The sequence below is a fragment of the Marivirga aurantiaca genome (assembly GCF_016679925.1).
In the GTDB taxonomy this organism is placed as follows: Bacteria; Bacteroidota; Bacteroidia; order Cytophagales; family Cyclobacteriaceae; genus Marivirga; species Marivirga aurantiaca.
In genome coordinates this window covers 1-57,671 of sequence record NZ_JAEQBW010000007.1, presented here as the reverse complement: position 1 = coordinate 57,671, position 57,671 = coordinate 1, and the positions used below count along the sequence as shown (strand labels likewise).

The 57,671-nt window shown below is 36.5% G+C and carries 45 protein-coding genes (1 of these 45 running past the window's edge); 35 read left to right on the top strand and 10 right to left on the bottom strand.

Annotated elements, in window-relative coordinates; genetic code table 11:
- Together JKA74_RS14620 and JKA74_RS14615 are read right to left on the bottom strand one after the other, a co-directional pair.
- A protein-coding gene (locus JKA74_RS14620) for a hypothetical protein (RefSeq protein ID WP_201431958.1) crosses the window boundary here: on the bottom strand, positions 1-99 show its 5' portion. 126 nt of this gene lie to the left of the window's left edge; 99 of the gene's 225 nt are visible here — the first part of the coding sequence; its start codon is at positions 97-99; the stop codon falls past the left edge of the window.
- A gap of 96 nt (positions 100-195) precedes the next feature.
- Positions 196-1,197, bottom strand: a complete 1,002-nt coding sequence (locus tag JKA74_RS14615) for a 3-oxoacyl-ACP synthase III family protein (protein WP_201431957.1) — start codon at positions 1,195-1,197, stop codon at positions 196-198.
- A gap of 404 nt (positions 1,198-1,601) precedes the next feature.
- On the opposite strand from JKA74_RS14615, the gene tyrS reads away from it, so the two are divergent.
- From tyrS to JKA74_RS14580, 7 genes are all read left to right on the top strand, one after another.
- Positions 1,602-2,903 (top strand): tyrosine--tRNA ligase, encoded by a 1,302-nt coding sequence (gene tyrS / locus JKA74_RS14610; protein ID WP_201431956.1) that lies wholly within the window; start codon positions 1,602-1,604, stop codon positions 2,901-2,903.
- A 170-nt stretch (positions 2,904-3,073) separates the two neighbouring features.
- Entirely contained in the window at positions 3,074-4,267 is a 1,194-nt protein-coding gene (gene lhgO / locus JKA74_RS14605) for an L-2-hydroxyglutarate oxidase (protein WP_201432093.1), read from the top strand.
- Between the two features lie 85 nt (positions 4,268-4,352).
- Positions 4,353-5,279, top strand: a complete 927-nt coding sequence (locus JKA74_RS14600) for a mechanosensitive ion channel family protein (RefSeq protein WP_201431955.1) — start codon at positions 4,353-4,355, stop codon at positions 5,277-5,279.
- Positions 5,280-5,430: 151 nt separating this feature from the next.
- Positions 5,431-5,664, top strand: coding sequence for a hypothetical protein (locus JKA74_RS14595; RefSeq protein ID WP_201431954.1), 234 nt, complete (start codon positions 5,431-5,433; stop codon positions 5,662-5,664).
- Between the two features lie 229 nt (positions 5,665-5,893).
- Complete coding sequence (locus tag JKA74_RS14590) at positions 5,894-7,381, top strand: NADP-dependent isocitrate dehydrogenase (RefSeq protein WP_201431953.1); 1,488 nt, start codon at positions 5,894-5,896, stop codon at positions 7,379-7,381.
- Between the two features lie 76 nt (positions 7,382-7,457).
- Positions 7,458-8,348, top strand: a complete 891-nt coding sequence (locus JKA74_RS14585; protein ID WP_201431952.1) for a hypothetical protein — start codon at positions 7,458-7,460, stop codon at positions 8,346-8,348.
- Positions 8,349-8,351: 3 nt separating this feature from the next.
- Complete coding sequence (locus tag JKA74_RS14580; RefSeq protein ID WP_201431951.1) at positions 8,352-8,735, top strand: DUF983 domain-containing protein; 384 nt, start codon at positions 8,352-8,354, stop codon at positions 8,733-8,735.
- Between the two features lie 106 nt (positions 8,736-8,841).
- On the opposite strand, the gene JKA74_RS14575 is transcribed toward JKA74_RS14580, so the two are convergent.
- A complete protein-coding gene (locus tag JKA74_RS14575; RefSeq protein ID WP_201431950.1) occupies positions 8,842-9,444 on the bottom strand; it encodes a hypothetical protein in 603 nt (200 codons plus the stop codon).
- Between the two features lie 321 nt (positions 9,445-9,765).
- On the opposite strand from JKA74_RS14575, the gene JKA74_RS14570 reads away from it, so the two are divergent.
- The 3 genes from JKA74_RS14570 (at position 9,766) to hrpB (ending at position 16,562) form a co-directional block, all read left to right on the top strand.
- Entirely contained in the window at positions 9,766-11,127 is a 1,362-nt protein-coding gene (locus tag JKA74_RS14570) for an MATE family efflux transporter (RefSeq protein ID WP_201431949.1), read from the top strand.
- Between the two features lie 383 nt (positions 11,128-11,510).
- A complete protein-coding gene (locus JKA74_RS14565) occupies positions 11,511-13,994 on the top strand; it encodes a TonB-dependent receptor domain-containing protein (protein WP_201431948.1) in 2,484 nt (827 codons plus the stop codon).
- 405 nt (positions 13,995-14,399) lie between these two features.
- Positions 14,400-16,562 carry an ATP-dependent helicase HrpB gene (hrpB, locus tag JKA74_RS14560; protein ID WP_201431947.1) on the top strand — a complete coding sequence of 721 codons (2,163 nt, stop codon included), beginning with the start codon at positions 14,400-14,402 and terminating at the stop codon, positions 16,560-16,562.
- A 13-nt stretch (positions 16,563-16,575) separates the two neighbouring features.
- Here hrpB and JKA74_RS14555 read toward each other — a convergent pair whose 3' ends face one another.
- The 3 genes from JKA74_RS14555 to JKA74_RS14545 all read right to left on the bottom strand — a co-directional run bounded on the left by JKA74_RS14555 (position 16,576) and on the right by JKA74_RS14545 (position 18,856).
- A complete protein-coding gene (locus JKA74_RS14555; RefSeq protein ID WP_201431946.1) occupies positions 16,576-17,208 on the bottom strand; it encodes a hypothetical protein in 633 nt (210 codons plus the stop codon).
- A gap of 12 nt (positions 17,209-17,220) precedes the next feature.
- Positions 17,221-18,183, bottom strand: a complete 963-nt coding sequence (locus JKA74_RS14550) for a YheT family hydrolase (RefSeq protein ID WP_201431945.1) — start codon at positions 18,181-18,183, stop codon at positions 17,221-17,223.
- 280 nt (positions 18,184-18,463) lie between these two features.
- On the bottom strand, positions 18,464-18,856 hold the full coding sequence (locus tag JKA74_RS14545) for a hypothetical protein (protein WP_201431944.1): 393 nt from the start codon (positions 18,854-18,856) through the stop codon (positions 18,464-18,466).
- Positions 18,857-19,234: 378 nt separating this feature from the next.
- Here JKA74_RS14545 and JKA74_RS14540 point away from each other — a divergent pair, with 378 nt between their 5' ends.
- The 6 genes from JKA74_RS14540 to JKA74_RS14515 all read left to right on the top strand — a co-directional run bounded on the left by JKA74_RS14540 (position 19,235) and on the right by JKA74_RS14515 (position 26,938).
- Complete coding sequence (locus JKA74_RS14540) at positions 19,235-21,676, top strand: zinc-dependent metalloprotease (protein ID WP_236587835.1); 2,442 nt, start codon at positions 19,235-19,237, stop codon at positions 21,674-21,676.
- A 470-nt stretch (positions 21,677-22,146) separates the two neighbouring features.
- Positions 22,147-23,793, top strand: a complete 1,647-nt coding sequence (locus JKA74_RS14535) for an alpha/beta hydrolase (RefSeq protein ID WP_201431942.1) — start codon at positions 22,147-22,149, stop codon at positions 23,791-23,793.
- A gap of 18 nt (positions 23,794-23,811) precedes the next feature.
- Positions 23,812-24,531 carry a hypothetical protein gene (locus JKA74_RS14530; protein ID WP_201431941.1) on the top strand — a complete coding sequence of 240 codons (720 nt, stop codon included), beginning with the start codon at positions 23,812-23,814 and terminating at the stop codon, positions 24,529-24,531.
- A 512-nt stretch (positions 24,532-25,043) separates the two neighbouring features.
- The gene (locus JKA74_RS14525; RefSeq protein ID WP_201431940.1) at positions 25,044-25,952 is read left to right on the top strand and encodes an NAD(P)/FAD-dependent oxidoreductase; all 909 of its coding nucleotides are present in this window, start codon (positions 25,044-25,046) and stop codon (positions 25,950-25,952) included.
- 157 nt (positions 25,953-26,109) lie between these two features.
- A complete protein-coding gene (locus tag JKA74_RS14520) occupies positions 26,110-26,367 on the top strand; it encodes a hypothetical protein (RefSeq protein ID WP_201431939.1) in 258 nt (85 codons plus the stop codon).
- Complete coding sequence (locus tag JKA74_RS14515; RefSeq protein ID WP_201431938.1) at positions 26,336-26,938, top strand: class I SAM-dependent methyltransferase; 603 nt, start codon at positions 26,336-26,338, stop codon at positions 26,936-26,938. The genes JKA74_RS14520 and JKA74_RS14515 overlap by 32 nt, the downstream gene beginning before the upstream one ends.
- Before the next feature lie 105 nt (positions 26,939-27,043).
- Here the strand turns inward: JKA74_RS14515 and JKA74_RS14510 are convergent, their stop codons facing one another.
- Positions 27,044-27,556 (bottom strand): gamma carbonic anhydrase family protein, encoded by a 513-nt coding sequence (locus JKA74_RS14510; RefSeq protein WP_201431937.1) that lies wholly within the window; start codon positions 27,554-27,556, stop codon positions 27,044-27,046.
- 114 nt (positions 27,557-27,670) lie between these two features.
- Between JKA74_RS14510 and JKA74_RS14505 the strand changes: the two genes are divergently transcribed.
- The 7 genes from JKA74_RS14505 to secG all read left to right on the top strand — a co-directional run bounded on the left by JKA74_RS14505 (position 27,671) and on the right by secG (position 34,865).
- Complete coding sequence (locus tag JKA74_RS14505; RefSeq protein ID WP_201431936.1) at positions 27,671-28,438, top strand: YceI family protein; 768 nt, start codon at positions 27,671-27,673, stop codon at positions 28,436-28,438.
- 89 nt (positions 28,439-28,527) lie between these two features.
- Positions 28,528-29,823, top strand: a complete 1,296-nt coding sequence (locus tag JKA74_RS14500; RefSeq protein WP_236587833.1) for an anthranilate synthase component I family protein — start codon at positions 28,528-28,530, stop codon at positions 29,821-29,823.
- 428 nt (positions 29,824-30,251) lie between these two features.
- Entirely contained in the window at positions 30,252-31,727 is a 1,476-nt protein-coding gene (miaB, locus tag JKA74_RS14495) for a tRNA (N6-isopentenyl adenosine(37)-C2)-methylthiotransferase MiaB (RefSeq protein WP_201431935.1), read from the top strand.
- A 4-nt stretch (positions 31,728-31,731) separates the two neighbouring features.
- On the top strand, positions 31,732-32,994 hold the full coding sequence (locus JKA74_RS14490) for a sigma-54 interaction domain-containing protein (protein WP_236587831.1): 1,263 nt from the start codon (positions 31,732-31,734) through the stop codon (positions 32,992-32,994).
- Positions 32,978-33,508: an LptE family protein gene (locus JKA74_RS14485; protein ID WP_236587829.1), complete on the top strand. Its 531-nt coding sequence runs from the start codon at positions 32,978-32,980 to the stop codon at positions 33,506-33,508. The genes JKA74_RS14490 and JKA74_RS14485 overlap by 17 nt, the downstream gene beginning before the upstream one ends.
- Positions 33,509-33,550: 42 nt before the next feature.
- On the top strand, positions 33,551-34,459 hold the full coding sequence (locus tag JKA74_RS14480) for a hypothetical protein (RefSeq protein ID WP_201431933.1): 909 nt from the start codon (positions 33,551-33,553) through the stop codon (positions 34,457-34,459).
- A gap of 4 nt (positions 34,460-34,463) precedes the next feature.
- Positions 34,464-34,865, top strand: a complete 402-nt coding sequence (secG, locus tag JKA74_RS14475) for a preprotein translocase subunit SecG (RefSeq protein ID WP_201431932.1) — start codon at positions 34,464-34,466, stop codon at positions 34,863-34,865.
- Positions 34,866-34,920: 55 nt separating this feature from the next.
- On the opposite strand, the gene JKA74_RS14470 is transcribed toward secG, so the two are convergent.
- Entirely contained in the window at positions 34,921-35,634 is a 714-nt protein-coding gene (locus tag JKA74_RS14470) for a hypothetical protein (RefSeq protein ID WP_201431931.1), read from the bottom strand.
- Between the two features lie 318 nt (positions 35,635-35,952).
- Between JKA74_RS14470 and JKA74_RS14465 the strand changes: the two genes are divergently transcribed.
- The 3 genes from JKA74_RS14465 (at position 35,953) to JKA74_RS14455 (ending at position 38,398) form a co-directional block, all read left to right on the top strand.
- On the top strand, positions 35,953-36,231 hold the full coding sequence (locus JKA74_RS14465; protein ID WP_201431930.1) for a co-chaperone GroES: 279 nt from the start codon (positions 35,953-35,955) through the stop codon (positions 36,229-36,231).
- 33 nt (positions 36,232-36,264) lie between these two features.
- A complete protein-coding gene (gene groL / locus JKA74_RS14460; protein WP_201431929.1) occupies positions 36,265-37,908 on the top strand; it encodes a chaperonin GroEL in 1,644 nt (547 codons plus the stop codon).
- A gap of 106 nt (positions 37,909-38,014) precedes the next feature.
- Complete coding sequence (locus tag JKA74_RS14455) at positions 38,015-38,398, top strand: tellurite resistance TerB family protein (protein WP_201431928.1); 384 nt, start codon at positions 38,015-38,017, stop codon at positions 38,396-38,398.
- A 12-nt stretch (positions 38,399-38,410) separates the two neighbouring features.
- On the opposite strand, the gene trhA is transcribed toward JKA74_RS14455, so the two are convergent.
- Positions 38,411-39,052 carry a PAQR family membrane homeostasis protein TrhA gene (gene trhA / locus JKA74_RS14450; protein ID WP_201431927.1) on the bottom strand — a complete coding sequence of 214 codons (642 nt, stop codon included), beginning with the start codon at positions 39,050-39,052 and terminating at the stop codon, positions 38,411-38,413.
- Between the two features lie 654 nt (positions 39,053-39,706).
- Here trhA and JKA74_RS14445 point away from each other — a divergent pair.
- Entirely contained in the window at positions 39,707-40,516 is an 810-nt protein-coding gene (locus JKA74_RS14445; protein ID WP_201431926.1) for a PhzF family phenazine biosynthesis protein, read from the top strand.
- A gap of 42 nt (positions 40,517-40,558) precedes the next feature.
- Positions 40,559-41,983 (top strand): S41 family peptidase, encoded by a 1,425-nt coding sequence (locus JKA74_RS14440; RefSeq protein WP_201431925.1) that lies wholly within the window; start codon positions 40,559-40,561, stop codon positions 41,981-41,983.
- Positions 41,984-42,058: 75 nt separating this feature from the next.
- Here JKA74_RS14440 and JKA74_RS14435 read toward each other — a convergent pair whose 3' ends face one another.
- On the bottom strand, positions 42,059-42,451 hold the full coding sequence (locus JKA74_RS14435; protein WP_201431924.1) for a SiaC family regulatory phosphoprotein: 393 nt from the start codon (positions 42,449-42,451) through the stop codon (positions 42,059-42,061).
- Positions 42,452-42,616: 165 nt separating this feature from the next.
- Here JKA74_RS14435 and JKA74_RS14430 point away from each other — a divergent pair, with 165 nt between their 5' ends.
- The 7 genes from JKA74_RS14430 to JKA74_RS14400 form a co-directional block, all read left to right on the top strand.
- Entirely contained in the window at positions 42,617-45,151 is a 2,535-nt protein-coding gene (locus JKA74_RS14430; protein ID WP_201431923.1) for a hypothetical protein, read from the top strand.
- Positions 45,148-48,357, top strand: a complete 3,210-nt coding sequence (locus JKA74_RS14425) for a SpoIIE family protein phosphatase (RefSeq protein ID WP_236587827.1) — start codon at positions 45,148-45,150, stop codon at positions 48,355-48,357. Before JKA74_RS14430 ends, JKA74_RS14425 begins: the two co-directional genes overlap by 4 nt.
- Complete coding sequence (locus JKA74_RS14420; RefSeq protein ID WP_201431921.1) at positions 48,354-49,727, top strand: hypothetical protein; 1,374 nt, start codon at positions 48,354-48,356, stop codon at positions 49,725-49,727. The genes JKA74_RS14425 and JKA74_RS14420 overlap by 4 nt, the downstream gene beginning before the upstream one ends.
- A 4-nt stretch (positions 49,728-49,731) precedes the next feature.
- The gene (locus JKA74_RS14415) at positions 49,732-52,836 is read left to right on the top strand and encodes an nSTAND1 domain-containing NTPase (protein WP_201431920.1); all 3,105 of its coding nucleotides are present in this window, start codon (positions 49,732-49,734) and stop codon (positions 52,834-52,836) included.
- Positions 52,833-53,891, top strand: a complete 1,059-nt coding sequence (locus JKA74_RS14410) for an outer membrane beta-barrel protein (RefSeq protein ID WP_201431919.1) — start codon at positions 52,833-52,835, stop codon at positions 53,889-53,891. The genes JKA74_RS14415 and JKA74_RS14410 overlap by 4 nt, the downstream gene beginning before the upstream one ends.
- A gap of 4 nt (positions 53,892-53,895) precedes the next feature.
- Positions 53,896-55,227 carry a hypothetical protein gene (locus JKA74_RS14405; protein WP_201431918.1) on the top strand — a complete coding sequence of 444 codons (1,332 nt, stop codon included), beginning with the start codon at positions 53,896-53,898 and terminating at the stop codon, positions 55,225-55,227.
- 148 nt (positions 55,228-55,375) lie between these two features.
- Positions 55,376-57,671 (top strand): SprB repeat-containing protein (locus JKA74_RS14400; RefSeq protein ID WP_201431917.1); only part of this gene is annotated, 2,296 nt, incomplete at its 3' end.

Below are 57,671 nucleotides of genomic sequence, written 5' to 3'. Positions count from 1 at the left end.
ACAATCACTTAATTTGCTTTCTATTTGAGAAGATAATTCCTTAATTGCCTTGGCTATTTCAACTTCCAATTGGCTTGGATTGTATTGTTTAGTAATCATAGTTTTTAGTTATTTAGCTAAATCTAGAATAAAATCTACTTAAAAATAATGGTAAAATAAAATTATTAGCATTTGCCAATCAAAATTACCAACCTATTACCATCTGATAAGCGCAGAGCCCCAGGTGAATCCACTGCCAAAAGCTGCCAAACAAACTAAGTCCCCCGAATTGATTTTACCTTCCTCCCAGGCCTCGCTTAATGCGATGGGGATGGATGCTGCGGTTGTATTACCATACTTCTGGATATTATTGAATACATTATCATCAGAAAGACCCAGCTTGCTTTGGATGAATTTGGAAATCCTGAGATTGGCCTGATGGGGAATGAGCATATCAATATCACTTGATTTCAAATCATTCTTATTCAAAGCTTCTTCAATTACCTCATGAAAGCGGACTACAGCATGTTTAAAAACCATGTTTCCATTCATATAAACTTTGTAGCCTGATGTATCCAGGATTTGTTCCGGTTGCCTTTCATCCCTGGACCTGCTACTTCCGGGATCTTTTACAAACAGTTCTTCCGCATGAGTTCCTTCTGCATGCAAGTGCGTAGATAAAATACCTTTTTCATCACTTGCACTTAAAATAGCTACTCCTACCCCATCGCCAAAAATCACTGCTGTTGAACGACCTCTGTCTGTCATATCAATGGCTGTTGATTGAATTTCTCCACCCACTACCATAATATTTTTATACATGCCGGTTTTTATGAATTGATCTGCTACGGAAATACTATAAATAAAACCTGAGCAAGCATTTCTGATATCCAGGCAACCAATAGTGCCCATTCCCATTTCGCGTTGTAACAAAACACTTGATCCAGGGAAAAAATAATCTGGGGTGATGCTGGCGAAAATGATAAAATCTATGTCATCCTTAGACATTTTGGCTCTTTCCAATGCCATTTCAGCAGCTTTTTTGGCCATTTTAGCTAAGCTACCTTCTATGTTAGGGTCAAAAAACCTTCTTTCCCTAATGCCGGTTCTTTCCACAATCCACTCATCTGTTGTATCCAATATTTTTGACAAATCATCATTGGTGACAACAGTTTCCGGAACGGAATGGCCTAAGCCTATTATTTTTGAATATTGCATGGATATTTCGTTAGAATCATAAGTTTTGAAGCTAAAAAACTGTTTTTTCACTTCAAAAGCGATCAAATATAGAAGAATAAGACAATGATTTCAAAAAAGTGATGTGTAATAATATTTTCTTCTAAGCCAAAGGCGGTATGAATGGATATATGGTTGTCTCAATCAAACTAAATGTAAATACAGTTTTAAATTCAACATTAAAAGCACCTATTTGATTCCATTTTCTATTGTAAGGGTAATGTGGGGAGCCTAATCAATCACTCCTTTATTACTTCAAAAGTCGGATGTTCAGCTCTCTTTTAATTCCTTAATTGCTAATACTTAATACACGATTAATTATTATTTCCCTCACAAGCCTTTTATATTTGCATCGCAAAAATTGAATAAATAACGCTCAACTATACATGCAAAAGGATTTCATAGAAGAATTGACATGGCGTGGCATGATCCACGATCAGATGCCGGGCATCCAGGATCAACTAAAAAAAGAATTGACGGCAGCTTATGTGGGCATTGACCCAACAGCGGATTCATTGCACATTGGTCATCTGGTAGGCGTAATGATGCTGAAACATTTCCAGGATGCCGGCCACAGACCTATCGTTTTGTTAGGTGGAGCAACTGGTATGATAGGTGATCCTTCAGGAAAATCGCAAGAGCGCAATTTACTGGACGAGCCTACTTTACGCCACAACGAAGAATCCATCAAAAAACAAGTGATGAACTTCCTTGATTTTGATTCCAAAGCTGAAAATGGTGCTGTATTGGTTAATAATTACGACTGGATGAAAGATTTCAGTTTCCTGGGCTTCATCAGGGATGTGGGAAAGCACCTGACAGTTAATTACATGATGGCAAAAGATTCGGTAAAGAAAAGACTTTCAGCTGAATCAAGTGAAGGCATGAGTTTTACAGAATTCACTTACCAGTTAGTGCAGGGCTATGACTTTTTGCATTTGTACAAAGCCATGAATTGCAAATTGCAAATGGGCGGATCCGATCAGTGGGGAAACATCACCACAGGAACGGAACTCATCAGGAAAATGATACAAGGAGAAGCCTATGCAGTGACAACTCCGCTCATCAAAAAAGCAGATGGCACAAAGTTCGGTAAAACAGAAAGTGGGAATATTTGGCTGGATCCGAAAAAAACCTCTCCTTATAAATTCTACCAATTCTGGCTGAATGCTTCTGATGAAGACATGAGTAATTTTATCAGGATTTTCAGTACTAAAGGCAAAGAAGAAATCGAGGCTTTGGAGAAAGAGCATCAGCAAGCTCCACATTTGCGCACTTTACAAAAAGCTCTAGCTGAAGAAATTACTGTACGAGTGCATTCTCAAGAAGCTTTGGACATGGCTCTGAAAGCATCATCCATTCTTTTTGGTAAATCAACTACGGAAGAACTGGCAAGCATTGATGAAGATACTTTATTAAGTGTGTTTGAAGGTGTACCCCAGGTAGAAATCACAAAAGAAGAATTAGCATCAGTAGCTAACGTGACAGATTTTTTGAGCGAAACCACCAAGGGAATAGTATTTCCTTCTAAAGGAGAAGCCCGTAAAATGATTCAGGGAGGTGGCGTAAGCATTAACAAAGAAAAGGTGATAGATGCGAATGCAGCAGTTTCTTATCAATTATTGCAGAACAAATACCTCCTGGTACAACGCGGAAAAAAGAATTACTATTTGGTGATAGTTAATTAACAAATATTGCAGGAGCACAAAATATTGTGTTTCTGCATTTACCAAGTCTGGAAATCAAGATTTGCCTCTCTAATATTTGATAAAACACATCCATCACGATTAAATTCTATTATTTTTGTCTGAGTTTATTAAAGTTTGAATTAACCTAAATCACATTTTTCGTGAACAAAATATACGACATCATTATCATAGGCGGAGGGATAGTAGGTTTGGCTACTGCTTTAAAAATAAAGCAAAAATCTCCTGATAAATCAGTTTTATTGTTAGAGAAAGAAGCAAAGCTGGCTCAGCATCAAACCGGCAATAATAGTGGGGTTATCCATTCCGGAGTTTACTATAAACCTGGCAGTCTGAAAGCTAAAAATTGCATTGATGGCTACAATCAACTGCTAAGGTTCTGTGATGAAGAAGGTGTTGCTTATGATTTATGTGGTAAAATAATTGTCGCAACCAATCAAAGTGAATTGGCCAACCTCAGCATGATTGAAGAACGGGGAAAAGCCAATGGACTTAATAACCTCAAGAGACTCACCAAAGAAGAAGTCAAAGAACACGAGCCCTACATCAATGGTATTGCAGGCATACATGTACCCCAAACAGGAATTATTGATTATACTGCGGTTTCATTAAAGTATGCTGAAAAGTTTCAATCTTTAGGAGGTGAAATAAAGCTCGGACAGAAGGTAATTGATATTCAATCAAATAATGAGGTAAGTACGGTAATTACTGAAAAAGAACATTTTGAGACTAAACTAATCGTAAACTGTGCCGGTTTATATTCAGACAAAATAGCAAAACTCACTTCCAAAAAACTGGATTTGCAGATTATCCCTTTCCGTGGAGAATATTTCATGATCAAGCCTGAAAAGCAATATCTGGTTAAAAACCTTGTGTATCCAGTTCCTGATCCTAATTTCCCTTTTCTGGGCGTCCATTTTACGCGTATGATCAATGGAGGTATAGAAGCAGGCCCAAATGCCGTGTTGGCATTTAAAAGGGAAGGATATAGAAAGTCATTGTTTAATTTAGTAGAACTAGGGGAATCTCTCGCCTGGCCGGGTTTTCAAAAAGTAGCAGCCAAATACTGGAAAACAGGTTTTGGTGAAATGTACCGTTCATTTTCAAAAGCTGCCTTTACAAAAGCATTGCAAAAACTATTGCCTGACATCACAGAATCAGATTTACTACCGGGAGGTGCCGGGGTGCGTGCCCAGGCATGCGACAGGAATGGCGGGCTAATAGATGACTTCCTGATACTCCAAGAGGAAAATGCCATAAATGTGTGCAATGCCCCTTCTCCGGCCGCTACCTCATCTTTATCTATTGGCGATTATGTGTGTGATTTGGTATTAAAACGATTTTAAATCTTTATATTCAGAAATCAGTATAATCCATGTAGCAATAATATTTCAATTTCAAAAGATCAAATAGATTTCGTAATATAAAGGCATGATGCAAGAGTTAGGGCAATACATAGAAGAACATTGGCAAATAGGTCCGGAATTGCAACTAAAAATCCTCTATACTTTCATTGCCTTTTTATTACTGCTATTAATCCGCTTAATAGCATTAACACTCATCTTCAAAAGCTTCAAAGACATCAAACACCGATACCTATGGAAGAATGGTGTCAAGAATGCTTATTATATTATTCTACTCTTTGTTTTACTCAATATCTGGATTGATAGGATTGACTCACTTGGTACTTTTCTGGGCCTTGTAAGTGCAGGCCTGGCTATTGCACTGCAGGTACCAATTGTAAACTTAGCAGGTTGGATCTTCATTATGGTACGAAAACCTTTTGAGGTAGGAGATCGAATTGAGATCGGTGAAGATGCCGGAGATGTGATCGATATCCGGTTTTTCCAGTTCACTATTAATGAAATTGGCAATTGGGTAGATTCAGATCAAAGCACCGGCCGCATTATCCACATTCCAAATGGTAAAGTTTTTAGTGTAAGCCAGGCCAATTATAACCAGGGTTTTAGCCATGTTTGGAATGAAACCAAGGTTAATATCACCTTTGAAAGCGATTGGAAATTGGCAAAGGTTATTCTGACCGAGATTGTGAATAAGCACGCTGAAGAACTTTCTTTTTCAGCTAAGAGAAAGTTATTGGAAGCCTCAAAAAAATACATGATCTTCTATAGTAATCTTACTCCTTTCATTTATACTTCTGTAAAAGACCGGGGTGTTGAACTTACTATCAGGTACCTTTCCCTACCTAAAAAAAGAAGGGTAATAGAACATGTTATTTGGGAAGAAATCTTAGAAAGGTTTAGCAAAGAAGAGACTATTTCATTGGCCTATCCTACTCAGCGAGTTTATTTTGAGGGTGATAATCCATTACTAAAACGTTCAAAAAGCCAGAAATAAGTGAACAAGGAAAATGTGGCTAAATTTTGGCTTCCTACTTCTCAGCATAATGGGAAATTATTTCCGAATTCACCAACTTTCATTTACATTAGTCAGTAAAATACTAATAAGAAAGGAGTTATAAACTTAACGAATTTGTATAATTAGCAATTTGAAAACCTTCATTCAATATATCATCCAAAACCCGGACTATATTATTTTAGTTCTGAGTTCAGCGTTTTTGGTCTCATACTTCATTCGGTGGGTTATTCGCAATAATAACAACTCGGATGATGACGACAATAATGGTGGCGGAGGCACTTCCAATGACAATGATGATCCTGTGTTGGATTTACCTCCCGGAGTATGTCTTCCAAGGGATAAAAATGAGCCGGAAATGGTATGATCAAATTGATTAAAGATATTCTGCTGCTTAGCCGAAAGGTGAAAATTCTGCTGTAATAATATACTCTCATTTACACTTTGATTCAATCAGCTTAAACCGTATTTTTGCACCCAAAATAATTAACCGATTATAATTTTAGTCGTTATCAAATTGATTGTTTATACAACAATTGTCAATTCAATTAATTTATTATTTAATAATAAAATATTTTCTAATAAATCACATCAATATGAAAGAGTCAGCAAGTCCTGAAAGTGTGCTTAACAAACCTACAAAACCTCTACAAATAGTTATCGCCAAAGGAGATGGAATTGGTCCTGAAATAATGGATGCCACTCTCAAAATTTTGGAAGCGGCTAACGTAAAATTAGAACCGAAATTTATTGAAATAGGTGAAAAAGCATATCTTGAGGGGATCACTACTGGTATAACACAAGACTCGCTTGATGCTATACGCAAATATAAAGTGATGCTGAAAGCTCCTATCACCACCCCGCAAGGAAAGGGCTATAAAAGTTTAAATGTAACTATCCGGAAATATCTTGGGCTTTTTGCCAACATACGTCCGGCAGTATCTTATTACCCAATTGTAAAAACCAAACACCCTAAAATGGATGTGGTAGTGGTAAGGGAAAATGAGGAAGATTTATACGCAGGAATTGAACATCAACAAACTGACGAGGTAGTTCAGTGTCTTAAGTTGATTTCAAGACCCGGATCGGAAAAAATTATCCGTTATGCATTTGAATATGCAAGAAAATTTAACCGTAAAAAAGTGACCTGCCTGGTAAAAGATAACATCATGAAGTTATCTGATGGATTATTCCATGAAGTATTTAAGGAAGTAGCAAAAGAGTACCCGGAAATTGAAGCTGCCAGCCAGATAATTGATATCGCATGTGCCCACATAGCCAATCGTCCGGAAAATTATGATGTAATAGTAACCACGAATTTATATGGCGATATAGTTTCAGATATTACTGCTGAAATTTCAGGTTCTGTAGGACTTGCAGGTTCTGCCAATATTGGCAGGGAGTATGCAATGTTTGAAGCAATCCACGGTTCCGCACCTGATATTGCCGGAATGGGAATAGCCAATCCATCAGGATTATTACATGGGGCTATTCAAATGTTACAATATCTGGGAGAACCTGAGAAAGCAGCATTTATCCATAACGCATGGTTAAGAACCATAGAAGATGGTGTACATACAGGTGAAATTTATAATCCTGAATTGAGCAGTAGAAAGGTAAATACCTCAGAATTTGCTGATGCTGTTATTGAGCGATTAGGGCAAAACCCACAAAAATTTGATAAAATCACCTTCAATACAGAGGAAGATTCACGCATTTTCATTGAAGACAAAGAATATCCTGCAAAAGACAAAAAATTAGTAGGTGTTGATATTTATGTTGATCATAAGGACAGGAACGCTGAAAAATTCGGACAAATGATTGAGAAAGCCTCTGAGGGAAATATGCCTTTAAGGGTAATTACCAACAGGGGTGTCAAAGTCTATCCTGATGGACTGGAATCCACTTTTTGTTCTGACCATTGGAGATGCAGATATATTGCTGATGAAAAAACCGACCTAAGCAATAAGGACATTATTGAGCTTCTTTCACAATTAAATATCCATGGTATTGATGTGATTAAAACAGACAATCTATACAATTTTGACGGAAAAAGAGCTTACTCTTTAGGTCAGGGAGAGTAAATATTTCAAGCTAGCGGAAAGCCTGTGCTTCCCGCTAGCTTTATGACCATAATTAATTGATTACCAACCATAAACCATGAGACTAGCACAAGCAGCAAGGGATTTATCTATCACCACAGAAGACATCACCTCCTTTTTAGCAAAGAAAGGAATCACCATTGAAAAGGATTCAAATACTAAACTCAATGATGAGTCTGTTACTTTACTTTTCGATTACTTTGAAGGCGATCTGCGGGTAAAAAAGAAAAAGAAAGAAACCGAGCAATTACCTGAGCCCGTACAGGAAAGTAAACCTGAATTAAGCGAGGAAGAAGTAGATGAGAAAGAATCCCAACAACCTGTAATAGAAGAAAAAAGTACTGAAATTGAGTTTTCGGAAGATATAAATATCGAAGCGACTAATGAGCCTGCCAAGGAAACGGAAGATACTTCTATCCACAATGATATAACCGAAGCTGCAGCGATCAATTCCCCAGGAGAAAGAGAATATAAGACTGTTTCCGATTTACTTGAATCCGGAGATGAGATTTCTGATGATGTTGTAATTAAAGCCCCTAAAGTCTCTCTGCAAGGATTGAATGTATTGGGTAAAATAGACTTACCTGCTCCAAAAGCGAAAGCTGAAAAAGTAGAAGCAGAGATAGATAAAAAGACAATCCGAAAAAATGACAGTGCCAGAAGAAATAAAAGAGAACCTTTAAAAAGGTCTCGAAAAGAATTGACTCCTCAGCAAATAAGAGAAAGAGAACAGAAGCGGGAGAAAAGAAGGCGTGAAGAAGCTGCCAAATTAGAGAAAAAAAGAAAGGAAAAATTTTATAAAGAAAAAATACTCAAGCCAAAGCAGGAACAACAAAAGAAGAGGAAACCGAAAAAGAGCAAAACTATGGCTCCTGAAAAAGCTCAAGTACAAAAAAGACCGCAACCCACTACCCTCATAGGTAAATTTTGGCGTTGGTTAAACACCTAAATTATGTTCAATAAAGGGAATAAATTATACAGCATTTTTAAATTTAAGTGCCCCCGTTGCCATGAAGGCCAATTGTTTGAAACTCCAGCCTACAATTTAAAGAAGTTTCAGAAAATGCCGGAAAGGTGTCATCATTGTGGCTTGAGGTATATGGCGGAACCTTCTTTTTTTGATGGGGCTATGTATATAAGTTATGCCATGCAGGTTGCATTGATTATTACTGTATTTGTTGCTCTTAATATTTTGGGAGTAGCTGAGCTTTGGCTTATACTGACATTATGTATTTTTCTCTCTGTTTTATTAATACCCATCACATTCAGGCTTTCCAAAAGTGCCTATATCAATATTTTTATAAAATACGATCCTGATAAAAAGTCAGAATATTAATTCTTTGGTCTAATAAGATAAAGCCGAGATTCATAAGCATGAATAAAAAAAGCTAAGCACATTGAGTACTTAGCTTTTTTTATTCATGCTGTTCACTTAATGTTTATTAGCGGTTTTGCTCTTCTAATTTATTAAGAGCCGTTTGTAATTCCCTCTTAATTTTTACCTGCTTTTCATGGGAAGTCTTTCTTAATTCTTCCAGTTCATTATCTACCCGTTCCTTTTCCACTTTTGTTTGCTTGGTTACCCTATTGCTGTTGAGAAACAAAGCATAAACCAGGGCTAAACCAATGATTAAAATAGCCACTATAGTCCAGAACATAATGTTATAACCCGACTTGGTCATTGGCATTCCAAGAAATAAAATGCCATCCACTTGCTTCTGTGTTTCTTCCAGATCCGTAGTTAAAAGCTGAACTTCAGATCTTAGGCTATCAGCTGTTTGTTCAGCATTATTTTTAGAAATTTCTGCTTGCTCTATTTGGCTTTGGTAGTTCTCCAAAGTGTCTGAAAGCTGCTTCTCAAAACTATTTATTTTAGTAATTGGAATAACTTTGTATTGTTGAAAGGTCTCACTCCCTTCAATCATTCCCCTAAATGTGTTTTCTAAACCGTTGTCCTGAGCCTCTTCAGATTGCGCCATTGAAGCTGATGATGATAGCAGGAAATATCCTAAACAGATAATAGAAAATCCTTTAATTATATTCATAAAAAAATAGTTTTGTCGTTAAAATAACGGTTTTAATTGCTTGCAAATATATGTTTAACGAAGCAAAGTTAAAAAAAACATCGCAATACCTTTAAATTTTAGATTAAATAAAACGATTGCTAAAAAACGAAAGTTTCGGTAAGGTCTAAAGCAAATTATCAATCAACCCAAGATTCCAAAAATACTTGCTAATTTTGTTCAATCTATGTCTATTGCTGAATACTACCTGTTGGTTCATCATATCTTCAATAGTAGCTTAGCAAAACAATATGAACTAATAAAGCAGACTGTCGTTACATCATAAGTTTTTACAATTATTTAATGAGCACATCCGATGAATTTGGTTCGAAGCCAATCAACTTTTTATTAAGAAAACAAGCTATTCCTGCCTCCATAGGCATCATGGTATTATCCATTTACGGTATTGTGGATACCATTTTCGTAGGGAATTTTGTAGGATCCTTAGGTATTGCCGCAATAACAGTTGTGATACCTATTACTTTTCTGATTTCTTCAATTGGTATGGGGATTGGCATTGGAGGAGCTTCTGTTATTTCCCGTGCTTTGGGTGCTAAAAATGCGGAAAAAGCAGGGAAAACATTGGGGAATCAATTAACCTTAACTCTTAGTCTGGGCATCACCTTCTGTATATTAGGTTATATTTTTATTGAGCCACTTTTAAGTGCTTTTGGTGCAAAAGGAGATATTTTAGCCCCCACTATCGAGTATTTCAGCATTATCCTGTTAGGTATCCCTGTGCTTGCTTATGCGATGATGTCCAACAATATCATTCGGGCTGTAGGCTATCCGAAAGTAGCCATGTATATCATGATAGTTCCTGCTGTTGTCAACATTATACTTGATCCAATTTTCATCATTGTACTGGATATGGGAATAAAAGGTGCTGCCTGGGCCACTACTATTTCTTATATAGGGAGTGCAAGTTATGCCGCATTCTTTTTTATTAAAGGTAAATCCGGGATTCATCTGAAAATGACAGATTTATTGCTGGATTGGAAAATTACTTCCGAAATTTTCGCTATCGGATCTGTCACTTTTGCCAGACAAGGGATTGTTAGTTTACTATTTCTCATATTGAACAACTCACTATATAGATATGGAGGAGAAACAAGCATTGCGGTGTATGGTATCATTAACAGAATGATGATGGTGGTAAACATTCCTGCCCTGGGAATCACTCAGGGTTCGATGCCAATAATAGGTTATAATTTTGGAGCTAAATCCTGGAAACGAGTAAAACTTGCCCTGAAAAACTCAATGCTTTCAGGCACCCTCATTTCTTCAGTTATTTTTGCTTTGATCATGATTTTTACTCCTCAAATCATCAGGATCTTTACTAACGACAGCAGTTTAATTACTGAAACTGTACCCGCTTTAAGGATCACTTTCCTGGCCACTCCCCTTATTGCGTTACAATTAATTAGCTCTGCCTATTATCAGGCAATTGGCAAATCAATTCCTGCTCTTTTGTTAACACTTACTAAACAGGGGTTTTTCCTCATCCCATTAATATTAATTCTGCCACATTTCTATGGTCTAAATGGTTTATGGATTGCTTTCCCGGTTGCTGATATTTTGGCTACTACAGTATGCATGGCTTATTTGTTCTTTGATAACAAAAGAGTACTACTCAAGAACAGCCAGGAAGTCAAAACTAATTAACCTGAGTTCGGTTCTAAATTTGTGCTAAAAACTCATTAGAACGTTCCCGCTCGTGCGGGACTGGCTATTTCGGTCCCGCTGGAGCGGGATTACATTTTTCATACAAAAGAAAATTAGCTTGTGCCGCCACAGCGGTATCCGTAATCTCATTGTATTTAGTATGAGATACCGCATAAATAAAGACTTTTTAAAAAAGTAAGTCTTTATTTTGCAGCATAGCCTGCCCCGCCTAAGCGGGGACGCTATCATTAATAGTCGAACTCAGGTAATTAGTCTCCATCTATCCTCAGTATCGGCCTGCGCAAAAAGCAGTTTCACCTTTTATGTAGTATAAAAAACCTACTCAAAAGGAAAGAGTCTATCTTTGTATAACAATGGAAAAAATGAAAAATTTATTATTACTATTTGTACTGATTAGCAGTGCCAATGTTGTGGCGCAACAAAGAGGCCCCACTGGTGGAGGTGCTTCACAAATAACCGGAAAAGTAACTGGAATTATTTTGGATGAAAAAACCAAAGAGCCCATTCCTTACGCTACGGTTGTGATTAAATCGCCTCAAGACGGTGAAACCATCAATGGTGTAATTACTGAAGCCGATGGCTCATTTAAGATATTGAATATTAAACTGGGGGAGTATCAATTACAGATTTCTTTTGTAGGATACGCATCCCTCACACAAAAAATAGAATTAACTCCAAAATCACCGGATGTAAATTTGGATAACATCTTACTCCAAACAGACACCGATGTACTGGATGAAGTAATGGTTTCAGGGCAACGAGAGGTTGTAGAGAACAAAATAGACAGAATTGTTTATAATGCAGAACAAGATGTGGCCAATGCAGGTGGCGATGCTTCAGATGTGCTCAGAAGAGCTCCTCTGCTATCTGTTGATCAGGATGGTAATGTATCCTTAAGAGGAAGCCAAAATATACAGATTCTAATTAATGGAAAACCAAGCAGTATGTTTGGCAGTAGCCCCGGTGATGCGCTGAAAATGATCCCGGCAGATCAAATCAAAAGTGTAGAAGTAATTACCTCCCCTTCTGCTAAATATGACGGTGAAGGCACAGCAGGCATTATCAACATTATTACCAAAAAGCAAACACCACAAGGATTTGCCGGCAATGTGGATATAACCGCAGGTACACGTATTAATAGAGAAGTAGTTGGACTTAATGCCGGTGCCGGCAGGTTTGGTTTTAACCTAAATGGCAGTTCCTTTCAAAGCTGGCCTCAAACTGCCATTACTGATTTCACCCAAACAACAACTGACCCCAATGGTGACCAATCCACTATTAATCAATATGGTGGCAGTGAAAGTTACAGGATAGGCTATTTTGGTAATGCAGGTGCTTTTTACGATTTTAATGCTTATCATAGTTTATCTACATCCGTTCGCTTAAGAGGGTTTAATTCAGTAAACCAAGGCACCAATACAGTGGATAGCCTTTTCAATGAAAATTTAATCCGCTCATATGATCGTTTTACGGATACCGAATCACAAAATGGAGGCTATGAATGGTCTTTGGACTATGTGATGAAATTTCCTGAACAAGAAGGAAGGGAACTTTCTGCCAGCTACAAAATTGACGGCAACATTAACGATACCCAGTTTAAAATTGAACAGGACCTAAATAATATAGCCAATAATTATGAAAATGCCATTAACAATAATGACGGTAGAAACAGGGAAAATACTATTCAACTAGATTATACCCACCCTTTGGGTGAGAAATTAAAATTGGAAAGTGGTTTTAAAACGATATTTCGCGATATTTCCAGTGGATTTAACTATGAATATAGACCTTCAGAAGGAAATAATTACCTGGAGGATCCTGACAGAACAGATGTCTTTTATTACAATCAGGATGTATATGCTGGTTACATTTCTTCCCAATATAACATCACAAAAAAATTAGGGATGATAGCCGGTGTGCGTTATGAATTTACTGATATAAGCGGCTCATTTGATGAAGCTACCGAAAGAAATTTTGACGGTGATACACTGCAATATGAAAACTGGTTGCCTAGTATTATCCTGAATCAACGTTTTGGTAAAACTTCTTCTGTAAAATTAGCATACAATAGAAGGATTAGCAGGCCAAGTTTAAGAAACGTAAACCCCTACATTCAAATAGGAAATGTAAATAATTTCACCTTTGGAAATCCTGGCCTTAGACCTGAGTTGTCTGATAATTTTGAGTTAGGGTATAACACTTTTGTTAAAGGAACTTCCATTAATCTTTCAGCTTTTTACAACCTGACAAGTGATGTGATTCAATCCATTACCACAAGGCAGGAAACAGGGGCTGTGACAGAATTTGAAAATATTGGCACACAACAAAATATTGGCAGCAATCTTTTCGTCTCTACCACTTTATTTAAAATCTGGACAATCAGAGGCGGGATAAATGCTAACTACGTAATTTCAGAAGGTGTGGTAAACGGAGTTTTAAGAGAAAATGAAGCCTTATTGTTTAGCGGTAACCTCAACAGTAATATAAAATTACCTTATGATATCACAGTTGATGCTTTCGGTTTTGCAAGGCCCAGACAGCAAACACTTCAAGGTTTTAATCCGGGCTTCTCTATTTTTGGCTTGGGTGCCAAAAAGCAAATATTGGATGAAAGAGGTAGCATTGGTATATCCATCATAGAACCTTTCCAGAAGAGAAAGCCATTCATTTCAGAAATAGAAAATGAAAATTTTTACCAACGCAATGCATTTGAAATTCCGTTTCGTTCTTTTGGCATTAACTTCAGCTATAAATTTGGTAAGTTGGATTATAAAGCGCGCCAGAGAAGAAGTAAAATCTCCAATGACGATCAAAAAGGCGGAGATGAAGGCGGGCAGAATTTCTAGAGAAGAGCTTAACCTAGAGAAATAAAATAATTTAAGTGGAAGGAGTCAAAATGAATTTTGACTCTTTTTTTTGATTTGATAAAAAACATTCAATAAATATAAACCTGAGTTCGATTTTAAATTTGCGCTAAAAACTCATTAGAACGTTCCCGCTCGTGCGGGACTGGCTATTTCGGTCCCGATGGATCGGGATTATATTTTTCATAAAAAAGAAAATTATCCGTAATCTCATTGTAGATAGTATGAGATACCGCATAAATTAAGACTTTTTAAATAAGTAAGTCTTAATTTTGCGGCATAGCCTGCCCCGTATACGGGGACGCTATCATTAATAGTCGAACTCAGCTTATAAAATCATAACTCATATTTCCGTAATTCGCAATTAAACTATTATCATCCTTAAAAATGCCATTCCAACTCAATAAAATAGATTTACCAATAGTTGCCATTATTCCTGAAATAAAATCAGCGCTAAAAAACCAAACCACCCTCATTATCAATGCCGAAGCCGGGGCAGGAAAAAGTACCATTATCCCCCTGTCTTTGTTGGAAGAAGCCAGAGAAACCGGCAAGAAAATTATTATGCTGGAACCAAGAAGATTGGCAGCAAAATCCATTGCAAAACGAATGTCCGAACTTCTGAATGAACCTTTAGGAAAAACTGTAGGCTATCGCATCCGTTTTGAAACAGCCATTAGTGAAGACACCCTCATAGAAGTGGTGACCGAAGGTATTTTGGGCAGAATGTTGGATTCCGATCCACAACTAAAAGAGGTGGGCATTCTTATTTTTGACGAATTCCATGAAAGAAGTATTTACGCAGATGTAGCACTGGCTTTAGCACGACACACACAAATTAACTTCAGGCCCGATCTGAAAATATTAATCATGTCGGCCACCCTGAATCAAAAAATGCTATCTGATGCCTTAAATGCTCAGGCAATTGTAAGCAAAGGTCGGCAATATCCGGTAGATATCCATTATGCAGGCGAGACAGATTATCATCTGTTAGCAGAAATGACTGCTTCTCTGATCAGGAAATCAGTACAAAATCACGATGGAGATATTTTAGTTTTTCTTCCCGGCCAGGGGGAAATAAATGCGGTAATGGATGAACTTAAATCTTTAAGAAAACACCTGGCTATTTATCCTTTGTACGGCCAATTGCCATGGAACAAGCAATGGGCGGCCATACAGCCCCACCCACAAGGCAAGCGTAAAATTGTGCTGGCTACCTCCATTGCAGAAACCAGCTTAACCATTGAAGGTGTGAAAGTAGTGATTGATACTGGCTTTGGCAGAGGCTCCCAATTTGATGCCAACAGTGGGCTTTCCCGGCTAGTTACCCAGCCTATTTCCCATGATGAAGCAGATCAGCGAGCAGGTAGGGCTGGCCGGGTTTCACCAGGCGTTTGTTATAGAATGTGGTCGGAAGCAGAACATCAGCTAAGAAGCAAACACAGGATTCCTGAAATATTGCATGAAGATTTAACGTCACTTGCTTTGGACTTAGCCGCCAGGAATATTGCCGATAGCTACCAGTTATTTTGGCTCACTCCACCTCCTATCGATAAAATGATCAAGGCAAAAGATCTCTTACTCAACCTGGAGGCTCTGGATGAAAAAGGAATTACAGAAATCGGCAGGAAAATGCATGCGTTGCCCTGTCACCCACGATTGGCTCATATGCTCATTCACTCCAAAAGTTCCGGAAACCTGGAGTTGGCCACAGATCTGGCTGCTTTATTGGAAGAAAGAGATCCCTTATATAAACAAGCAGGTGCTGATATCAGCTACAGAATTGATAGGTTGAGAACTCTGCGAAAAGAAGAAAGGTTAACCAAACCATTCCGGCAGATTGAAAAAATAGCCTCCTCCTACCGGAAATTATTCAAAATTGAAGAAGATAATTCCAGTTCCGATGCTTATGCCATTGGGTTTATTTTAGCATTGGCCTATCCTGACCGAATTGCTTCTTCCAAAAGAGGCAATAATGCGCAATTTCAATTATCTAATGGGGCCATTGCTGCCATTGGCCATAAAGATGAACTGGCCAATGAGCCTTGGCTTACAGTGGCTTCCATTGATGCCCGGTCGGGTCTGGGGAAAATATTCTTAGCGGCTCCATTAAACCCCAAAGATTTGGCTCCTTTGGTTAAAAATATTAAATCTGTCACCTGGAATTTTGAAGATGATGAATTTGAGTTGACCAGTGATTTAAGAATAGGAAAAATTATTTTAAAAAGAGAGCCGGTAGATCGGGAAATAAGCCAGAAAGAAAAACGCACCGCAATTATTCAGGCAATCAGGGAAGAAGGTGAAGAAATATTGACTCAGGATGCCTCCTTTATAAGTCTGGCCAGCAAGGTAAAAATGCTTAGTCAACAACACCCTGATGAAGCCTGGCCTGAAATGACTGTTGATTATATTTCCGCCATTGCCCATACCTGGTTACCCGAACAAATTGAAAATGAAGAGGATATTTATGAAGAGATTCAAAAATTATCATTAACGGAGATAGCTTTAAAAACACTAAGTGATTCCCAAAAAAAGCAGTTACAGGATTAAATGGGTTAGCTGATCAATTTAGATTTAACTCTTGAACATACATCCTGAAACGAAGAAACTCCTCCAACTGAATTTCAGGAGCATTGTGTAATTGTAAAATTTCATAATAGGTGTAAAATGTGTCATCAGTAATAGGAATGCTCAACAAGCTTTGTAGAATTAAACTTCGCTGGCACAGCATGTACAGGTTTTTATGTTGGACATTATTAGAGACAATATCCTGATGTATGCGGGAAGAAATACTATTTTCATTTGAAAAATCATCCAGCCAGTAGAACCCGTTTTTCACAAGTGATTCCTCCAGGCCTCCAACAACCTCTTGAAATTCTTTATTACTGGTAACAAAGTATCTTTTGGCTGAATCATCTGAAAAGTGAGATAAATTAATCCAGTAAGTAAGGCTAATATCATCTTTGTGGTACAGTCTGTTAGAGAATTGATGTAAAATTTCTTCCACCCGAAGAAAAGACAATCCCAGTAACACTTCTGTCATTAACCCATCGGAATAAGGTGAAATATTGAGAATAACCATTTTCTTTCCTGAAGAAAACCCTTGCTCGAATATATCTTTTCCGGCTATTTTTGTATAGGCAAAGTCATACAAAAAGCTTCCCAAATGATCGATTATAGATTCCTTTTGCAACATACAGATTTAATTCTATACCATTGATGAGAAATATTGCAGTGCTCTTTCTTCTGCGTAAGTAAATTCCTTTCCAGCTTGCATAAATCCAACATGTCCGCCTTTGTCGGATATCTCCAACGTAAGATTCGGCATTCTCTCTGCCAGTTCTTTCGGATAACAGGAATCTGCCAACATAGGATCATTTAATGCATTTAAAACCAGGGTGGGCACCTTAATGTTTTCGATAAAGGGCAAACATTGCACATTTTGATAAAAATCTGCTGCATCTTTAAATCCAAAAATCTTTGCGCTATAATGGGTATCAAATTCATGAAAGTTCTTAAATAATTTCCATGGCTTCATTTCCACAAATCCGGGAAACTGCTCATTTTTCCATAGCATCTTTTTTGAAAGCTTACGCATGAACCGACTTTGATAGAACTTATTCTCTTTAAGCGCCAGCATTTTTGAGCTACCTTCCAAATCACAAGGAACACTTACAGCCATTCCTGCTTTGATAGAATCCGGCAGATTGTCTGCATTTTCACCCAGGTACTTTAAGGTAAGGCTTCCTCCCATACTGAAACCAATCAGGCAGATGCTTTTGTAATTGTCAGCAAGTGCGCGTTGTACTACTGTGTCAACGTCCTCAGTGAAACCATGATGGTAAAGGATTTCATTCTTATTCATTTCCTCACTGCAACTTCTACAATTCCAGGCCAGGGCATCCCAACCATTCTGATGAAAAAGTTTGGCAATTCCTTTTACGTATGGCCTGTGAGAGCTGCCCTCAAGTCCGTGAGAAATAATAACCAATTGATCATTATCGGCTTTAAGCCAATCGATATCCAGAAAATCATTGTCAGGAGTAGTAATTCTTTCCCTATGATAATTCACTCCTTTTACTTTGCGTATCGCACTTGGAATAATGGTTTCTATGTGCTGATTGAAAGCGTAAAAGGGACTTTTGTAGGTTTTGTTGATAATTAATGGCATTGAATTTAATTTTTATTCAATACAAAATTACGATAAATAATCCAATGTCGTTTAGTTAAGGCAAACTTCTCGACCTGAGGCTGACCAGCCTTTGGCTGGCTTCTCTTTATCCACTCGGAGAAGAATGAAAGTTTGAGTTTTAGAATAAAAGCTTAACTAAACGACCCCAATAATTAATTGGCTATGGAATGGAAAGCAAATGGGGAATAAGCAGGAAAAGCTAAAATTACAGGAAAATGAGAGGGCTGTGAAGGCCCCCTTACAATTCCTATCAAACAAATTATGCCGAGGCCGCTATCTCTGTTGTTTGCATTTCATATTCATACAACCATGCCATTCCTTCCTCCTCCGTATTAAATAATTTCATTTGGCGACCGGTAGCTGCTATAATGGAATTTAAAATTAAAGTAGACAGTTTATTCAAACCACAAACTACAGTAGCTTTAGCTTTAGGATTGTTTTTTTTCACTGTTTCCTTAATTTTGGAAAGCAACTCTGTATTGAACCTAGCATTAGTGGCATTCACGCAAGACAGCACAGATTTATCCGGAAACTCAGCTACTAATTTCTGTACCTTATCAAATGTAGGAACAGCTTCGCTGCCGGCAGTATCAACAATGTTGGTATAGACAATCTTAATATCCTTGTAATCAATGACTTTGGTGTACGACATAAATATTATTATTTAGAGATTATATATAATTTAACTTATCAGCTTACAATTAAATAATTATTACATATAAATCAAATTTATTCATCGAAAAGTGACAAAATAATATTCGACATCAGTGGATAAAATTGAGAGCCTACAGATCAAGCTTACTTTTCGCTCAAAACTTATCCTCTTGGGGCTCATTCCATGGTCCGTGGCGCACGGACCATCTTACTCAAATAGCTAACTCTTCTGCTTCCGGTCGGTGCGCCACCGACCGAGGGGCTAAACCTGCCATTATTTATTAGTCAATCTCAGGTTAGTAAATAAATTTTAATTGAAAACGTGATTTTTTTCATGATTTAATAGTTTTAGTTAACTTCCGTAAAATTTATGAAAATGAGAATTTACCTGTTGTTTATAGTATTCGTAGTGCTATCCGCCTGCAAAACCAACCAATCAGCCAATAATGCCACACCACAATCGGAATGGCAAAAAACAATAGCCGAAAAAGAAAAATTCGCTGGCTATTTCAACTATTATTGGGATGAAAAATCAGGAAAAATATTGCTTGAAATAGACAAGCTGAATACAGAATTTTTATATGTCAATTACCTTTCCGCTGGAATAGGTTCCAATGACATAGGGCTTGACAGAGGTCAAATAGGCAATTCCAGAATAGTAACATTCAAAAAAATAGGCAACAAGATTTTCCTTTTCCAACCCAATTATGATTACAGGGCCTCTACAGAAAACGAAGCTGAACGCAAATCAATAACTGATGCATTTTCTCATTCCATACTTTTTTCTTTTGATATAGTAGCGCAGCAGGATTGGTCAGTCTTAGTGGATGCCACAGACTTCTTTCTTCGAGATGCACATAGAGTTTCGAATCGCCTCAAAAGCCAGAAAGAAGGAAGTTATCAATTTAATAAAGCCAATTCCGCATTTCATTTGGAAGGTTCAGGAAATTTCCAGCAAAATACGGAACTGGACTTTTGGATTTCCTTCGCAGGTGAGCCTATTGGCAGGGAAATAAGATCTGTAACACCCGATCCGCAAAACATTACGGTGAGACAGCACCATTCTTTTGTTGAATTGCCTGATGACGATTTCGAACCAAGAGAATTTGATGTACGGGCCGGCTATTTTGGTACCGGTTTTAAAGATTACAGTGTGCCCATTACAGAAGACATCAACCAACGATACATCAACAGGCACCGTTTGCAAAAAGCCAATCCGGGAAAAGAAAAGAGCAAAGCTGTTGAACCCATTATTTATTATTTAGATCCCGGCACTCCGGAGCCTGTGAGATCTGCCCTGCTGGATGGGGCCAGGTGGTGGAACGAAGCTTTTGAAGCTGCCGGTTTTATCGATGGTTTTCAAGTGGAAATGCTTCCGGAAGGCGCTGATCCGTTGGATATCAGATACAATGTAATTCAGTGGGTACATCGCTCTACCAGGGGTTGGAGTTATGGAGCAAGCGTAGTAGATCCACGGACAGGTGAAATCATTAAAGGACATGTTAGCCTTGGGTCGTTACGGGTACGTCAGGATTACTTAATAGCCACAGGATTATTGGCTGCTTTTAAGGAAAATGATAGTGACCCAAGAATGGAAGAAATGGCCTTGGCCAGGTTAAGGCAACTTTCTGCCCACGAAATAGGTCATACGATTGGCTTAGCTCATAATTATATTGCCAGCACCAATGAGGATGCTTCCGTAATGGACTATCCGCATCCGAAAATAGCCATTGACGACAAAGGAAATATTGATCTTAGCAATGCTTATACTTCAGGAATAGGATCATGGGATAAAATAGCGATCAGGTATGGCTATGAACAATTCCCTGAGGAGGTAAACGAAGACAAAGCGCTGGAAAAAATTTTAGAAGAGGCTACCGAGGCAGGCTTAAGATTTATATCTGATCGGGATGCAAGAACCACAGGGGGAGCTCATCCTTATGCGCATTTATGGGATAACGGAAAAGATGCTGTTGTAGAATTAAATCGATTGATAGACATCAGGTCCAAAGCTTTTGAAAAAATGGATGCTTCCGTGATTAGAAAAGGGGAACCAATGGCTAAAATACAGGATGTGTTGATCCCTGTCTATTTTCTGCACCGCTACCAGGTGGAAGCTGCTGTGAAACTAATCGGAGGCATAGATTACAGCTATAAAGTAAAAGGAGATGCACAAAAAGAGATGCAAATTGTCGCTCCTCAATGGCAAATGGAGGCAGTCAATAGCTTACTGAATGCCGTATCTCCCGAAACCCTGGCTTTACCGGAAAAATTATTAAAGGAAATCCATCCAAGGCCACTCTCCTACTATGACAACAGGGAATTATTGAAAGGAAGAACAGGTGTCACTTTTGATGCCATAGGCGCATCGGAACAAGCCGCCACTATGGTATTTGAATTGTTATTACATCCTGAAAGAATGGCTCGCTTAATAGAATTTAATAGTCGGGATAGTAAAAACCCGGGAGTAAAAGAAGTACTGAATACTGTATTTGACGCACTGTTCAAAAGCAGGCAACAAAGCGGGTATCAAGGAGCCATTCAAATGACGGTACAGCACGCTTATGTAATGCAACTAATAAAAAGCATGCAAAACGCCAACAACTCTCCCCTTGTTCAGGCTGAATTGATGGCCCAACTGAAGAATATCCAGTCATTTGCGGGCCAAAGAGGATTTGGAAGCTTGGCTGGAAGACAAGTACATGCAGATTATCTTCAAAGCCAAATCAATTTGTTTTTAGAGCAACCAATGGATTACAAAGTAAAAGAGTCCAGGGACTTGCCACCAGGCAGCCCGATTGGCAGCTTTTGTGATTGAATGGAGTGGTAAACTTTGGAAAAGTTTTGAACTTTGGGGAAGTTGTTAAGCAGTCTGGATTCTTCGATTTTGACAAATAAATCAATTTTGATTATGAAGTAAGACACCCTGCTTCTCAGGAGAACTCTCCCTCTAAAACTCGAATTAGTTCATATTTTTCAGTCAATAGTATAATTACATAGATGGAGCGTAAATAAAATAAAATATACTATCTTAGCTCTTCACCATTACTCAACCAAACCTTTAAGGACAGCTGTGGACCACTCTGCTGTTTTTAGCTCTAACATCCATAAGATGAGCACTTCTAAAATCAATTAAATAGGTGAATACTACTCTTGTAGTATTTGTTAATATCTCTTTATTAATTAAAACTCCTCATTTATTAATTCAAACCCCTCATTCATCAATTGATCAAGCACTTTACCTTTTCATTAATAATATTTGCAGTACTTAAACTGACAAATATTATTATGAACAATACTAATCAAAAATTTATCAACCTGATAATGATTATGTTATTATCAAGTTTTCTAGCCTGTACTGATCCAGCGTTTCTAACAGAAATGAGAGAGCGGGCAGCTCCAGTTGCTGAGTCTTCCAATGATTATGCATGGTATCCAGATCCTGGTAGACCAGGGTATTATGACCCTTGTGTGATTGACTATTCTTTACCTGATAATCGGGAGAACTCGGGCATAGAAGTAAGTAGCGATAAAGAATATTGGAGAGAAGGGTGGGTAATGATCCCAAAAAACAAGACTTCCACAGGGGAAGGATGTGAAATAACCAAGGAAAGATTCCCATTTGTCGTAATTATTCATGCTGATGGCAATCCAAATACCGAAGTTGGTTTTGATCAGTATAGACCCATGATGGAACATATTGTAAGTCATGGTTTTATTGTTCTTTATTATAAGCGAAATCAGGTTTCAGGACAAGATCCTGAGCAAGGAGACAAACTTTTCTATTTGCATACCAAGCATGTTTTTGAAAAGGTCATGTCTAATGGAAATAATCTTGGAGCCTATATGAATCATGATCTGGCCATCATAGGTCATAGTGCCGGGGGATCTACCATCACAAAACTATTGGGAGGTCCATATGATCCTGGTAAACCCGGGATCTACGGGGCTGGTTTCAATTTAAAAGCGGTGGTTTTTATGTCTCCAACAGTATATCCTGAATTCGAAAACCAGTCTCCTGATTTTAGTTTGCACGTTCCTTCTATGATGGGAATATCCGTATCTCATGATACAGACGGAAGTGCATTTGGTTCTAAAGCCCAGGGACAAACCATGAAAACAGCTTTTAAGTACTATGATGATTTTCAGAAAAGTAATCTTCTTAATGCTGATAATAAGGAGATGATATTTGTGCAAGGACCACAACATTATTATCAATCCATTCCGTTTGCCAAATCCTACATAACAGCTTATTTAAAAAGGGAATTCCAGGGAGATGAATCTCAGAACAAATACTTAAAATTTCAGCAAAAGCCTTCCGGTCTTGGTCAGATTAATGATATCAGACATTTAAACTGGTCTGCTAACTTCTATAAGCTGGTTAATTTTGAAAATCAGAATATTTTAAACGGGATTTCAAATACAATAACATTAGACTATAACAATATTGATCATAGCCTGTATTACTCCATTGATGATCCTTATAGCCCGCATAACACCTATTGTGTTGAACTTGCCTGGGACAATCAACAAAACAATGATCCCTATTTTCAGTTATTGAATAGCAATGATATGGATCTCGAAAACAAGTATCTAACCTTTACAATAAGTCAGCGATACACAGGTGATGCTAATATGTCAGATGTTGATTCCAGAATTTCACTAGTGGATGATGCTGACACTCCAAGCAATTCGATCAATATTTCCACGTTTGGTGGCCTTATAAAACCTCCGGTAATTCTCCAAAATTTTTGGGTAGCTCACCCGGATTCACCTCTGGATGCCACAAAGAATGCTATGCGCTCTTACATCATACCCTTTTCAGCGTTTAATGGCGTTGATTTAACCAAAATTAAAAGTATAAAATTTGAATTTAATGACCCTAATTATCCGACAGGCAGGATTATTCTGGACAACATTTCAATTACTGATTAATCACTTAGCAACACAACAATGAAAAAAATAATATTAAAACCAACCATACTAATTCTGTTAGCAGCGATCACTCTGTCTGGATGTGATGATTCCAATATACTAGAAGAATTATCAGAAAATGAAATACAACTGCCTGTACCTGAAAATGAAATAAAGAACGGAGTGAATGCCAGAGTATTAAATAGTGATGAGTATTATGAAGATTTCAATAGTAATTGGTTCGAATTTCTTCCCATTGATGCCGCAGCTGCTTATAACTGCGGTAGGTTAACTTTCACCTCTGAGAAGAATTTTTTAGACCAAGTATTGTGGCTGGATGATAACGGCCCGATTGTACCATGGTATTTTCATGAGGCAAAGATCAGGAAGAGAGCGTATTACAACACCTGCGAAATGAGCTACCAAGCTCAGATCCAACCTGGTGGCTTTGTTGCAATGAATTTTATATATCCTTCTCCGGTGAATAAAATTGAAATCTTTGCCAGTCGTCTCCCATACCTTTATCCGGATGGCTGTTATTGGAATGAAAGACCTCTGTTTGATGTCTATATTTTCAAATCAGGACAATGGCAATTGTTGGAGCATAATCTGGAAGCTGATCATAAGTTAACCACCTTGACTCTTGATGAGACACTACATGGGACGGCAATTGCTATTGCTGCCTCTCCAATTAATTGTATGGATATGGTTATCTTCGATACAAAAATTTACTGGGAACCTGTTTTACAAGGTCCTTGAAAACTATCTTTTGATATTGTCTACTCATCACGTTGGATGCTTTCATTTACGGAAGCATCCAACGTGATATTTCCAATGATTACTCCTACTACCGTAAGTTTATCATAGCGTAACTTGTGGTAGTAATTAAGTAAGCTTTCAACTTACTCCTCTCTAACCGTGATCTCAAAATATCAGCTAAAGTTTAGCAACTCTTCAACCGAACCAAAATATTGCTTTCCATCATCCACAACCACCTTAAGGACTTTACCATCCTCACAAAACCTGTTCAGTACCCAGTCAATAACTTCAGGGATTTTTGTTTTAGACTATGTCTCTCCCCGTTTCATTCTTTTTTATTGCAATTAAGTTGCGTTATTGCAAAAACGATTCTATGTTTGTAAAGCATTTAACGCAACTTAATTGCATTAATATTAAATAAACAAGCAAGGAATCAATGAAGTCATTAAGAGTATTGGGATTACACTTAAATCCAATAATACCTCTTACAGGCTTCTCTAAATTAGAATCATATGACAGATACTAAAAACTTTGAGGCAATCATTATAGGTGGAAGTTATGCGGGTTTATCAGCTGCAATGGCCTTGGGCAGGTCATTAAGAAATGTGCTGATTATTGATAGTGGATTAGCTTGCAACCGACAGACTCCGCACTCCCACAATTTTATTACACAAGATGGGGCCAAACCTGCTGAAATAGCGAAAATCGCAAAGGAGCAGGTATTAAAATATAGCTCAGTCAGCTTCCTTACCGATATTGCTGTTAGTGGGGAAAAAATCCAAAACGAATTTCGAATTCAAACCCAATCCGGTAAAGAATTTTTCTCTCAAAAACTGATTTTTGCCACGGGGATTACTGATATAATGCCTGATATAAAAGGGTTTTCCGATTGTTGGGGTATTTCAGTAGTTCATTGTCCTTATTGCCATGGCTATGAATTACGCAATAGCAAAACAGGGATTTTAGCGAATGCCGAAAGAGCCATGCACCTTGCTCCCTTAGTAAAAAATTTAACAGAGGACTTAACAATTTTAACTTCCGGCAAAGCAGATTTTACAAGGGAGCAAATCCAAAAACTCACCAGCCACAACATAAAAATAATTGATGCTGAAATATCAGAAATTGAACATCAGAAAGGATATATTCAAAATGTGGTTTTTAAAAATGGAGAAAAAATGTCATTTGAAGGCGTTTATGCCGCACTCCCTTTCAGGCAGCATTCAGAAATACCAAAAGCAATAGGTTGTGAACTCACGGAAGACGGTCATATTAAGGTAGATCTTTTTCAAAAGACCACCATTGATGGTGTGTTTGCCTGTGGCGATAATAGTAGCATGATGCGCTCAGTGGCCAATGCCGTGTATACTGGCAACGTAGCTGGAGCTATGGTAAATGGGGAATTGGTAAAAGAAACTTTTTAAAAATGGTTGAAGTGTTTATAACAAACATTAAAAGTGCTACTGATAATCGTCAGCTCAATGTCGTTAAGTTAAGCTTTAAACTAAAACCTCAACCTTTTATCCTTCTCCAAAGGGAGAAGGAAGTCTGTCTTAACTTAACGACATTGATCGCAAGCTGGTGAGTAAAATAAAAGAAATTTTTCTTGCCTTGAAAATTACTTTTGATATGGAACATGATGAAATAGACTTCTTTCCATGTCAGCACAATATTCTGAGGGTAGAAGGCAAAAATATTAATGCATCTAACATTATCAGCTTAGTAAAAAATATGGGTTTTGATTGCGCAATATTAGAAGATAAAATCCCGAATACGGGACAATTTTTGCGTGTAAAGGATAGCAACTATGACAGAATTTTGGGAAGCAAACTTTATTGACAAGCAAGAAATGTGGGGCTTTGAACCTGCCAAATCTGCTTTACTAACAAAGGATTTATTTGTCGAAAATGGTGTAAGTAATATGCTCATTCCCGGTATTGGCTATGGACGAAATGCACAAATTTTCAGAGACAACGGAATGACAGTAACAGGAATTGAAATTTCCAGAACTGCCATTGATTTAGCTAAAAAGCATTATGGAACAGACTTGAACATTTATCACGGCTCTGTAACAGATATGCCTTTTGATGACAAAAAATATGATGGAATATTTTGTTACGCTCTCATTCACTTATTGGACAATAACGAAAGGGCAGAATTAATTAACAATTGCTATAACCAACTGAATGAAAGTGGTTATATGGTTTTTACAGCAGTAACGAAAGAAGCTGCCAATTTCGGTAAAGGAAAAAGAATTAGTAAAGATCGATATGAATTTCACGAAGGAGCAAAAATATTTTATTACGACAAGGAAGCAGTACAAGCTGAATTTAGCAAAGCAGGACTTGTTGAAATCATTGATGTGAATGAAAATCAGCCAATGTTTTTAATAAAATGCAGAAAAGTGTGAATAGCCGCCCGTGAGCCATAAGCTCCCAGCCTGCCCCTTTCTTCCTCTAATTCCCGCAACATCCACTAAGGTCCTACTAAGAGGATTTGCGAACCCACACCTCCCTCAATCCTCAATCCAATCCTTATACATCGCATAATTTTTGGCTGTCCTGGTAAATATTTCGCCCAATTCACCCTCTATTTTTTTTACCTTTTTAGCAGGCACTCCTGCATAAATATAGCCTGATTCCACTATAGTATTTTCCAAAACCACGGCACCGGCAGCTACAATAGACCCGGACTGAACCACTGCATGGTCCATTACAATGGCACCCATTCCCACCAATGCCAAATCTTCCACCGTACATCCATGTATAATCGCCTGATGACCGATTGAAACATCATTGCCAATTTTAGTAGCCGCTTTTTGATAAGTACAATGGATAATGGCGCCATCCTGTATATTGGTCCTGTCTCCTATTCGAATAGAATTCACATCTCCCCTTATAACAGCACCCCACCAAACACTACAAGAATCTCCCATAATCACATCTCCGACTATAACAGCATTGTCAGCTATGAAACTATCCTTTCCCCATGAGGGTGATATCCCTTTACATTTTTTTATTATTCCCATGTTTTTTATTGTTATATTAATTAATATTTAAAATAAAGTTGAAAACACAACTAAAGTATGAACATATTAAATTGAAATTCGTTATCCTCGCAATCACTAAAACCCAACATAAACATGAAAATTCTAAAAACAACAAGTTTATACGTATTTGCTCTACTTTTGGTAGCTGCTTGTACCTCTAACGAGAAAAAAGACGAGGCAAAGGTAAGCGAAGAAGAAGAAGTTACAGTTAGCGAAGGTAATGAATTAACAATTTCCAATGAAGAAGCTTCAATGGAATTTGTAGGAACCAAACCTACAGGAAGACATTATGGCAATATTGCTTTAGCTGATGGTACTATCAAAGTGAAAGATGGTGAAGTAACCGGTGGCAAATTAGTATTTGATATTAATAAAATCACCATTACGGATTTACAAGATGATGAAGAGAGTCATGGAAAACTGGTAGGACACTTACAGTCAGACGATTTCTTTGATGCAGCCAATCATCCTACTGCAACCTTTGAAATAGTTTCTGTAAAATCTATTCAGCCAAAAGATGATGTTGCAACTTCTTATAACTCTTATTCCAATGATATGCAACAACCCGAAGAGGGTGAGCGCATCATGGAACTTGAAGACTTTGAACTTGAGGGCGCAACTCACGAAATTAAAGGTAACTTAACCATGAGAGGTAAAACCCTGGCAATTACTGTTCCTGCAAGAATTGATGTAACTGAAGATTCAGTAAAAGCATTCACCAATTTCAGTATCGATAGAACTGACTGGGGATTGATGTATGGCGATGAAGCCAAAGCAGTGGATAAAGCTCAAGATAAATTTATATACAACACAGTTGGAGTTGGTTTTGATCTAAAAGCAGCCAACGAACAAACAATGTGATTTTTTTTGAAAGAAATTTTAAGGCTCTGCAGTTATGCAGGGCTTTTTTTTTTGCAATTTTGTTTTCAGAACAAATCAAATTAGAAATTTTGAGGGAGGGAGAAACAACTGTATCAATAAATAAACAAGCAATTGTATACATTTTAAGGTGGGCACAACAGTTCCCCTATGTATGCTATTTCAATCCTCAACAAACAGAAAACTATCCGAATGGTACATTTACCCACCAACTGGCTATTGGCCATAGGGAAATAAAAATTCAGGGGAACGATCATTTTAATAAGCTCAAAGAATACCTGAACAACCATCAGGAGCAAAAGTTGTATGGCTATTTTTCTTACGACCTTAAAAATGAGTTGGAGAAACTTGAAAGCAATAATCCGGAAGAAATCAATTGGGAGCCCATGGGATTTTTCGAGCCTGATTGCATTTTCCATTTTCATGGGAATCAGGTAATTATTGAATCAGAAAAGGTAGAATTTTACCAAAAGGAACTCGATAAAATCATCAAGAACAACAAAACCTCAACAACTTTTATATCTAAAAAAATTAACCCCATAATAGCACATACTTCAAGAAAGGCCTATTTAGAAACAGTTAATATTTTAAAACAACACATAGTGGAAGGCGATATCTATGAAATAAACTATTGTATCAATTTTTCCACTGAAATAGAAAACTTTGATCCCATCAGGGAATTTTTAAAACTTTCAGAGCACTCCCCTACTCCTTTTTCCAGCTTGTTAAAATGGGAAGAAAAATATGTGCTATGCGCTTCCCCCGAAAGATTCATCAAATTAGAAGATGGAAAAATAATCAGTCAGCCTATTAAAGGAACGGCCAGGAGAAGTGAGGATCCGGAGGAGGATTACTTATCTAAATTAGCATTGAGCAAAAGTGAAAAGGAACAGGCCGAAAACATGATGATTGTAGACCTGGTAAGAAACGATCTGGCCAAATCGGCTATGCCTGGTAGTGTAAAAGTAGATGAATTCTTTGGAATCTATAGCTTTAGGCATGTTCATCAAATGATAAGTACCATAAGTGCCCTCCCTAAAGACAGGATTTCCAGTGTGGACATCATACGGAATGCATTTCCTATGGGCAGTATGACCGGAGCTCCAAAAATAAGGGCTATGCAACTCATTGAAAAATATGAAACAACCAAAAGAAATATTTTCTCAGGCAGTATTGGCTATTTCAACGGCTTATCCTCTTTTGATTTCAATGTAGTCATCAGGTCTATATTTTACAATCAGCAATCAGGCAAACTTCATTACCAGGTGGGCAGTGCCATCACACATGATTCTGTACCGGAGGAGGAATATGAAGAATGTTTATTAAAAGCACATGCTATACAGCAAGTACTGAGCAGGGCGCACTGAAACGTCTGTCTGATTATTGATCGACTTCAACGGCTTCAGTTCGAAGTATTTCCTACAAGCCTTCCCCTCACTCGTTTACATCTAATGCACCCAAGAACCTGAGTTCGATTTTAAAATTTACCTAAAACTTCATTAGGACGTCATCTCGGAAATTTTCTTTTAACATTTTCAAAAAGAAAATTATCCGTGATCTCATTAATATTTAGCACGAGATACCGGATAAATTAAGACTTTTAGAAAAGTTAAGTCTTAATTTTCCGGCATGACGGCATTTTATAGCAATCGAACTCAGGTTAAGACTTTTTCAGCAGGCTCTCAGCAATTGAAAAAATCTGAAAAAAGCCTGCCATAATGTCATTTTTGACAAATATTAATTAACTTTGCCTTTTAATAATCAGTTCGAGAGATTAAAAATCACAATCCAACAAATGAGTGAATTAATTAAGGATTTAGACATACTTTTTGAAGATAAAAAAACAGAGGAGGCCTGTGGTATTCAGGTTTCAAAAGAGGAAAACACAGGCAAGAACCGTAAACTATATATTGAAAGTTACGGGTGCCAGATGAATTTCTCAGATAGTGAAATTGTGTCTTCCATTATGAAGGACAATGGTTTTGACACCACTAGTGATTTCAATAATGCAGATGTTATTTTTCTAAATACCTGCTCCATCAGGGAGAAAGCCGAGCTCACCGTCCGTAAAAGATTAACTGATTTTCAGAAAGCCAAATCCAACAAGCCAGGCTTGCAAATTGGGGTATTGGGATGCATGGCAGAGCGATTGAAAACCAAATTATTGGAAGAAGAGAAGTTAGTGGATTTGGTAGCCGGTCCGGATGCTTACCGTGACTTACCTAATTTGGTAAAAACCGTTGATGATGGCGAAAAAGCTGTCAATACATTTCTCAGCAGGGAAGAAACCTATGCTGATATCAGTCCTGTACGTCTGAATTCAAACGGGATTTCTGCACTTATTTCTATTATGCGGGGTTGCGATAATATGTGTTCTTTCTGTGTAGTGCCTTTTACCAGGGGCAGGGAAAGAAGCAGGGATCCTCATTCTATCGTAAAAGAGGCTCAGGATTTATACGATAAAGGGTATAGAGAAGTAACACTTTTAGGTCAGAATGTAGATTCTTATAAATGGTCGGAAGTACTTAACAATAAAGCGCAGTTAGAAAAAATTGAACGTAAAGAGGAAGTTGACATTGTCAATTTCGCCAATTTATTGGAGATGGTCGCCAAAGTATCTCCTGATTTAAGGGTAAGGTTTTCTACTTCTCACCCTAAAGACATTACAGATGAAGTGCTCTATACCATTAAAAAGTACGACAACATCTGCAATTACATTCATTTGCCGGCACAAAGTGGTAACTCCAGAATATTGAAAATGATGAACCGAACTTATACCCGGGAGTGGTACATTAATCGCGTTGATGCCATCAGAAATATTTTGGGAGAAGAATGCGGCATATCATCTGATATGATTTCAGGTTTCTGCTCAGAAACCGAGGAAGAACATAAGGATACTTTAACTTTGATGGATTATGTCAAATTCGACTTCTCCTATATGTTTTACTATTCCGAAAGACCCGGAACATTGGCTGAGAAAAAGTATGAAGACGATATACCGTTGGAAACTAAAAAAAGAAGGTTACAGGAAATCATTGATAAACAAAGATTTTATTCCCTGGAAAGAAATCAACTGGATTTAAACAAGGTACACGAAGTATTGGTAGAAGGCTTTTCCAAAAGGTCCGAAGAACACCTGCAAGGCAGAAATTCAGCCAATAAAGTGGTGATTTTCCCTAAGGAAAACTTCAAGAAAGGGGATTATGTTAATGTATTGGTAGAGGAATGCACCGGAGCTACTCTACTGGGAAAAGCAATTGATAAAAAATAGCACATTGGAAATACAAACTATCAAAAATAGATTTGGAATAATTGGCAACTCCAACCAACTGAACTATGCCATCAAAGTAGCTATGCAAGTAGCTCCTACTGATATGACTGTGCTTATCACAGGAGAAAGCGGTGTAGGTAAGGAATCCTTTTCAAAAATAATACACCAGTTAAGTGTACGCAAACATGGCCAGTTCATTGCAGTGAACTGTGGAGCTATTCCGGAAGGAACTATTGATTCGGAATTGTTTGGTCATGAAAAAGGCTCATTTACCGGTGCGTATGATGCCCGAAAAGGTTATTTTGAAGTAACAGACGGAGGAACCATTTTCCTGGATGAAATTGGCGAAATGCCCTTACCTACTCAATCCCGTTTGCTTAGGGTACTTGAAAATGGTGAATTTATAAGGGTAGGCTCGTCAAAAGTAAATAAAACGAATGTACGCGTAGTGGCCGCCACCAACGTAAACCTGATCAAAGCAGTGGAGAAAGGTAAGTTCCGCGAAGATTTGTACTATCGTTTAAACACAGTACCCATCTTTGTGCCTCCTTTGAGGGAAAGAGGCAATGATGTGGAACTATTATTTAGAAAATTCAGCAGCGATTTTGCTGAAAAATATGGCATGACTCCCATTAAACTTACAGATGATGCGAAGAACGTTTTGGTAGGTTATCGCTATCCCGGCAATATAAGGCAACTGAAAAATATAGCGGAACAAATTTCATTGCTGGAAATAGAAAGGGAGATTAATGCAGAAATATTAATGAAATATTTGCCTCAAGAAGGCAATATGATGCCTGCTCTCTATCACAATCAGGGAGAGAAGGGTTCAGATAAAGAGAATTTTTCTGAAAGGGATATTTTGTATAAAATACTCTTTGACATGAGGAATGATGTGGAAGAATTAAAGAAACTGGTTCACAGGGTACTCAAAAATGAGAATTACGGAGATGAAATCATCAAAGACCACGAAGAGTTATTTGAGATGAGACATAATGAATTTAAATCGGACAATAATGATAGTGCCCCTTATTTACTAAGTGCTAAAAAGGAAGAGGAGGAAAACAATAACTATGACCTGGAAGATGTTCAGGATGCCGAACATGAAATTGAAGATGATTCACTTTCCCTGGAAAAGCAGGAAAAGGAAATGATTCACAAAGCCCTCGTAAAAAATAATAACAAAAGAAAATATGCGGCACAAGATTTGGGGATATCGGAGCGTACTTTATATAGAAAGATAAAACAATATGACCTCCAGAATTAAACTTTTACTTAGCTGTATGATTCTCCTGGCCGCTACAGGTTGTGGAGTGTATTCATTTACGGGCGCATCCATCGCTCCCAGTGTGAAAACGATGTCTATTCAATATTTCAATAACGATGCCGGCAATGGGCCACCCAGTTTGCAGCAAACATTTACTGAAGAAATCAGGGATTATTATCAGCAAAATACCAGTCTGGAATTCGTAGACAATAATGGGGATTTACAATTGGAAGGAAGTATAACCGGTTATAGGGTAACTCCTATTGCAATTACTTCTTCCGGTGACAGAAACGTAGCGGATAGAGCAGGTGGGCAAAGATTAACCATAACTGTGAAAGCGAGTTATGTAAACACCAAAGATGAAACCTTCAATTTTGAAAACCGAACTTTTTCATTTTATGATGATTTTGATCCCAATACTACCCAGCTTACAGCCGTGGAAGATCAATTAATAGAAACTATAACAGATCAAATCATTATTGACATTTTCAATGCATCAGTAGCAAATTGGTAATTTGGTATTTTTTTGTAAATTTATAAACCTTAAAACTAACCAGTGGATAAATCGAGGCTTACAACGTTAATCAAGGAACCGCATCAACTTGCTGTTGAGGATGCTGAAGCATTAAGACAACTAAAGCTTAAATATCCTTATTTTCAGGCTCTAACCCCTCTAATGGTACTTAGTGATCAAAAGCACCATCCGGAAGCCGTAAAACATGATTTGCAGACTGCTGCAATATATTCATTGGATAGAAAGCATTTAAAGCATCTATTAATAACTGCCAATAACAACAACAGTTCCGAATTAGTTGTAGCAAAATCACAGGAAGTGCAGCGAAATAATAAAGCTAAGAATGTACCTGCTCATTCAACTACGTCCACTAATACATTCATCACTACATTACCCGACCAAGACACTCATTTGCCAGATTCGTTTTTTCATGAATTATTAGATGAAATGGAATCCTTAAAAAAATCCAAGGAGCATTACAGGAAAACATTGGCAAAACTCGAAGAGGCTGCTCCAGAGGCAAAGAAAAAGGCAAAATCCACCAAAAAGAAAAGTAAAGAAGCGGTAGAGAAAAAGCAAGCAATAGCTTTAGAAGAGCAGGAAAATCATCACGATCTCATTGAAGAAATAGAATCAAGGGAACAAAAAGCCATAAAAGATCAACATAAAAAGGAACAAATTGAACTTATTACCAGCTTTATTGAAAAAGAGCCTATTATCAGTAAGAAGTTTGCCTCTAACGATCCTGATACAAAGAAAGTAATAGAAGATCTCTCTTTGTCGAGTACCAACCTATCTGAAGATGTAATTTCAGAAACTTTAGCAAAATTAATGGTAAAACAAGGAAGAAATCAAAAAGCAATTGATATTTACAAGAAATTAATTTGGAAGTTTCCACAAAAAAAGACGTACTTTGCCGAACAAATTGAGAATTTAAAAAAAGAACAATAAATACATGTTAACGATAATCATCACATTAATCATTTTAGTATCCATACTTTTGGTTTTAGTAGTATTAGCACAAAATTCTAAAGGCGGAGGATTAACCAGTCAATTTGGAGGTTCCGGTGCCACCCAAATAGTAGGCGTTAAAAGAACCGGTGACATTTTAGAAAAAATCACATGGGTACTGGCAATCAGTTTAATGCTTTTGGCACTTACTTCTTCAATCGTGATTAAGTCTGATCGTGGTGGTTCTGGTTATACAAGTCCTAATCTGGAAAAAGTTCAGGATGGCAATCAACTTCCCGGATTAGAACAAAATCAGCAATTATTACCTCAGGATGAGCAAACTGCTCCTGACGAGCAAGTTATTGAAGGTCTTCAGGAAGAGGAAAACGATACAGTAGAAAATTAAGAGAATTTATAAATGTATTTTATAAAAAAAGGGAATGTGAAAACGTTCCCTTTTTTTATTTCCCTGCCAAATAAGCCGAAAATTTTCTTTTCACTATAGGTAGTAAAGTCTCGTTATAAGGAACAGGCTGTAAAGACACAATTCTGAAAGTAGAAAAATTAGATACCAACTTCATATTATTGATAATTTTCACCTTTAATTGCTCTATACTGCTTCCTATGGATTTTTTCACACTTTCTATGAAATCAGTTTGCAAGCCCCTCACCTTTTCGTGGGCAGTTTCAAAAATAGAAACCCTGTATTTATAGATATGATAAAATTTATCGTAATCCTGATCAATCAACAATAAGCCCTCATCATCTTTCAAAGCCTTCACTCCTATCGATTCTATTACCAATTGTTTTTCAACGGATTCAAAGATGTTTTTCCCAATATTCAACCTGCCATTCATTTGCTCCAAGGAATAATTAATGATGGCCTCCAGTTCCTGCGCATGCTCGTCATCCTTTTCCATTGATTCAAAAAACATTTCAAAGTTTTTGATATCTATATGGTTCAGTCTTTTCGGGAAAGATTGTAATAGTTTAGACTTGCCTTCTTTTAAGGCTTCCACATTTCGGTAATGACTAATCAGGTCTGCAAAAGGTGGATAAAGCTTTCTTTCATCAAAGGATTTCTCCACAAATTGAAGGTATGCCAGCAACACATACTTCTTATACTCAAAATCCAGTAATCCCTTGGTGATCCAATCATCGGCTAATTTCTTCATAGTTATTATTATTTTAATGAAGCTACTTTACAGCAATCTGCCATTGTAGTAAACGAATAATTTAAAAATGAAATTCTCAATTGATCAAAAAACATACTTAATTCCAAAAGTTTTTCTCAGCAAACTGCTTGAGAAATTATAGTACTCTAACCTCCAAGATAAAGATAAACTGACAAAAAAGCACCTTCAATTTTAGCAATAAACTTACCTGTCATATTTTCTTTCTAAAAGCCTGCAATTTTGACATTAATACAGAGGTGGCATACAAAATGCTATTCCATGTTTACAAAACGAGTTTTTAAAACTAATCTAAAAAATATGTCAAACGTAAACATTAAACCACTTGCAGACAGAGTTCTGGTAGAACCAGCTGCAGCAGAAGAAAAAACAGCTTCAGGTATCATTATCCCCGATACTGCTAAAGAAAAACCACAAAAAGGTAATGTAGTAGCTGTTGGTAACGGTAAACCTGACGAGCCAATTACTGTAAAGGTGGGTGATTCAGTTTTATATGGTAAATATGCCGGGACTGAGATCACTGTTGAAGGTAAAGAATACTTAATCATGCGGGAATCTGACATCTTCGCAATTTTATAATCCATTTTTTAAAATCGTAAAAACACAATAGTTATGGCAAAAAATATTTCATTCGACTTAAAAGCCAGAGATGGTTTATTAAAAGGAGTTGACAAATTAGCAAATGCAGTGAAGGTAACTTTAGGCCCAAAAGGCAGAAATGTTATCATCGGTAAAAAATTTGGTGCTCCTTCTGTTACTAAAGATGGTGTAAGTGTAGCCAAAGAAATTGAGTTGAAAGACCCTATCGAAAACATGGGTGCTCAGTTATTAAAAGAAGTGGCTTCCAAAACTGCTGATGAAGCGGGTGACGGTACTACTACTGCTACTGTTTTGGCACAGTCAATCTACAAGCACGGTCTTAAAAACGTTACAGCGGGTGCTAACCCAATGGATTTGAAAAGAGGTATTGATAAAGCTGTTAGAGCGGTTGTTGAAAACCTTAACAAACAATCCAAAACAATATCTAACAGCCAGGAAATTGAACAGGTTGGAACTATTTCTGCCAATAATGATGCGACTATCGGTAAAATGATTGCCGAAGCGATGGATAAAGTGGGAAAAGATGGTGTTATTACTGTTGAAGAAGCAAGAGGTACTGAAACTGAAGTAAAAACAGTTGAAGGTATGCAGTTTGACAGAGGTTACCAGTCTCCTTACTTTGTGACCAACACAGAGAAAATGGAAGCTGAATTGGAAAATCCTTACGTATTGATATACGACAAGAAAATTTCCAGCATGAAAGAATTGCTACCTATCCTGGAAGCAGTTTCTCAAACAGGAAAACCATTATTGATTATTTCTGAAGAAGTGGAAGGCGAAGCTTTAGCTACTTTAGTGGTAAATAAAATCAGAGGTTCATTGAAAATTGCCGCTGTAAAAGCACCAGGTTTTGGTGACAGAAGAAAAGCCATGTTGGAAGACATCGCAGTTCTTACCGGTGGAACAATGATTTCTGAAGAAAGAGGATATAAATTAGAAGGCGCTACTTTAGAGTATTTAGGTACAGCTGAAAAAATCACTATCGATAAAGACAATACAACTATTGTTAACGGTGGTGGTAAAAAAGAGGACATCCAGGCAAGAGTAGGTCAAATCAAATCACAAATTGAAAACACTACTTCTGACTACGATAAAGAAAAGCTACAAGAAAGATTAGCTAAATTATCTGGTGGTGTTGCTATCCTTTATATAGGAGCTGCTACTGAAGTAGAAATGAAAGAGAAGAAGGACAGAGTAGACGATGCGTTGCATGCTACCAGGGCTGCTGTACAGGAAGGCGTAGTTGCCGGTGGTGGTATTGCACTACTGAGAGCTATCGCTGTTTTGGACAAAGTAGAAACTGACAATGCTGACCAGAAAACTGGTGTAAACATTATCAGATTGGCGCTTGAGTCTCCTTTAAGAACTATTGTTGAAAATGCCGGTGGCGAAGCTTCTGTTATCATCAATAAAGTATTGGAAGGAAAAGATGATTATGGATACAATGCACGTGAAGATAAGTTTGAGAACTTATTTAAAGCAGGTGTAATTGACCCGACTAAAGTAACTCGTTTAGCCCTTGAAAATGCTGCTTCAATTTCCGGTTTATTATTAACTACAGAATGTGTAGTTTCTGATGAAGAGGAAGAAGACAGCAATGCTGGAATGGGTGGCGGCATGCCAGGTGGCATGGGCGGAATGGGCGGCATGATGTAAAATGCCCTGTTCTTAGAAGAAAACCAAGGCTTTGTCGATTGACAAAGCCTTTTTTATTTTCTTTTAGTTAATTACACTAGATTTACAGAACTAATTGAAATAGATCATGAACAAACATCACATTTTCGACCAATACCAGGAGTTTATTATTTTCCTCCTTATCCATGTAGGCAATTCGGATTTCAGTCTGAAAGGAGCTGAAATAGAAGTGATTTTAGCAAAGATGGAAGATTATTTTCCTGACATAGACGATATGGATGAATTGCGAAATGAATTTGTGAATATTCAGGACGAGTATGAAGAATTAAATGATTCTGACATCAACCACCTGATCTATCACAACTACCTGAACTTTAGAGACAAACAAATCAACGCTGTCCGTATTCTTAATGATCTCCAGGAAGTGATAATGGCAGATGGTTTAATCCATGAAAGGGAAACAAAAACTTTCGAGTCAATCAAAAAACTGCTTGACATCAGGGAAAACTAATCCCTATCTCCACTAGATAAGAAACATCACTGCAATAAAGTGGGTAATTGTTCCTATCAACACAAAAATATGCCAGATAGAATGCGCATAGAGCATCTTTTTATTAGCGTAAAATACAGTTCCTATAGTATAACTAAGACCTCCTGCTAACAGTAAGCTCAGAATATGAGCAGGTAGTTTATTGTATAAAGGCAATGCAATAAAAATAGCTATCCATCCCATACCTAAATAAAGAATCAAAGACATTCTGGGAAAACGGTGCTTAAAAAACACTTTAAAGAAAATGCCCAAAACAGCAATAAACCAAACTATTCCAAACATCACCCATCCCTTTGTATCCCCAAGCCCAATTAGCAGAAAAGGTGTATAAGTACCGGCAATTAATATATAGATGCTAATGTGGTCAAAAATCCTTAAAAGTGCTTTTGTTTTTGCATGTTGAATGGCATGATATAAAGTAGAAAAGGTATACATCAATAAAAAAGCCCCGCCAAAAAAACTACTGCTAATAATGTGAAGGATACTCCCGTTCAAAACAGAAAAAGTAATCATTAAGGAAATGGCTATTACACTAAAAAGAACGCCAATCCCGTGAGTTAAACTATTGGCCAGTTCTTCTTCCAATGTTTGGGGACGCTCAACTTTTTCACTCATCTTTCTCTTTATTTAGTTATTCAAATTTAGCGCAATTTTATTGATTTCACTGAGTATGCTTTAGTTCCTACTGCAACAGTAAGTAAGAAGAAGATTATAACTTAAAAACCCGGATGTAAAGTGGAGTAAAATTCAAAAGGCGAGCTTTAACTCGCCTTTGGGGTGAAACGATCACTGAGTATCGTTTTATCTACCTCTTGAAACATTTAGAGAGCTAAAGCTCTCCCGAAACGTTAATTAAATTTCGAAATTTAAAACATAAAAAGCAACTAATATATTTTATTTATAAGGTATAGGTAAAACTAATTTCTAGTTTCAGCTTGTTGTGTGTGATTGGGTAATTTGAAATCTGTGTTTACCCATCCTATAAATAAACTGCAGGAAGTCTTGTCAGCTTTGAGATTTGTTCAACAGGAAAAACTCAATATACCGTAAGAATTAACGAGCTAAAATTTGAAAAACAGAACTATAAAGTTATACTTGCTTAAATGAAAAAAGAATGTCCTTCTTGCGCAATGATGGTGGACAAAAACCATAATAGCTGTCCTATTTGCCAATATGAATTCCCAAAGAAAACACATAGCAAACTTCAGTGGTTCGCATTACTATTGGTACTACTTTTTCTTTTGAGTTTACTTTTTTAAAATCGACCCTATGAAAAATTTTTCTTTTTCCATTACCAATGTGTTTTCGAATCTTGACATGAATCTTAGGGGCAATCCCTCTGCCGTTATTTTATTGGATGAAGAACTGGATAGGAAAACCATGCAGAGAATTGGAAAGGATTTGCATCAGCCGGCCACTACTTTTTTGTGGCCTACAGATCAGCATAACACTTTTAATATACGATGGTTTGCCCCTGATGCAGAAATTGGGCTTTGTGGGCATGGTTCATTGGCAGCAATAGCTTTTTTGACCCAACTTATCACTCAGAAAACCAATACACAGCCATTTAAACTTATTTCCCCTAAGGGTGTAATTTTAGGTTCGAAGAAAAATTCAAATGAGTATGAAATCAATTTAGAAGCAATATCTTCTACAAAACTCTCCTCAGCGCCTAAAGGGTTGGAAGAAGCTTTAGGCCAAAAAATAGTTGAATACCATTCCAGCCAAAATAAACATATTGTAGTATTGGAGAACGAGCAAAATGTAGCGGAGATGGATCCCAATTTCAAACTTCTACAGGCAATTGATGTATTTGGGTATGCTGTAACTGCACCCTCAGAAAAGTTTAGTTTTGTTAGCAGAACCATTGTGCCACATGTGCAACAGCTGGAGGACCATGCCACAGGATCTTCGCATGCACTATTAGTTCCATATTGGGCAGAAAAATTGGACATAGATAATATGGTCTCTGTACAATTAAGTCCCAGGGGGGGGTATTTTAGTTCCAGTTACAAAGATAAAATTGTTAAATTAATGGGTCAGGCATACAATTCTGTGGAAGGAACTTTTTTACTATAAAACCTATTTCACATACTCTAAGTATTTAATCTATAAAATCTTATGAAAGCATTACAGTTAATTAGTTTACTAGTTCTTCTCTCGGTTTTAACTGCATGTAAAAAGGAAGATCCTGAACCGGTATATGAAGCGGGCTCAAATGAATATGTGAATGATTGGATTTATGGAGAGATGAGTACCTATTATTATTGGAACAAAGAATTACCCGCTAAAAACATTACAGGTATTTCACCTGATGATTATTTCTATCAATTAATATCCTCCAAGGATAGATTCTCCTGGATTCAGCCAAATTTTATTGAATTATTAAATTCCCTTCAAGGTGTTAGTAAAGAAGCAGGTTATGAATTCATTTTGTACAATAACCCCAATATTGAAAATGGAGTAATAGGGCAGATTTCGTATGTAAAGAAAAACTCCCCAGCCAGTGAAAATGATTTAAAAAGAGGCGATCTTTTTACTAAGATAAATGGTACTGAATTAACAGTAAGCAACTATAGCACACTTCTTGGAGGAATCAGTGAAAACCACACCCTCACTTTGCAAAGATATAATGAAGCGACCGAAACATTTGAAAACCTGGGAGTTCAGGAATTCACTACTGTCAACTTTGCTGAAAATCCGCATTACCTGGATACGGTCTACACCAGGAATGGAAAGAAAATTGGGTATTATGTCTATAATTTTTTCGCTACCGGCCCTAATTCCTCTGACACTCAGTACTTGCAAGAAATGGATGCAATCTTTGAAAAGTTTAAATCAGAAGGTATCCAACATCTGGTGTTGGACTTAAGATATAATAGTGGAGGTGCAGAAAGTGCTACAATTAATCTGGCCAGTCTGGTAGGAACAAATATTTCCCCGGAAGATATTTTCGTAAAAAGAGACTATAATGAGGAGCTTAAAGAAGCTTTAATTGAGGAATATGGTCAAGAAGTTCTGAATAAGAAATTTACACAAAAAGCAGCCAACATAGGTAATATTTTACAAAGCCCTCAACTTACCGTGCTTTCATCTTCCAGAACAGCTTCCGCATCTGAATTGCTTATAAATGGGCTATCTCCTTTTATGGATATACTTATTATTGGAGATACCACTGTGGGGAAAAATGTTGGTTCTATTAGTATTTATGAAGAAAATAAACCTGAAAACACATGGGGAATGCAGCCAATTATTACCAAATCATTTAACAGTGAAGATCAATCAGATTATGATATGGGTTTCTATCCGGATATTCCGAAAAAAGATAATTCGTTAATTGTAAAGGCATTGGGTGATCAACAGGAGCTTTTATTAAGTGAGGCACTAAACTACCTGGCTGGTGATGATTTACCAGCTTTAAAAACCTCATCCCCTTTACTCCCTGCTAAAGATATTTATAGTAGTATCGAACAGAAAAGGCGTTTCGGCATATATAATATTGATGCAATCGACCTGTTAAACCAAGAGAAAAGCCCATATGATTGAACTTAAATGGGAAATAAAACGGTCAGATGGATTTTTCCAAGGGTAGTGTCGGGGTAAAAGTGCTAACCTTACAGTTTATGCCAAATCATCTGCAATAGCCTCTATTTCAAATTCCATTTCAAGGGAATCCCTGAAATCAGCAATTTCTTCTTCCATTTCTTCATCTCCTTCAACAAAATTCCATATGATGTTTAGCTCCATATCGTTTTTTTCATGTATTTCCTTTATATCGGACATAAGATCGAAAAGACATTTAGAAGAAGACGTATTGAAATACTTCAGGAAGATATTTACATCTAGCTTGGCAGGGGAAGTTTGGCCAAATGCTTTAATTTTTGACCTAATCATGCTAAAAAGCATTACTACATCATCATCATAAGATTTTCCCTTAATTTGCAATACCGCGTTTCCTTCGTCAAACCTAACATAAGGTGCCGCTTCTTTTGCAGGGATTTCTAATACGCTCATAAGTTTGTTTTGTCAATTTTTTCTAACTAAGTACAATAATAGACATTATCATTTCTTTTACATATCAAATCATGAAGGATATGATTTCTTTTCGACCAGTGAAAGAATTCAATCGATAACAATAACTTTCTTGTATAAATAAATATTTAAGTTTAGCTTTAAAAAATGATTGTAAACAAGCAGACATACAGCAATTTATACCGGGGTAAGCTTTCTCAATTATATACAATTCAAGCTATTCTAAGTATTCTAAGCCTGTTGTGCCTGACATCTATATTTTTATTCGGTGCCTCAAAGCTTTTTACAGATGATGTGGCCTACTTTTTCCTTATAATATTACTTAGTTTACTGGCCATTATAAAAAAGAATACTTACCAGTTTATATACTGGAAAATTAGGCCAAAGGTAAACATTGGCTTTTTTCAAAATATTACTAATATAATTCAACTGATTTTCTGTTCACTCTGTTTTTTCTTAATCGTCATCAATTCCAACGATGACGTTTCTTTACTATCATTTGGGTTATTTGGATCCACCACTTTTATGATAGGAATGCCGGTTATATTTTACAGTTGGCTGTTGTTCAAGAAAACCAATCAGAATGTAAGTGTAATGGCCACAAAGAATGACTCTCTAAACAAGTATGCTACAATAGAAACTTATTTGGTAATTGCTCTCATTGCACTTTTTGGAATCGTTTATGATTTTCTCCCTCAAACCAGTCAAGTTCTTCTTTGGGCTCCTCTTGTTATATTACTTTCTATTTGTTTAGTCAATTTTATTCTTAATCACTTTCAAATAAAATGGGTATTAAAAGCCATTATTGAAAATAAAGAGATAATAAATAAAGATACAAATACAGAGCCCTCCTTTATTTATGAAATAGATCCTTATCAGTATGAGAAAAATATTAAATCCCTTTTAATTAAGTCAAATGGTGAGGCAAGGGTAAATATACTTACCACCATTCAAAACCTGGTGGCAATTGACTTCTTACCTATTTTAGTAGATTTTAAGAGTGATTATGATATGGATGAGGCTTCCGCTCGACATCTGGAAACCACTATTGATTATCTTCGAAATACTAAGCAGAAAGTAGAAAACATTAAAAATGCCTACGAATTTGTGGAACAATCCAGTGATATAATTCTTATTAGGGGGTTGCTAAGAATGCAGATTGAAGCTGGAGATAAAAACTTAATTATTAAATTATTAAATGACAACAGGAATGTTGTTAAAAAATCAGCTTGTATTGTGGCAGGCTATCATGATGATATAAACTTCATTTCAATACTGATAGAGCATTTAGGAAGTCCGGTTTTAAGTATTTGGGCACAATTTGGATTGAAAAACATTGGCTTTAAATCAGTAAAATACCTGGAGATTGAATTCTCTAAACAGAAGGCTAATTTATTTTTTGTAGAAGCATGTTTCGAAGTGTTAAGTGAAATATCTGATACAAGAGCTCATGAAGCACTTTATAATGCATTGAACGAATCCAATAAAAACATAAAGCTAATTGCCGCAAAAAAAATAATTAAAAAAATAGAAACCCCTTCCCCGGATAAAAGAAAATACTTTGGGAATTTATTTGATGAATTGATCATTAATCAACTCACCAATAGATTTCTAATAAAGGAAATAAATAAAAAAAATGAAACATTCTATCAACTCAGACAAGCCCTGGAAAATGAAGTGAAAGAAAATGTATTCTTAATTAAAAGTCTAATACAGCTTTACTATAATCCAAAAGTAATAGAGATATTGTTTTCGTATAATGGCACCAATGAAATTAATGAGCATGCTTTTTCAAATCATTTAATTGATTTATTGTTTGAGGATAATTATTTGATGCGCAATAAAGTGAAGATTCTGTTTTCCCCTAACGATTCTCGTTTAATTGAGCTTTTGGAAGAAGAATTTCCTAATATAGAATTCAGAAAAGAATATAAAGATGAAGAAAGTATGATTTGGAGTATCCTTAGAATGGATTATGACAGATTAAATAACTGGACAAGGGCTTGTGCCATTAATACTTTGCAAAATCTATATTCCGAAGACATTCCTTTTGAGTTGGCTGCGGAGTTCTTAAATGAAGATCGATTGATGAAAGAAACAGCCGCCATATGCATTTATAAAAATGTGCCTGAATTCTACACCATATTCCTTAAAAGACTTTCTAAATCAGAGGCAACAAAACTGGATTTTGCAGTAAGGTCAAACGTGGATTTCACAACTAAAAAACTGCTTCGAGAGGACAATTTTTTGCTGTTTGATAAAATTCAGTTCTTAATGAGTATTCCCTATTTTAAAGAGTTGACTATTAATGAAATAAGTACATTTGAACCATTCTTTGAAGTGAAAGTATTACCTGCCGGGGACCATTCAATTTCAATTAATGATGATGAGTTAACTGGTTATTGGATTATTGAAAGTGGTCAACTCTCTTATTCAGATAAAGGCACCTCTTATAAAAGCTGTATTAGAAGAGATATTATAGAAGTGATGCCTACGGGCACTGAGTCAAGAAAAACATACATTTCATTAAGTAAACCCGCAAGATTTCTGGTGATTGAAAAAATTGTGTTACTAAATATTTTAAAATATTCTCATAAAATAATCCTAAATAAAATAGGTGAAAAATCAGATTTTTATACAAACTTAGAGGCGGGAAATATTTTGAATGAACAAGTAGCTTGAAATCAGTAATTAAATATATTATCTTTTGCTTTGTTTTTTGCCCTCCATTGGTAGGCAATGGCCAAATATTGGAAACAAAAAACTTCAGGACTACTGATTATCTTGGTAGAACAGAGTTTTTTGAATTTACTCAGGATGATAACCTGATTCTATATTTTGGAACTAATGCGGGAATCCTCTCCTATGATGGAAAGGCATTTCAACCCTTATTTGCGGATAACTTCATTAATAACAAAGCTGTAAAACACCTGGTTTACTTTAAAAACTCCATTATTTTTTCTTCTGAAGAAGCTACTTATCAATTCCACCTAGATACTCGTTCACTTAAAAAATTATACAATAAAGGTGTAGTTCAGTTTCAGCGAAGAAAGGATAAGTTATATTTTGTAACAGAATCACTTTTATGTGAAATAAAGCTTGATTCTGATCAGATTACGACTATATATGAAAACAAAAAGAATAAAATAAAGTCATTTTTAGTTCAGGAAAATCAATTTACATTAGGCACAGATCGAGGACTTTCAATAATAAAGAACGGAGAAAATATTGACGAGTTTGGTAGCTTTCTTAATGCAAAATCTATTCTTAAAAAAAATGACTCCACCTTATTAATCTTATCGGAGGATGCTGTTTTTGAGTGTAGCAACAGGAAAATATTACGCATTAGAGACCTGGGGAAAGAGCTGGCAAAAAGTTTCTTTTATTCTGAGACAGGCGACTTATGGATTGGCACTACCAATAGTAAGCTTTATCAATATGATGGCATATTCCTGAATCCCATTAACGGAGACAATGGGTTTAAAACCTTTGAAGTAAATTATCTACAAAAAGACCAGGAATCAAACTTGTGGATTTTGGGAAAAAAAGGATTGTCTAAAATTGCTGTAAATCAACCTTTTACTCAATTAAACCAGAATAAAATTCAAGGGATTTTTCACTATGAAAACTCCGTACTACTGGTTAAAGAAAATGCACTTGTTCAATACAAGTTGAACCTTAATCCTTCTTCCATTGATATCCGAATCAATGAAAAAATCACTGATTGCTCTGCTGTCTATGTCAATGAAGAATGGATAGTACTGATCAATAAAAAATATATTTACCGATGGGCTAAAAATAAAATTATAAGACAAAGTAATCCTCGAGAATACCACAAGTTGCACCTAATTGATCAGCAGAAGCTTCTGTCCGTAGATGAAAAAGGACAGCTTAATTTATTGGATGAAAATCTAAATCCCATCCAAAGTTATCCGGATTTGGAAAGTGCTATAGCATTATTACCTGGTGATGAAAAAAGCTATATCCTTCAGGAAAACAATGATGTATACCAAATTAATGGAAAAGGAATTAGCAACAAAACTTCTATTTTACTCTCCGATTCCATCAATAAGCAAGCCCTAAGGAATTCTGAATTTGGACTCTGGAATTTTTCAACAGGAACAACTGTAGAGTTGCTTTTAAACGAAGGCTCTGTATTCCCTTTAAACCTGGACTTTCTCACTCCTTCACCCTCCAGAATAATTTTTAATTTGTTTGAGGATAGTAATTTTAATTTGTGGATTTCCTTCAATGATCAATTAGTTAAAATTGCTCTTGAAAAAACGGGGAATACTATACAACAAGGAGAGGCAAAAGTATATAATGAGAAAGACCATATATCCAGCACTTATTTTAAACAATCAGTAGAACTGGAAAACCAGCAGATATGGTTTGTTAATGAAAACAAAATCACAGTCTACAATCCCTTATTGGACAACCCTTTGTTTGTTGCACCCGGCATCTCAATTAAAAAAGCAGAAGCATTGGTATTTGATGAATTCAAAAACCCAAAAGATACTTTAAACCTCCTTTCTAATAAAACAGAATTAAGTACTAAGCACCTTATTTGGATCGAACCCCATATTATTAACCATTTTCAACCCTATAATTCATTTATAGAATATAGAAATATTAGACAAAACGAGAAATGGAATAAAGCAGGAATAGATGAAAAAATACTTTTCAATGATCTTCCTGATGGCCAAAACATAATTGAAATTCAAGCAATAACAGAAGGAGGATTACGAAGCAGCAAGGTTGAAAAAATCCTCATAAACGTTGAGCCACCTATTTGGAAAAGAAAGTGGTTCTATATTGGCTCATTACTCTCTGTATTGTTGTTAGGCTTTGTTGGCTACAAAACTTTCTTTAACTATAAAGACAGTAAAGTAAAAGAGCTACATGAGAAGCTCGATAAAGAATTGGATGATTTGGAAAGGAGATCCCATCTTCAAATTTTGAAATCAGAAAGGCTAAAGCAACTTAATGAGCTTATTACTTCACAGAAAGGGGAATTAGAAAAAAAGAACAAGCAGATTGAATCTCAAAAATATGAACTCTCCTTAACTAATGAACAAATTAAAAAGCAGAAGGATTTACTGGAAGAAACCAGTAGTAAACTAAAAGCAAGTATTAACTATGCCCAAAGAATCCAAAACGCATTAATGAGTACAGAGGTTGAAATAAAGAAAGCTATAGATGAAAGTTTTGTTTATTTCATGCCACGGGACGTAGTTAGTGGTGACTTTTATTGGTTTAATAAAGTCATAAATGATAAAGGTGAAGAATTGCTTATTCTAGCCGCAGTTGATTGTACAGGACATGGTGTACCCGGGGCGATTGTGAGTGTGGTAGGTATTAATTTGCTAAACAACATCACCAATTTAAAAAAAATATATGAGCCAGGGGAAATCCTGAATGAACTTAATGCAGATATTATTCATAATTTAAGACAAAATGAGACACAGGTAAATGACGGTATGGATATGTCTATTGTCACTATTAATAAAAAAACAAGAGAGATTCAATTTGCCGGGGCTAAAAACCCCCTTATGTATATAGAGGATGGGGAGCTTATCAGGATTAGAGGTGATAAATTTGCCATTGGCGGACAACAACGTGGTGGTATGAGGGATTTTCAAACATATCGTGTGGATTGTAATGATGATAAAACAAGAACCTTTTATTTATTCTCTGACGGCTATCAGGATCAATTCGGGGGAGAAAAAGGTTTCAAATTCCTTACAAGCAACTTTAAAGATTTATTAACTAATATTTACGAGAAACCTGTACTTGAACAAAAGGAAATTCTATACGAAACCCTGGTAGAATGGAAAGGTGATTACGCCCAAACAGATGATATACTAATTATAGGATTTAAATTTTGAAGTATAAAAATAAATATTGCATCATTGTCAAATTCACAAAGAATGACAACATACCCCTATCAGATAGTGATACTGGTTGGGTAGATTATTTTACTGAAATTTTAAAAACGGCACTTAACTATCAGGTTAAATCAGAAATTGAAATTATTTACAAAAGTGAGACTGACCTGATTTCACCTGAGGATTTCAATCTCTCTGACTTGATTATCTATATTTTGTCTCCTGCATTCATAGTTTCTTCAAATATTAACCAGGATGCCACCGCTTTAGAAACAGCTTTTAATTTTGACATTCCATTTATTAACCATAAAGTCAAAAAAGTTTTTAAAGCCCCGGTAAAAATAGAAGAATTACCTCTTTCACTCTCTACTCCTACCTACTACAGATTTTATAATGTTACAGCTGCAGATGAAATAGAATATCAGACGTTTGAAGGATGGAATGAATATCAGGACAACCATCAGTTTTGGACAATAATGGCTGATATTTTAAATGATACTTTTCGTATATTTTTACAAAATCAAGAGGAATTTGAACTTAAGATTTTCATATCCAATAAGAGTGAAGAGTATTTCAATGACAGAAATAGTATTAAAAGGGAATTAAAATCTTACAAAACTCAAATTTATCCTGACGAAGACTTTTCTATTGAAGCTAATTACATGGATGATGCAGAACTTTTTTTCATGAAAAAATGTGATCTGTCTCTGCATTTCCCTGATGAGTTTTTAGACCTGGATATTATAGAAAGAGATAAAGCTTTTAATAAACTGACTGAACAGAAAAGATTTATTTGGTTTAATCCTCAACAAGCATTGAAACCAGAAAAAACAGCTCGATATAATGAACTTAAGGTACAGCTTAAGCCTTATAAAAACATTGAAGCAGTAGAGGCTCCTATAGAAGAATTGAAAACTATATTGAAAGAACAATTGTTTTCGAAAGATACAGAGCCCAAGCAAGAGGATGCAGATTCAGTAAAGGAACTTATTTATATAGTTTCTGATACATCATTGGAGGAATCATTAAAAAATGCTATCAATAAAGAGGCCTTCTTGAAAGAGAAATTTCGCATTAGCATCTTAAATAATGTAGATAATGTAACTAATTTTAGATTACTACACTATGAATTACTTCGAACAGCAGATTATTTTGTAATTTTGAATTTTAAAAATAATCAAGAATGGTTAAAATCCATGATCTCAGAAATCAGGAAAGCACCAGGTTTTAAAAGAAAAAAACAAATCAAAGGAAAATATATACTAGGACAAACCCTTTCTCTCCCCAACAAATATGTTGAAGAAAATTTTTCATTAATTCCAATCAAACGAGTAGAAGAAATAGTAGATTACCTAAAGGAAATTAATTAAGTCAGTGACTAATACGCTACAAAAAGATTTATACTTTAATCCTTTTCCGGGCTTACGGCCTTTTGGGGTAGATGAGAGTTACTTGTACTTCGGCAGGGAAGGTCAAAGTGATGAGGTATTGTCCATCCTTGAAAAAAATAGATTTGTTAATATATTAGGCTCTTCAGGTACGGGTAAATCCTCATTGATGTTTTCAGGTGTAATACCTACCCTTCATGCAGGCTTTATCAATAAAGCGGGTAATAACTGGGAGGTTATTACCGCAAAACCGGGGCTTGATCCTATCAAGAATTTAGCCAATGGTTTCAAAAATCATTTGGAAGCAAGCAACCCACACAAGAAATTCTCTAAAGTGGAATCCTTGATCAACAACAACCTTTTTGAAGCAATTTTAAGGAAAAGCACTAAAGGCCTATCGGAACTTTATGAATTGAACGAACACCTTCAAGGGAAGAATTTATTGATCTATATTGATCAGTTTGAAGAAATTTTCCGGTTTAGAAAACTAGGGGCCATTCAGCACCTGAATGAATCACTGGCATATGTCAACCTCATATTGCAAGCAGTAGAGCAAAGTGATGTACCCATCTATGTTGCTTTGTCTATGAGGTCGGATTTTTTGGGTGATTGTGAACAATTTCCTGAACTAACCAACCGAATCAATGATAGTCATTATCTGATTCCGCAAATGACAAGGGAGCAGAAAAAACTGGTAATTACTGGCCCCGTGGCAGTAGGCGAAGGGGAAATTTCCAATCGACTGGTGCAAAGACTGTTGAATGACATGGGGGACCGTCCTGATCAACTCCCTGTATTGCAACATGCGCTGATGCGTACATGGGATTATTGGATTACTTCAGATGCAAAAAGTGGAGAAATCATCGATTTCATCCATTATGAAGCTATTGGTGGAGTGAATGAAGCATTGTCCCGTCATGCTGATGAAGCATTTTACGAGTTGAATGAAGAGCAAAAATTGATTTGCGAAAAAATATTTAAAACCATTACCGAAAAAAGAAGTGACAATGATGGGATAAGACGCCCTACTCCTCTCAATGATATAGCCCAGATCGTAGACGAAGAAGAATCTACCCTGGTGCCAATTATTGAAAAATTCAGAATTAAAGGCAGGGCTTTGTTGACACCCAGAGAAAACCAGGTAATTAATAGTAATTCCGTTATTGATATTAGCCATGAAGCCCTGATGAGGGTATGGTATAGATTAAGAAACTGGGTTCAAGAAGAATCTGAATCATCCCAAATTTATATTCGCTTGGCTATTGCTGCTAAAAAATATCAACAAGGAAACGGCAACCTTTGGAGGCCGCCAGACCTTCAACTGGCAATTGTATGGAGAAATAAGACCAAGCCTACTTTGAAATGGGCCTTACAATATGATAACGCCTTCGAATCAGTAATTACATTTTTGGAAAGAAGTGAAAATGCTTATAAAAAGGAGATTGAAACAAAAGAGGTTTTACAAAAAAAGAGGCTGAAACGCTCTAAATTGGTAGCTTATGTGTTGGGCACAGCTGCAGTGTTTTCATTGATTTTACTCTTTTTTGCTTTCCAACAAAGTACAATAGCTGAAAGACAAAAGGAAATTGCAGAGGAAAGCTCAGAAAGGGCCAGAAAAAGTGCAGAAGTTGCCAATGAAAATGAAATAAGGGCACAGATCCAAAAAAGTGAAGCTAATAAATCTGCTTACAGGGCTAATACTGAAAAAAGAAATGCGGAATATAACTTCTTAATAGCACAAGAAGAAAGGAATTTGGCCAGAGCGGCTACAGAAGAATCGGAAAGAAATGAACAAAAAGCCCTTGAAGCACAAATAATTGCCCAGGAAGCCAACAATGAAGCGATTGAGAAAAATGAACAGTTACAGGTGTCCCAAAAGACAACCCAGGCATTTAGGATGAGAGCACTCGCACAAAAACTGGCGGTAAAGTCACAACAACAACAAGAAGATGACTCATTAAAAGCTCTCCTGGCCTATTATGGATATAAATTCAATATTAACAATGCCGGTTATGATAGTGACAACGATATTTACAATGGTCTGTTCTATGCTGTAAAAGCACTTGATAAAAGTTATTTTGATGCTTTTAAAAGTAGTTCTACAGATGTTCGGTCATTACAATTTGTAAAAGGAAGATATCTGTATACTACCGGTACTTCCGGCAGGATAAATGCATGGGAAGTAGAAAACAAAAGTTCCAATAGAAGCATTGTAATATTTGACCAGCAAGGAGTATTCGTCAAAAAGATTTTTGTAGATAATAATAATCAAAAATTGGTAGCCCTTACAGATGGTCCTGAATTTTATGTGATCAATGTTGGAAACCGTATTAGAACCACAGAAAAATACACTTTACCCAATGCTTATGCTTTTGATGTGGTTTTCAGAGAGAATAGCTCCGATTTCCTAATATCGTCTTCTGATAGCATCATTTACCAATTTAAGAATAAAGCATTATCTCCTCTCTTGAAAATTGATAGTAGAATATACGATATGGAATTGCTCAATAATGATCTGTTGATCACTGGAAATAACAAGGGGGAAATTGAACTATGGAGTTTGGAGGACAAAACCTTGTACAAAAAAATTAATAAAACAACCAACAGGTATATCCATTCATTAGCCATTGGCAATAAGATGATAGCAGCAGGTGACAACTCGGGTTTAGTAACATTATATCCGCTGGATGAAGATTTTAACCCTGGTGAACCTATAACACTTAGAGGTACGGATGGCGAGATTATGACTGATTTATCGTTTAATATTTCAGAAAACCAGATTATAGCTTCCAGTTCAAAAGGAACTATACGGTTGTGGGATCTCAACAATATTGATGAATTTCCAATGATTATCAATGAGCCAGGTTCTTGGGTAAATGCTATTGCACTGCTCAATAATTCTTACATTTTTGCAGGATGTAAAGATCAGGTTTTCAGATTATACCCAATAAAAAGCACTATTTTGGCAGAATCGCTTCAGGGTATGTTAAAAAGAGATATTACTAAGGAAGAATGGGATAGATATATTGGAGATGAAATTGAATATAATCCTATTTTACATGAAAGTGTTTTTGTAAATTATATTAGATGAGAAAATACTTACTAACTATATTTTTATTGTTAAGTGGTTTCAGCCTTCTTGCACAAAATAATTGTGAAAGAAGCCTTAACGAAGCACGATCAGATTACTCCAATGGTAACCTGTATGCCATCCCAGGAAAATTGGCAGACTGTCTGGTGGATGGTTTCTTGAAAAGTGAAAAAATTGAAGCATATCGATTGCTTACGCTCACTTACCTCAATATTAACCAAAATGAAAAAGCTAAAGAATCTTTAATAAAATTACTGAAAATAAAGACAGATTATAAGGTTTTACCCAATGTAGATCCTCCGGAATTATATTCACTCTATAGAAAAATTAAGACAGACCCCATATATTTCATAGGTATTGTTGGTCTCATGAACTTTAACACTATTCAGGTATTAAAAGGAAAAAATGGAGACCTAAGGAGATTTAGTCAAAATCCTTACAAAAACAAAGACAGTTATAGGTATACTCCGAAAATCTCCTTTCAGGTTGGCGCACAATTTATTTACCCATTTTCAGAGAAACTATGGTTAAGAGGAGATGTAATGTATCAAAATCAAAAGTATGATTACTCTGAAACCATTGTTCATAACACTGAGGCTAAGGATAATACATTTACCTATGAATCATCGGATAATGGCCTTAATTTAAATGTAAGTGCAAGAGGTATATTGGATAAATATTATTGGAAGCCTTTTATGGAAATAGGCATTACTGGCAGGTACAATATCAATCAACTTCTTTTAAATTATGTAAGTGAAGATTCTGAGGAATTAGAAGAAGGAAATGCGGATAGAATAGATATTAGCATGTATAGGAAAAAATTCAACTTCGGATTACATGCTCACATCGGAACTATGTTCATGGTTGGTGAAAATTATGGAGAGATAAAGATTGGTGCAACTAAATATATGTTGGCACACACCAATTATTTAGACGATAATCAGCGTATTTTGCAAACAGTTGACAATCGTGGTGAAGTAATAGAAGATGATTTCAGTAACCTCATATATGAAGTTAATATAGCGTTTAATATTCCATTCTTTAATTTCCGATAGTCAGGTGAGGTATCTTTTAAATATCGCTTTTTTAATTATCAGTGTACTACTTCTTTCATGTAAAGATGACTTACTACAAGAAGAAGCTGTTCCAAAATTTTCAAAAATTTATAGTAGCCTCGAAGATATCGAAGCCGTTGATTTTATAGCAAAACCTGATGGAAGCGGTTATCTAATTCTGGCCAACAATAAAAATAGCACCAATACCAACTCAGACATTTATTTGATCAATACAGATAATGAGGGGTTTCAACTTTCCTCTTTCCATATAAAAACCAATACTTATGATCAAGGCGTAACACTAAAGTTTGGCAATGAAAATGATTTATACATACTAGGTATCAGAAAAGAAACCGCAAATAATGCTTTCAGCAAAAGTATTTTATTAAAAGCAAATTTAGAAGGAGAGCCTGTTAAAGCCGCCAATGACACTACCTCTTCTATAGCTGAAATTAAAACTTTGGCAGCAGAAAGTAACCAGTCAATTACCATGAATGATTTCATGATTGATGCAGTAGGTTATATTTATTTTGCCGGAACAATCAGGAGGCCCCAAAGAAATGATAAGACCAACGAAATTGTTCAGATTTATAATCTTAATAATTTTAATTTTGAAGACACCACCACAAGAGTGATGCAGTTTGAGGAAATTCCAAGAAACCTAAATAGTATAGTCTATAACAATACCACTGCGAACAAGATAATCCAGGAGCAGTTCACCTCATACAATTACTTATACACTACCATAGGACATGAATACACCTCTAGCAATCAAGATAGTGTTGCTCCCCCCTCTTATAACATAGTAAGGAAGATTTATAAAGAAATGCAATCAGCTGTTGCAGAACCCACAACTATAGGAAATGAAAATGATGAACAACTAGGTGCTATATTGCAAGATGGATACGAGGGCAATTTATACCTTGCAGGCTCATATCGGAATAGCAACAATGATTCTTTATTTTTAATTAGATCCACTTTTAATCCAATTCAACCAGATCAGGAAAATCCCTATTTTAGTACAAATTGGTTCATTTTTTCGGGATATGGCAATAATGTAGTAAGTATGACTAGAACCAATTCAGGTAAAATTATAATGGCTACTACTGAGTATATTCCTGAAAACGAACTGGAAGCTGCAACCACCAATTCTTATTTACTTAAATTCTCAGAAGCAGGTATACTGATTGAAAATGAAGCGTTTAAACTTCAGAATAGTAAATTTTACAATATTAAAAAGATATTATCCCTAAATGACAATTCCGTCATCATACTTTCAAGCCTTGAATTTGAAAATACCTCTAAGTCAGTAGGGTTAGTTAAAATATTTTTTTAGCCAATGTAAGATATATTTATAATCTATATTAATATAATCAATTTTTTTTAGGTAATTTTATAGTCATTAACTATTAAATCAAAAAGGTACGAAACACTTTTACTTTAAAATTAAATTAATCCTGCTTTTCTTTTTCTCATTATTTATAATGAGCCATGAAAGCTATGCCCAGGTTAATATTACCACTGCGGACCTTTCCAATCTATGTGTTGATGGAGGATTTTACGTCTTAGATGACATCCTCATTACTGAAACCACAAATGCTGATTTTGCTACATCAGGAGGATCAGCTGTTTATTTAAGGTTGGAAGTACCTGCTAATTTTGAATTTAGAACAGGTGCAAGCTCCGGAAATGTTCTCTATTCAGGAGGTGATATTACCACGAATTTTTTCATTAAAACCACTAATTATGTAGAGGTAGAATTTGTAGTTAACAATACGATTGCCAGCGATCAATTTATCTTTAGAGGTTTTCAGGTAAGAGCTGTTACTGCTGGTTCTTCAGGTAATTTAACTCGTATAGCTTCACCTTCAGGAACTGATGCAACTATCAATGGAGATCCTATAGGCGCCAATCATGGGACTTATTCAAGCGTAGAGTCTCCTACCATTACCACTCAGCCTTCATCTGTCATTATTTGTGAAAATGATATAACAAGCTTTGGTGTTACAGCTACTGGCAGTGGCCTCTCCTACCAATGGCAAAGAAGCGATGATAATGAATTCAGCTTTGTGAACATTGATAATTTTACTGATGGTGGAATTTACAGTAATTTTAATTCTCCAACTCTCCAAATTAATAATACTCCGCTTTCAACTGATACATACGACTATCGTGTGATAGTTTCCGGTATTTGTTTACCCTCCGTTATTTCAAATGTGGTTGATTTATCCATAAATGCCTTACCAACAACACCCACAATTAGCAGCTCAGGTAGCACCATCTGCAATGGAACAGATCCTGATGTCACCTTAACTAGTAGTCCAGCACCAAATTCAGGAAGCTATGTATGGTATAAGAATGGAATTGCAATAGCTGATGTTACTCAGTCAATAGATTTAAGTGATCCGGCAGCTAGTGGTGATTATACTGTAAAAGTAATTGATGGTTCTACAAATTGCGAGAGTTTGTTAAGTAACGCGGAAACCGTAGAAATAAACGCATTGCCTAATACAGGGCTAACTTTAAATTATGATGCTACTACAGTGTGTGATGGTGAAAACATTACCATCACTGTTGAAAATAGCCAAAGTGGTATAAATTATCATATCTTAGATGGGGCATTTTCTATTATAAGTCCTGTTGTAGCTGGTACATCTGCCAATGTTGATATTGAAACAAACGCACTCTCCCCTACTATTAATACACTAATTGTTCGAGCCACTAATGTTACTACTGGTTGTGAAAGTGATTTTACTTCCCAGGCAATCACAGTAAATCCGCTTGCTGTATTGAATAGTAGTTTGACGCCTGCTGGTATTTGTAGTGAATCTACTTTTAATTACACACCAACAAGTGCTACAGCTGGAACTTCTTTTAGTTGGACTAGAGAAGAAATAGCTGGTATATCTGAACCCAATGCCAACGGTACAGGTTCAATTTCTGAAACCCTGACTAATACTACTAACTCACCAATTAATGTTACCTATTCAATAATCACAACTGTCAATGGATGTGATAATGCAGGTGAAAATGTTGTTGTCAATGTTAACCCTATGCCAACAATTACAGCCACTGCCAGTGATATCAGCTGCAATGCGGCCGGTGATGGATCTGTAACCGGGTCGAGTTCTGGAGGCACGGGAACTTTGGTGTATGACCTGGAGGATGACCTTGGTAATGCAATTGCCAACACTACCGGTGATGCCTCAGGGACCTACACAGCTTTGGCTGCAGGAACTTATCGGGTAAGGGTGACTGATGACAATGGGTGCACCTCTACAAGCAACAATGTGGTGGTCAGCGAGCCTGCTGTATTGTCTGCATCTACTACAGACAGTGAGTACAATGGCTTCGACATCAGTTGCAACGGGGAAAATGATGGCTACATTGAAGTTACTGCAGTAGGTGGGACCGGCAACTACACTTTCACTCTTGGAGGGGATGCCGCAGCAACACAAACACAACCAGGAACGGTCTATCGTTTCAACAACCTTTCCGCTGGAAGCTATACAATCGACCTGGAAGATGCCAACAACTGTTCCATTGTACAACAAAACGTCACTTTAACAGAGCCTGTGGCAATTACAGCTACTGCTGCGATAACAAGCAACTTCAACGGGGCCGAGCTTAGTTGCTTTGGAGCATCTGATGGAGAGATTACCACCACGGCAGGAAACGGGTCGGGAGGATACACTTATGTCCTCAACGAAGAGCCCACTAACACCACCGGGGATGCCAATGGTATTTATACCGGACTGGCGGCCGGAAGCTACACTGTAA

Coding starts and splice junctions, on each gene's coding strand:
- JKA74_RS14615 (WP_201431957.1), bottom strand. CDS start 1,197: ATGCAATATTCAAAAATAATAGGCTTAGGCCATTCCGTTCCGGAAACT.
- tyrS (WP_201431956.1), top strand. CDS start 1,602: ATGCAAAAGGATTTCATAGAAGAATTGACATGGCGTGGCATGATCCAC.
- JKA74_RS14600 (WP_201431955.1), top strand. CDS start 4,353: ATGATGCAAGAGTTAGGGCAATACATAGAAGAACATTGGCAAATAGGT.
- JKA74_RS14590 (WP_201431953.1), top strand. CDS start 5,894: ATGAAAGAGTCAGCAAGTCCTGAAAGTGTGCTTAACAAACCTACAAAA.
- JKA74_RS14585 (WP_201431952.1), top strand. CDS start 7,458: ATGAGACTAGCACAAGCAGCAAGGGATTTATCTATCACCACAGAAGAC.
- JKA74_RS14580 (WP_201431951.1), top strand. CDS start 8,352: ATGTTCAATAAAGGGAATAAATTATACAGCATTTTTAAATTTAAGTGC.
- JKA74_RS14575 (WP_201431950.1), bottom strand. CDS start 9,444: ATGAATATAATTAAAGGATTTTCTATTATCTGTTTAGGATATTTCCTG.
- JKA74_RS14570 (WP_201431949.1), top strand. CDS start 9,766: ATGAGCACATCCGATGAATTTGGTTCGAAGCCAATCAACTTTTTATTA.
- JKA74_RS14565 (WP_201431948.1), top strand. CDS start 11,511: ATGAAAAATTTATTATTACTATTTGTACTGATTAGCAGTGCCAATGTT.
- hrpB (WP_201431947.1), top strand. CDS start 14,400: ATGCCATTCCAACTCAATAAAATAGATTTACCAATAGTTGCCATTATT.
- JKA74_RS14555 (WP_201431946.1), bottom strand. CDS start 17,208: ATGTTGCAAAAGGAATCTATAATCGATCATTTGGGAAGCTTTTTGTAT.
- JKA74_RS14550 (WP_201431945.1), bottom strand. CDS start 18,183: ATGCCATTAATTATCAACAAAACCTACAAAAGTCCCTTTTACGCTTTC.
- JKA74_RS14545 (WP_201431944.1), bottom strand. CDS start 18,856: ATGTCGTACACCAAAGTCATTGATTACAAGGATATTAAGATTGTCTAT.
- JKA74_RS14540 (WP_236587835.1), top strand. CDS start 19,235: ATGAGAATTTACCTGTTGTTTATAGTATTCGTAGTGCTATCCGCCTGC.
- JKA74_RS14535 (WP_201431942.1), top strand. CDS start 22,147: ATGAACAATACTAATCAAAAATTTATCAACCTGATAATGATTATGTTA.
- JKA74_RS14530 (WP_201431941.1), top strand. CDS start 23,812: ATGAAAAAAATAATATTAAAACCAACCATACTAATTCTGTTAGCAGCG.
- JKA74_RS14525 (WP_201431940.1), top strand. CDS start 25,044: ATGACAGATACTAAAAACTTTGAGGCAATCATTATAGGTGGAAGTTAT.
- JKA74_RS14515 (WP_201431938.1), top strand. CDS start 26,336: ATGACAGAATTTTGGGAAGCAAACTTTATTGACAAGCAAGAAATGTGG.
- JKA74_RS14510 (WP_201431937.1), bottom strand. CDS start 27,556: ATGGGAATAATAAAAAAATGTAAAGGGATATCACCCTCATGGGGAAAG.
- JKA74_RS14505 (WP_201431936.1), top strand. CDS start 27,671: ATGAAAATTCTAAAAACAACAAGTTTATACGTATTTGCTCTACTTTTG.
- miaB (WP_201431935.1), top strand. CDS start 30,252: ATGAGTGAATTAATTAAGGATTTAGACATACTTTTTGAAGATAAAAAA.
- JKA74_RS14485 (WP_236587829.1), top strand. CDS start 32,978: ATGACCTCCAGAATTAAACTTTTACTTAGCTGTATGATTCTCCTGGCC.
- secG (WP_201431932.1), top strand. CDS start 34,464: ATGTTAACGATAATCATCACATTAATCATTTTAGTATCCATACTTTTG.
- JKA74_RS14470 (WP_201431931.1), bottom strand. CDS start 35,634: ATGAAGAAATTAGCCGATGATTGGATCACCAAGGGATTACTGGATTTT.
- JKA74_RS14465 (WP_201431930.1), top strand. CDS start 35,953: ATGTCAAACGTAAACATTAAACCACTTGCAGACAGAGTTCTGGTAGAA.
- groL (WP_201431929.1), top strand. CDS start 36,265: ATGGCAAAAAATATTTCATTCGACTTAAAAGCCAGAGATGGTTTATTA.
- JKA74_RS14455 (WP_201431928.1), top strand. CDS start 38,015: ATGAACAAACATCACATTTTCGACCAATACCAGGAGTTTATTATTTTC.
- trhA (WP_201431927.1), bottom strand. CDS start 39,052: ATGAGTGAAAAAGTTGAGCGTCCCCAAACATTGGAAGAAGAACTGGCC.
- JKA74_RS14445 (WP_201431926.1), top strand. CDS start 39,707: ATGAAAAATTTTTCTTTTTCCATTACCAATGTGTTTTCGAATCTTGAC.
- JKA74_RS14440 (WP_201431925.1), top strand. CDS start 40,559: ATGAAAGCATTACAGTTAATTAGTTTACTAGTTCTTCTCTCGGTTTTA.
- JKA74_RS14435 (WP_201431924.1), bottom strand. CDS start 42,451: ATGAGCGTATTAGAAATCCCTGCAAAAGAAGCGGCACCTTATGTTAGG.
- JKA74_RS14430 (WP_201431923.1), top strand. CDS start 42,617: ATGATTGTAAACAAGCAGACATACAGCAATTTATACCGGGGTAAGCTT.
- JKA74_RS14410 (WP_201431919.1), top strand. CDS start 52,833: ATGAGAAAATACTTACTAACTATATTTTTATTGTTAAGTGGTTTCAGC.